This window comes from Variovorax brevis (genome assembly GCF_030317105.1).
Classification (GTDB): Bacteria; Pseudomonadota; Gammaproteobacteria; order Burkholderiales; family Burkholderiaceae_C; genus Variovorax; species Variovorax brevis.
The window spans coordinates 1-56,351 of sequence record NZ_JASZYG010000010.1; the positions used below are offsets into that span (position 1 = coordinate 1).

The window sequence follows — 56,351 nt, forward strand, 5'->3', positions numbered from 1 at the left end:
GGGCGCCAGCCGCGCCGCCGTCGACGCAGGCTACGCCCCCAACGACTGGCAAGTGGGCCAGACCGGCAAGATCGTCGCACCGCAGCTCTACATCGCCGCCGGCATCTCGGGTGCGATCCAGCATCTGGCCGGCATGAAGGACTCCAAGGTGATCGTGGCGATCAACAAGGACGAGGAAGCGCCGATCTTCTCGGTGGCCGACTACGGCCTCGTGGCTGACCTGTTCACGGCCGTTCCAGAGCTGGTCAAGGCTCTGTAAGGAACACGGTTCAACAGACGTCCTCAAGGGCATCGTTCGCGATGCCCTTTTCGTATCCGCAAACACTCCATCGTTTTCCGGGAGACAAGACATGAGCTACATCGCCCCCATCAAGGACATGCTGTTCGACATCGAACACCTTGCCCGCATCGACCAGGTTGCCCAGTTGCCGGGCTTCGAAGACGCCGGCCTGGAAACCGCCCAAGCCGTGCTCGAAGAGTGCGCCAAGTTCAACCAGGACGTGATCGCGCCGCTGAACGTGGAGGGCGACCGCAATCCCTCGACCTTCAAGGACGGCGTCGTCACCACCACGCCGGGCTTCAAGGAAGCCTATCAACAGTACGCCGCGGGCGGCTGGCAGGGCTTGCAGCAGTCGCCTGACTTCGGCGGCCAGGGCTTGCCCAAGACCATCGGCGCAGCCTGCCTGGAGATGCTCAACTCCGCCAACATGAGCTTTGCGCTGTGCCCGCTGCTGAGCGAAGGCGCCATCGAGGCGCTGACCATGGCCGGCACCGACGAACTCAAGGCAACCTACCTCGAAAACCTGGTGAGCGGCAAATGGACCGGCACCATGAACCTGACCGAGCCGCAGGCCGGCAGCGACCTGGCCTTGGTTCGCACCCGCGCCGAGTCGCAGCCCGATGGCACCTACAAGGTCTTCGGCACGAAGATCTTCATCACCTACGGTGAGCACGACATGGCCGAGAACATCGTGCATCTGGTGCTGGCCCGCGTGCAGGGTGCGCCTGAAGGCGTCAAGGGCATCAGCCTGTTCGTGGTGCCGAAGTTCCTCGTGAACAAGGACGGCTCGCTGGGCGCGCGCAACGACGTGCACTGCGTGAGCATCGAGCACAAGATGGGCATCAAGGCATCTCCCACGGCGGTGCTGCAATTCGGCGACCACGGCGGCGGCATCGGCTATCTCGTCGGCCAGGAAAACCGTGGTCTGGAGTACATGTTCATCATGATGAACGCCGCGCGCTACGGCGTGGGCATGCAAGGTATTGCGGTGGCCGAGCGCTCCTACCAGCACGCGGTCGCCTATGCACGCGAGCGCGTCCAGAGCCGCCCGGTCGATGGCTCCATCAACGCCAGCGCGGCAATCATTCATCACCCGGACGTCAAGCGCATGCTCATGACGATGCGCGCGCAGATCGAAGGATGCCGTGCCATGGCCAGCGTGGCCGCTGCCGCCTACGACGCCGCGCACCACCATGCCGACGCCGACACGCGCAAGCAGAACCAGGCCTTCTACGAATTCATGGTGCCGCTGGTCAAGGGCTACAGCACCGAGATGAGCATGGAAGTGACCTCGCTGGGCGTGCAGGTGCACGGCGGCATGGGCTTCATCGAGGAGACCGGCGCGGCGCAATACATGCGCGACGCCAAGATCCTGACGATCTACGAAGGCACGACGGCCATCCAGGCCAACGACCTCGTCGGCCGCAAGACGGCGCGCGACGGCGGCCAGACCGCCAAGGCGATTGCCAGGCAGATCGAGAAGACCGAGGCCGAACTGGCAGAGCAGGGCAGCGATGACGCGAAGGCCGTGCTGTCGCGCCTGAAGGCCGCGCGCGAGGCTTTCGTCAAGGTGGTCGACTTTGTCGCCGGCCAGACCAAGGCATCGCCCAATGCGGTGTTCGCTGGCAGCGTGCCCTACCTGATCCTCTCGGGCAAGCTGGCGGCTGGCTGGCAACTCGCGCGTTCCCTGCTGGTGGCGAAGGAACTCGCCGCCAAGGGCCAGGACGTCGACTTCATGAACGCCAAGATCGTCACCGCGCGCTTCTTTGCCGAGCACATCCTCAACGGCGTGCCGGCCACGGCCGACAGCGTCGTGAACGGCGCCGAGAGCGTGACGGCGCTGGCGCTCGAAGCGTTCTGATTCGGGGCGGCTCGCCGCCCCCTTGGGCCTGCAATACCTGTCTCGCAACGGACGGGTGTTGCAAGGTTCAACACCTATCAATAGATCCCTGTTTCACGTACTCCGGAGACTTCATGTCCAAGCTGCCGCCCGTGCTCGCGAACCTGCCATTGCCCATCATTGGTTCGCCGCTGTTCATCATCAGCAACCCCAAGCTCGTCATTGCCCAGTGCAAGGCCGGCGTGGTGGGTGCCATGCCGGCGCTCAATGCACGTCCGGCCTCGCAGCTGGAAGACTGGCTCGCCGAAATCACGGAAGAACTGGCCGCCTGGAACAAGGCCAACCCGGACAAGCCGGCCGCGCCTTTTGCCATCAACCAGATCGTGCACAAGAGCAATGACCGCCTCGAGCACGACATGGAAATGGTCGTGAAGTACAAGGTGCCGATCGTCATCACCTCGCTGGGTGCACGCACCGACGTGAATGACGCGGTGCACAGCTACGGCGGCGTGACGCTGCACGACATCATCAACAACAAGTTCGCGCGGAAGGCCATCGAGAAGGGCGCCGACGGCATCATCGCCGTGGCAGCCGGCGCGGGCGGCCATGCGGGCGTCAAGAGCCCCTTTGCGCTGATCCATGAAATCCGCCAGTGGTTCGACGGCCCCATCGCGCTGAGCGGCTCGATTGCGACCGGCGGCGCCGTGCTGGCCGCACAGGCCATGGGTGCCGACTTTGCGTACATCGGCACCGCCTTCATCGCCACGCACGAAGCCCGCGCGAGCGACGAATACAAGAAGGCCATCGTCGAAGGCAACTCGGACGACATCGTCTATTCGAACCTGTTCACCGGCGTGCACGGCAACTACCTGGCGCCTTCCATCCGCGCCGCGGGCATGGACCCGGAAAACCTGCCGCAAGGCGACGTGAAAACGATGAGTTTTTCCGGGGGCGAGGGCTCCAAGGCCAAGGCGTGGAAAGACATCTGGGGTTCGGGCCAAGGCATCGGCGCCATCACCGAAGTGACGGACGCCGCCGCGTTCGTCGAAAAGCTCAAGCGCGAATACCAGCAGGCGCGTCAACGACTCGCGCTCTGAAGATGAGCCTCGCGCGGCCCGTGTCGGCGACAGCGCCCGGCGCTGGCCGAATGCCCTTGCTGGACATGGCCAAGGGGGTGGCGTGCCTGCTCATCGTCGGCCATCACCTGTGTCGCTATGGTCCGATGCCCGTCGGAGTGGAAACGCTCGCGCCTGCCCTGGTGAACTGGCTGGCGCAAGACGGCCGGCTGGCGGTGCAGATCTTCCTGGTGATTGCCGGATTCCTGGCGGCGGGCTCGCTCGCGCCCGATGGCGTGTTGCGTGCGGACCAGCCGCTCCGGCGCATCGTCCAGCGATATGGCCGCCTGGCCATGCCCTACCTTGCGGCGCTGTGCGTGAGCGTGTTGGTGGCGGCGCTCGTGCGGCCGTGGTTCGATGACGAAGCCGTGCCCGCCGCACCGACCATGGCGCAACTGGTGGCGCATGGGCTGCTGCTGCAGGATTTGCTGGGCTATGAGGCGCTGTCCACCGGCGTCTGGTATGTGGCCATCGATTTCCAGCTCTTCGTGCTGGCCCTTGCGGTCATCGCGGGGGCGGATTGGCTTGCGCGGCGCGGGAGTGTGCACGCGGCCAATCCGGGTTGGCTGACGGCGGCGCTGGTGCTGGCGCTGGTGTGTGCGTCGCTGACGGTGTTCAACCTGCACGACGAACTCGACAACACCGCCTTCTATTTCTTTGGCGCCTACGGGCTGGGCATGCTGGCGTTCTGGATCGGCCGTGCGCGCCGCGACAGCACCTGGCGCATCGCCGTTTCGCTGCTGGCGATGCTGGGCCTGGCAGCGCTCGCGTGGGACTGGCGCAGCCGCATCGCCATCGCCGTGGCCAGCGCGCTGACGATCACGGTGGCGCAGCGACGCGGCTGGTTGTCGATGCCGAAATGGCTCTTTTCCGGCACGCCCTTTCTGTGGCTCGGACGGATTTCCTATTCGCTGTTCCTGGTGCACTTTCCCGTCATCCTGCTGGTGAACGCCGCAGTGGCGCAGCTCGGCATGCATTCGCCGTGGATCGATGCGCTCGGCATGTTCATGGCGGTGGCCTTGTCCATGGTGGTGGCGAGCCTCTTGTATCGATGGGTCGAATCGCGGCCCGCCTCCTGGAAAACCATGCTCGCGCTGGTGGCGGGCCTGTTGCTGTGCGGTGTGCTGGTTGCTGCTTGAGACGGCGCTGAGCAAGTCCTGCGGGGACCGCGCATCCCCGGTGCGCGCCTTCGCGGGGACTTGAACCCGGTCTCCTAAGTACAGGGCAGGGTGTGTCCAACGTTATGATTTCGGGAAATTTCAGAAAAAACTGAAAATTCAGAATATTTAACAATGTCGCATGACGCTTCCGCCGCCGCGCAACGCATCCGGGACCAGGCCACCAGGTTCCAGGCGGGCGCCATGCTTCATGTGCTGGCCTCCCTGTTGTGGATCGCGCAGGCGGCGCTCGTGGCGTGGGCCGTGCAGCGAATGGCCGCGGGGCTCGATCTGCGGACCTTGTGCATCTGCGCCGCAGGCGTGCTGGCCTTGGGCATCCTGCGTTCGGTGTTCGAGGCGCAGGGCGCTCGCAGGGTGTTCACGAAGGCCCGTGCGCAGCTGAGCGAGCTTCGGCTGGAGGTGGCCACGTCGCTGGGTTCACGCTCGCCGCTGGATCGCGCTCGGCCTGCATCCGGGCTGGCCGCCAGCGCAATGGCCGAGCAGGCAGAAGCACTCGTTCCCTATCTGACGCGCTACCAGCCGGCGCGCTGGCGCGTCAACGTCGTGCCCCTGGCGATTCTTGCGTTCGTGTTGAGCCTGTCATGGACAGCCGCGATCGTGCTCGCGCTGACGGCACCGCTGATCCCGCTTTTCATGGCCATCGTCGGCTGGCGCGCCAAGGCGGCGAGCGATGCGCAGATGCTGGAGCTCGGCGGCATGAACGCCTTCCTGCTGGACCGCCTTCGCGGCCTGAGCACGCTGCGTGCGTTGGGCGCCGTCGACGCCACTGCCCTGCGACTGCGTGAGTCCGCACGCACGCTGGGGCAGCGCACGATGGCCGTCTTGCGCATCGCCTTTCTTTCCTCGGCGGTGCTGGAGCTGTTTTCCGCGCTGGGCGTGGCGATGGTGGCGGTGTATGTCGGCTTTCATCTGCTCGGTCAACTGGACTTCGGCACCTGGAGCGGGACCTTGAGCCTTGGTGAAGGCCTGTTCATCCTCCTGCTGGCGCCCGCCTTCTATGAGCCCCTGCGGGAGCTGTCCGCCGTGTGGCACGACCGCGCCGCGGGCGAGGCTGCACTCGCCGCCATCACGCACATGACCCGCGGCGGGGTGCCGCTGCCGGGGGCGGGTGCGGGTAAAGTGCTTCAAGCGTCGCAGGTTGATGCGGCTGCGGGACCGCCTTCGGTCCACATCCGCGATCTGGTCTTCTCGCATCCGGGCGAGGTGGCCTTCCTTGACGATCACTCGCTGGAGATCCAGGCCGGCGAGCATGTTGCGCTGCTGGGGCCCAGCGGTTCGGGCAAGACGACCTTGCTGGCCTTGATCGCGGGCCTTGTTCCGCCACGGGCGGGCAGCATCGAGATCGGTGGCGTGGCGCTGACGGATCCGTCAGCCCATGCGCTGCGACAGCGCATGGCATGGATGGGCCAGCGGCCGCACATCTTTGCCGGCTCGGTGCTGGCCAATGTGTCCATGGGCCGCGCCGACGTGCAGCGCAGCGACGTGCAGGATGCGGTCCGATTTGCCGCGCTGGAATCCGTCGCGCAGGCGTATCCGGGGGCTGCACTGGGCGAAGGGGGCTCGGGCCTGTCGGGCGGCGAGGCCGTGCGCGTGGCGCTGGCGCGGCTGGCCGTTCGCACGCAAGCGGACCTCTTGCTGGCGGACGAGCCCACGGCTCACCTGGATACCGACACGGCCCTTCGGGTGGCCGATGCACTGGTCGCGCTGGCCAAGGGCAAGACGCTCATCGTGGCCACGCACGATCCGATCCTGGCGAGCCGCATGCATCGCGTGATCCGCGTCGGCGCCTCCCATGAGGAGCAGGTGCTGACATGAGCCCAGCCAAGCCGCCAACGCCCGAGCGCGACAACGCCAGCCGTCGCGCAATCCGCGACCTGCGCGCGGTGCTTCGGCCATTCTTCTCGGCGCGACCAGGCATGCTGGCGCTCGGCGCCGTGCTCGCGGCGGCGACGGTGATCATGGGCATGGCCCTGCTGGGTTTGTCGGGCTGGTTCATCACCGCCACCGCGATTGCGGGCCTGACGCCTGTCAGCGCGATCGTCTTCGACGTCTTCATGCCGTCGGCCGGCATCCGCCTGCTGGCGATCGGCCGCACGTTCTCGCGCTACGGCGAGCGCCTGACGACGCATGACGCCACGTTGTCCGTCACGGCCGGGCTGCGCGAGCGGCTGTTTCGCGGATGGGCGCAACCCGGGGCGGCGCGCCGCCTGCTGGTGCGACCGGCGCGGCTGCTGTTTCGCCTGACCGGCGACATCGATGCGCTGGAGTCGCTTTACCTGCGCGTGCTGGTGCCGGCGGCAGCGGCGCTGGGCGCGGCGGTGGTCGCGGGCTTCGTCTTCGGGTTCGTGAACGTGTGGATGGGCGTTGTCATGGCGGTGTGGCTTGTCGCCACGGGTTGGGGCATTGCCCTGGTCATTGCGACCCGTGCGCGCCGCGCGTCCATGATGCGCGGGCTGGGGCTGGAGAGGCTGCGTGCGCGCGTGGTGGACCTGGTGGCAGGTCAAACCGAACTGGTCATGGCCGGGCGCATGCAGGCGCAATGCGAAGCCGTCGCCAACGCGGATCGGCGCCTTGCGCACGCCGACCTCTTGCTCAACCGGTTGGAGACGCAGTCCGGCGCGGCGTATGGCGTGACGGGCGCGCTCACGCTCAGCGCAACGCTGCTGGCCGCCGGCGTTCTGGTGGAACGTGGCGCTATCGGCGCGCCAGTGGCTGCGCTTTTGCTGCTGCTGGCGCTGACGGCCACCGAGCCCTTTGCGGCGCTTCGTCGCGGCGCTTTGGAAATGGGGCGCACCTGGCTCGCCATCCGACGCGTGGCGCCGCGCATGGAGACGGATGGCAGCCAACACGCGCCTGCGCTGGCGCCTGAAGGCATCGAACTCGATGGCGTTTCACTTGCGCATGCCGGAGGCGCCGGCGTTGCCGTGCGTTGCCCCGAGCTTCGTATCGGGCCGCATGAACGCGTCGCCCTCATCGGCCCCAGCGGCGCGGGCAAGTCGACCTTGCTGGCGGCCATCGCAGGCGAGATGGCGCCGGCCACGGGAACGGTTCGCGCCGCGCCGGCGAGCTGGCTCACGCAACGCACCGAGCTGTTCCAGGATTCGCTGCGCGACAATCTGCGCCTTGCCTGTGCAACGGCCGACGATGCGCGACTGTGGTGGGCGCTCGAAGAAGCGGGCCTTGCCGACGACGTGCGGGGCATGGCGCACGCGCTCGATACGCGTTTGGGAGAGGGCGGCCTCGGGCTGTCGGGCGGTCAGGCCCGACGCCTGGCGCTGGCGAGGCTGCTCATCAAGGATGCCGGGTTCTGGCTGCTCGATGAGCCGACGGAAGCATTGGATACTGTCACCGCGCACGACGTTCTGAATCGACTGGGCAACCAGTTGTCCGGACGCGGCCTTGTGATCGCAACGCACTTGCGACGCGAGGCCGCAATGGCAGACCGGTTGTTGTGCTTTGAAGGGGGGGATCTTGTTGCCGACCTACGTCGGGGAACGCCGCATTTCGATGCGGCGCTCACCGCGCTGCGACAGGATTGATCGGGAGGGTTGCCTCGTGCAACCAATAACTAAAAAGGGGGGGAAATCCACATGGATCTCGATATCGTGGGGCTATCGCGACTTCAGTTCGCGCTCACGGCGCTTTATCACTTTCTGTTCGTGCCTTTGACCATCGGGCTGGCGATCCTGCTGGCCATCATGGAGACGGTCTATGTCATGACGGGCCGCACCATCTGGCGCGACATGACGAAGTTCTGGGGCGGGCTGTTCGGCATCAACTTCGCGATGGGTGTCGCCACCGGCATCGTGATGGAGTTCCAGTTCGGCATGAACTGGAACTACTACAGCCACTACGTTGGCGACGTGTTCGGTGCGCCGCTGGCCATCGAAGGGCTGATGGCCTTCTTCCTGGAAGCGACCTTCGTCGGCCTGTTCTTTTTTGGCTGGGACCGGCTGTCGAAGGTGGGCCATCTGATCACCACCTGGGCGGTGGCCATCGGCACCAACTTCTCGGCGCTGTGGATTCTCATTGCCAACGGCTGGATGCAGAACCCCGTCGGCGCCGCCTTCAATCCGCAGACGATGCGCATGGAGGTCACGAACTTCTTCGAGGTGCTGACCAACACGGTGGCGCAGGCCAAGTTCGTGCACACCGTCTCGGCCGGCTACGTGGTGGCGTCGATCTTCGTGCTGGGCGTGTCGGCCTGGTATCTGCTCAAGCGCCGCAGTCCCGAACTGGCCAAGCGCTCGATGACGGTGGCTGCCTCGTTCGGGCTCGCCTCGGTGATGTCGGTCATGCTGCTCGGCGACGAAAGCGGCTACCTCTCGACCGAGCACCAGAAGATGAAGCTGGCGTCCATCGAGGCCATGTGGGAGACCGAGCCTGCACCGGCCGCCTTCACCGCCTTCGGCTTTCCTGACCAGGAGAAACGCGAGACGCACTTCGCCGTCCACATTCCCTGGGTGATGGGGCTCATCGGCACGCGTTCGCTCGACACCGAGATCGCGGGCATCAACGACCTCGTGAAGGGCGCCGAGATCAAGATCCTCGAAGGCCTCAAGGCCTACGATGCGCTTCAGAAGATCCGCGCCGCCGGCAGTCCCGACAAGGTGCCGCTGCATGTGAAGACCACCTTCGAACTGTACGGCGCGGAAATGGGCTACGCGCTGCTTCTTCAACGCTACGTGGACGACCCGCGGCGCGCCACGCCGGAGCAGATTTCCAAGGCGGCCTGGGACACCGTCCCGCAAGTGGCGCCGCTGTACTGGTCCTTCCGCATCATGGTGGGGCTGGGGGTGTTCTTTGTTCTTCTGCTCGGCACCTTCTTCCTGCTTTCCGCGCAGCGCAAGCTCGACAAGCACCGCTGGCTTCTTCGCATCGCAACCTTTGCCGTGCCGCTGCCATGGATTGCTGCCGAGTGCGGCTGGGTCGTGGCCGAACTGGGGCGACAGCCGTGGGTCATCGAAGGCGTTCTGCCGACCGCGGTGGCCGTTTCCAACCTGAGCGCCTCCACGGTGCTCGCGACCATCTGCGGCTTTGCGCTGCTCTACACCGTGCTCTTCATCATCGAGATGAAGCTCATGTTCAAGGCCATCAAGAAAGGGCCCGAAGCGTACATCGAACATTCCCCCGCCACCCAGCGTGGCGGCTCCTCAACCATTGCCGCGGAGTAAGCCATGGTCCTGCATGAACTGATTTCTTATGACGTGCTTCGCATGATCTGGTGGTTGCTCGTGGGCGTGCTGCTCGTGGGCTACGCCGTCATGGATGGCTTCGACCTGGGCGTGGGCATGCTGCTGCCCTTTGCCGGCCGCAACGACCTGGAGCGCCGGGTGGTCATCAATTCGGTGGGCCCGGTGTGGGAAGGCAACCAGGTGTGGCTGGTGGTGGGCGGGGGCATGATCTTTGCGGCGTGGCCGCAGGTCTATGCGGTCTCGTTCTCCGGGATGTACGTGGCGATGTTCGCCATCCTGCTCGGGCTGATCCTGCGGCCCGTGGGCTTCAAGTTCCGCAGCAAGCGGCCCGAAGCCGCATGGCGTGCGCGCTGGGATTGGGTGCTGTGCTTCTGCGGCGTGCTGCCGACATTCGTGTTCGGCGTGGCCATGGGCAACGTGCTGCAAGGCGTGCCCTTCCGGCTGGAGCCGGACATGCAGATCTACTACACCGGCACCTTCATGGGCTTGTTCAGCCCCTTTGCGGTGCTGTGCGGTCTGGTGTCCATTGCCATGCTGCTGATGCACGGCGCTGCGTGGCTGCAAGTGAAGTCGGATGGCCAGGTGGCGATGCGTGCCCGACGCTACGGCAGCCTCGCTGCCTTGCTGACGATCGCGCTGTATGTGCTGGCCGGCATGATGCTCTACCAGTCCGTGATGGGCTACCAGATCACCAGCCCGGTGATGCCGACCGGGCCGTCGAACCCGCTGCTCAAGTCCGTCGGCCGGCAGGAGGGCGCGTGGTTTGCCAACTATGCGGCGCATCCCCACCTCTTCGCGGTGCCTGCCCTCGGCATTGCGGGGGCGGCCCTGGCCTTCGTCTGCATGCTGGCGCGGCGGGCACGCACGGCCTTCCTGTTCACTTCGGTGGCCATTGCGGGCATCGTGCTGAGCGTGGGCGCCTCGATGTTCCCGTTCATCCTGCCTTCGTCGATCGATCCGCGTGCGAGCCTCACGGTGTGGGATTCGTCATCGAGCCATCTGACGCTGTTCATCCTGCTGGTGTGCGCGGCCATTTTCCTGCCCATCATCATGGCCTACACCAGCTGGGTGTACTCGGTCATGCGCGGCAAGGTCGATGCCAAGGCCATCGCAGAAGACCGCGGCCACGCCTACTGAAAATCAACAAAAGAAATCAAGGGACTCAAGCATGTGGTACTTCTCCTGGCTGTTGGGGCTGCCGCTGGCAGCCGCGTTCGCGGTGCTCAACGCAATGTGGTACGAGCTGATGGACGACGAGGCCACCCGCCACGACAAGCTCGACTCGCCCCCGCACTGACCTGCCGCCGCGGCGGCGCCGTTCAGGCCTGCCGTTTGCCCGCTCCCGGGCGGGTCGCTGCCTTGGGCGCGGGTGGCGCAGCGCGCCGGGCCGGCGTTGCCGGCTTGGCCGGCTTGGCCTGTGCCACGGTCGCGATGGCGCCCGTCAGGCGATCCTTGGCGCCGAGCACCTTGCTCGCCGCCGCGCCCATGTCCATGAGCCGCATGACAGTCTCGGGCGTGAGACGCTGCACGTCGTCGAACCACTTCATCAGGCGGTCGAGCAGGTCGTGCATGTCGCGCATGCGCTGCTGCGCATGCTGCTCTTCCGGGGTGAACACATCTTCCAGCAAGGCGCCGCGCAGCATCGACAGGGTCGGGTCGATCTCGCGGCGGCGACGTTCAGCCGCGAGCAGGCGAAAGATCTCCCAGACGTCTTGCGGTGCTTCGAAGTATTCCCGGCGGTCACCGGGGTGATGGCGCAGGCTCACGAGTCGCCAGGCCTGCAGCTCCTTCAGGCCCATGCTCACGTTGGAGCGCGAGAACTCCAATTGCTCGGCGATCTCGTCCGCATTGAGGGCGCGCTGCGAAATGAAGATCAGCGCATAGATCTGGCCGACGGTGCGGTTCAGGCCCCATCGGCTGCCCATTTCTCCGAAGTGGGACACGAACTGCTGGTTGAGAGGAGGTATGTGCGCGCCTTGATGAGCCATGCGCGCATTGTCGTCCGGGAACGCCGGTCATTCACGAATGACTGAAAGATCAGTCAAACCAGACAGTTCAGGATGCTGGCGAGGTCAGGACTGCGGCCAGGGCGTCGGCGCCGGCACCTGCGCCGCCGGCTCGACGTCGATGCTCTTGAAGTCCGCGGGGGAGACGATCTCCAGGTATTCCATGTCCGGCGAATAGTCGAAGAGAAAGTGCCGGATGCCCGGCCGCTGGTGCACCACGTCGCCGGCTTCGACCAGGGTTTCCTTGTCCTCGTACATGAACCTGGCCCAGCCCTTCATCATGATCACGATCTGGAAATCCGCTTCATGGCGGTGCCAGCCCGTGCCCGTTTCCGGTGCCATGTTGGCCTTGACCAGGTGCGCGATCACCTGTCCGTTGGTGGCTTCGGCGATGCCGAGGTCGCGATACAGGAAGAAGTCTCGCAATCCACCCGAGACGAACTGCGTGTCGCCGGGTTTGATGTGGGAAAACTTGGTCGCGGTCTTGTCCAGCATGGGGCGCTCCTTCGGTGGCAGTGACGATGGTGCGGCGCAGCATGCATAAAGTGTTCCTCGCGCTCGAACGTTGGCAGATGTTGATGCTTCACGACGAGACTTGCCTGAGCACGTCGATGACCTGCCTTGAACGGTCGAACCGGGCCGAATCCTTCGATGAAGGCGGCAGTTCGCGTGCGGCAGTCATGGCCTGAGAATCACGGCGTCGGTGCCGCGGGCCAGCGTGCGCCGGGCCTGCAACACGACCGGAAGGTCCACCATGCGGCCATCGAGTTGCACGGCCGCGCCGCCTGCCTGCGCATCGGCGGCGATCACGCGGCGTGCCCAGTCGAGTTCCTGTTCGGTTGGAGCCAGCGCCTGGTGGATCACGGGCACCTGGCGCGGGTGGATGCAGAGCTTGCCGCCGAAGCCGAATCGCAGCGCACGGTGTGTGTCCTCGCGCAGGCGTGCTTCGTCGCCGATTTGCACCGTCACGCCATCGATGGCGGGAGCGAGCCGGTTCAGGCGCGTGGCGATGGCAATCGCGAAGCGAAGCGGCGCCAGTTCGGTTTCCTGTGCATCGCATTGCAGGCCGATATCGGCCATGAAGTCGATGTTGCCGACCACCAGACGGAGGACGCCGGGTGCGGCAGCCAGCGCGGGCAGGGCGGCGTAGCCGGCTGCGCTCTCGATGATCGGCAGCAGCGCGATGCCGCGCAGGCGCTCATGCACCTCGGCCAGCGCTTGCGCCGATTCGACCTTGGGCAGCATCACGGCTGCGGGCGATGGCAGGCGCTTGAGCCAGGCCAGGTCCTGCTCACCCGCATCGGTGTCGGACGGGTTGGTGCGCACCACCAGGGGAACGCCGAGGGCTTGCAACTGCCCCCATTCGCGCTCGATGGCCTCGCGCGCCGATGCCTTCTCCAGGGCGGGAACGCTGTCCTCCAGGTCCAGGATGACGGCGTCTGCGCCACTGCGAAGGGCCTTCCCGAACAGTGCCGGCCGGTTGCCCGGGGCGAACAGCAGGCTGCGCGCAAGCGCACAGCGGTTCGTCATTTCAGTGCTCAACATGAACTCCTCAGGCAGCAGCCAGATGGGACAACACAAGCGATCGCAAGACCGGCAGGCGCCCCGTGAAAAAGTGATCGACGCTCGGCACGACCATGATGGGTTGGCCTTGAGGCCGGCCCGTCGATGAGCATCGTGCCGGTTTCGAAGTGCGCTTGTGCCATGGCTGAACCGAACAGACCTGCGTTGCTGCACGTCAATCGGCGAACTGTCCTGCCGCCTTGATGACGGGTGCGTAGCGCGCGGTTTCCTGCGTGAGCCACGTTTGCAGACCCGCGGGCGACTGCTTGGCCTCCGGCACGACGACAGCACCCAACTCGTCCATGCGCTTCGCGACCCCTGGATCCACCAGCGCGGCCCGCAGCGCCGCGCCGAACTTGTCGATGGCTTCCCTGGGTGTGCCCTTGGGTGCATAGATGCCGTGCCAGACGACGATTTCGGAGCCCTTGAGTCCCTGTTCGGACAGCGTCGGTGCATCCGGCATCGACTTGATCCGCGCGGTCGTGGTGACGCCGTACAGCTTCACCGAGCCCGCCTTGATGTATTGCGTGGTCGACGTCGTCTGGTCGCACAGGAGGTCGACCTGTCCGCCGAGCAGTGCATTCATCGCCGGACCGGTGCCTTGATAGGGAACCGTCGTGATGTTCGCCCCCGTTGCTTGCCGGAAGAGCATGCCGCAAAGGTGCGAGACCGCGCCCAGCCCTGCATGCGCCAGCGTGACCTTGTCGCCGTTGGCCTTCAGATAGGCGCGCAACTCGTTGAAGTCCCTGGCGGGCAGATCCTTGCGGCCAATGAGCGTCATCGGCACGTCGATGACCTGGCTCACGTAGTCGAAGTCGGTGAGCGGGTTGTACGACAGCTTGCGGTACAGCGCCGGCGCCGTCGCCATGCCGTTGTGGTGGATCAGGAAGGTGTAGCCGTCGGGCTTGGCCTTGGCGGTGTAGTTGGCGGCGATCGTGCCGCCGGCGCCGGTCTTGTTCTCGATCAGCACTGGCTGGTTGAGCGTGCGGCTCATGGCGGCGCCGAGCGTGCGCGCCACCAGGTCGGTCGGACCGCCGGCAGAAAACGGCACGACGAGCGTGACGGGCTTGTTCGGATAGGCCTGTGCCCACGCAGCCGGCGATGAGAGCGCGGCAACCACGGCAATGGCGCAAGCGCTGGTGATTTGAGGGCAAGCGGCGCCGCGCCCGGACAAGGTGTTTTTCATGATGTCTCTTTCCTTGTTCAGATGGCTTTTTCGCTTCGCATCGTCTCGATCGCGTCGGGGCTGAAACCCAGTTCCGCAAGGATCGATCCGGTGTGTTGGCCCAATGCGGGAACGGCGTCCATGCGGGGCGCGAAGCTCTGGTCCTGGCCGGGGGGCAGCAGGGCGGGAACGGGGCCCGTCGGCGTTTCGACTTGCGCCCAGCGTCCCCGTGCCTTGAGTTGGGGATGCACCCACACGTCCTTCATGTCGTTCATGGCCGCGTTGGCAATCTGGGCGTCGTCGAGCCGCGCGATCACCTGCTCCGCGCTCAGGCCCGCGAAGCTCTCGACGATGATGGCGCGCAGTGCTTGTCGCGCTGCCGTGCGCTTCGAATTCGATGCAAAGCGTTCGTCGGTTGCCAGTTCGGGGCGTTGCAGCACGAGGCGGCAAAAGGCCTCCCATTCACGCTCGTTCTGAAGGCCCAGCATCACGGTCTTGCCATCGCCTGCGGGGAAGGGACCATAGGGATAGATCGTCGCGTGCGAGGCGCCGGCGCGTGGCGGCGGCATGGCGCCATCGAAGGCGTAGTACAGCGGGTAGCCCATCCACTCGACCATGCTCTCCAGCATCGAGACATCGATGCGGCAGCCCTTGCCGGTACGCCCGCGCTGGATGAGGGCCGACAGGATGTTGGTGTAGGCGTACATGCCTGCCGCAATGTCTGCAATCGAGCAGCCGGCTTTCGCGGGTTCGTCCGGCGATCCGGTGATCGACAGGAAGCCCGATTCGCTCTGGATCAGCAGGTCATAGGCCTTCTTGTCGCGATACGGCCCCTTGTTCTGCGGGTCATCGCCGTAGCCCGAGATGTCGCAGACGATGAGCCTCGGGTGCTTCTCGCACAACGCCTCGTACGACAGCCCCAGGCGAGCCGCGGCACCCGGTGCCAGGTTCTGCACCAGCACGTCGGCACCTTCGATCAGCTTCGCAAGAACATCCCGGGCCTGCGCATGCTTGACGTCGAGCGTGAGGCTTTCTTTCGAGCGATTGGTCCAGACGAAGTGCGATGCCATGCCGCGCACGCGCTCGTCATAGGCGCGGGCGAAGTCGCCGCTGCCCGGTCGCTCGACCTTGATGACGCGTGCGCCAAGGTCGGCCAGTTGCCGCGTGCAGAAGGGCGCGGCAATCGCTTGCTCCAGCGTGACGACGGTGATTCCATCGAGGGGTCGCATGATCGACTCCTTCAGAAAGACCGCGGCAGGCCAAGCAGGTGCTCGGCCACGTACGCGAAGATGAGGTTCGTCGAGATCGGTGCCACCTGATAGAGCCGCGTCTCGCGGAACTTGCGCTCGATGTCGTATTCGTTCGCAAAGCCGAAGCCGCCGTGCGTCTGCATGCAGACGTTGGCCGCTTCCCACGATGCCTTTGCAGCGAGGTACTTGGCCATGTTGGCCTGCGCACCGCAGGGCTGGTTGGCGTCGAACAGTTCCGCCGCCTTGAAGCGCATCAGGTTGGCTGCTTCGATCTCGATGTAGGCATCGGCGATGGGAAACTGCACGCCCTGGTTCTTGCCGATCGGCCGGTCGAACACGATGCGCTCGTTCGCGTACTTCGTGGCCCGGTCGATGAACCAGTACCCGTCGCCGATGCACTCGGCAGCAATCAGCGTGCGCTCGGCGTTCAGGCCGTCGAGGATGTACTTGAAGCCCTTGCCTTCTTCGCCGATGAGGTTCTCTTCGGGAATCTCGAGGTTGTCGAAAAAGAGTTCGTTCGTCTCGTGGTTCACGAGGTTGGGAATGGGCCGCACGGTCATTCCCTTGCCGATCGCGTCCTTGATGTCCACGATGAAGATCGACATGCCCTCGGACTTCTTCCTGACTTCGGCCAGCGGCGTGGTCCGCGCCAGCAGGATCATCAGGTCGGAGTGCTGCACGCGCGAGATCCAGACCTTCTGGCCGTTGACGACGTAGCGGCCGTCCTTCTTCACCGCGGTGGTCTTGATCTTGGTGGTGTCGGTGCCGGTCGTCGGCTCGGTGACCGCCATCGACTGGATGCGCAGCTTGCCCGCGGCGATGCGCGGCAGGTACTTGTCCTTCTGCGCCTTGCTGCCATTGCGCAGCAGCGTGCCCATGTTGTACATCTGGCCGTGCACGGCGCCGGAGTTGCCGCCGCTGCGGTTGATCTCTTCCATGATCACGGTCGCGGCCGTGAGACCCAGGCCGGTGCCGCCGTACTCCTCCGGGATCATGGCGGCGAGCCAGCCGGCTTCCATCAGGGCATCGACGAACTTTTCGGGGTACGCGCGTTGCTCGTCGACCTTGCGGAAGTACTCGTCGGGGAATTGCGTGCACAGGTGGCGCACGGCATCACGGATTTCCTGGTGCTGGTCGGCTTCGTTCAACATGAATGTCTCCTGGTGGGGTGTTGGTGGCGTGGGGTTCGGCGGTGCGGGTCAGGCGAGGGTGGCGGTGGCTTCCATCGCCAGTGCGCCGTCGGTGTGCCGGGCCCAGAGCCGGACGGTGCGACCGTCTTCGCTGCGGCGGCCGCACACCTGGAATGGCGCCAGGTCGAAGGTCGGCTTCATGGCCTTGAAGGCGAAGTGCTTGACCGTGGCGTCAGGCAGGTTGCGGCGCAACAGGTCGAGCAGCAGCGTGGCGATCAGCGGCCCGTGGACGACGAGGCCCGGATAGCCCTCGACTTCGGTAACGTAGCGGCGGTCGTAGTGGATGCGGTGCCCGTTGAAGGTCAGCGCGGAGTAGCGGAACAGCAGCACGTCGTCGGGCTGGATCGTGCGCACCCATTCATGCCCGGTGGGCGCAGCCTGCACGGGCGGCACCGGGTCGCCGGGCTTGGGGTTGTCGCGGTAGACGATGTCGTGCTCATCGACGATGGCCACGCCCTGTTCGTCAGATATCTCGTGGCGCACGCGCACGAAGATCAGCGTGCCGCTGCGGCCTTCCTTGCCGCTGACATCGGCGATCCGCGAGTCGCGACGGATGGTGCTGCCAACGGCAAGAGGGCGGATGAACTCGATCCGGCTGCCTGCCCACATGCGGCGCGGCAGCGGCACCGGCGGAAGAAATCCGCCGCGTTGCGGATGGCCGTCGGCACCGATCTCCGATTGCCGGTGCATCGGCAGGAAGTACAGCCAGTGCCAGCACGGCGGCACCGCATCGCCCGGCTGTGGCGCGGCGTCGTCGCGGTCCAGCGTCGCAGACAGCGCCTGCACCGGCGTGGCCGTGGCGATGTCGGTGCGCGATTCGGTGCGGCCGATCCAACTGCGCAGGTGTTCGATGTCGATGGTCATTCAGAGTCTCCTTCTGTTCTCGCTGAGGTGAATTCTGGTTGCCGGCGGGATATTTGTGAAATACATTGTTGGCCTACGAGCTAGATGGAAAACACATAGCCATGGAACTGCGGCAACTGCGGTACTTCGTCGGTGTGTGCGAGGCCGGTAGCCTGTTGCAGGCGGCCAGCCGCCTGCACGTCGCACAGCCTGCGCTCGGGCAACAGATCGCCGCGCTGGAAGACGAAGTCGGCGGCAAGCTGTTCGAGCGTTCCAGCCGCGGCATGGCGTTGACCGAGGCCGGGCGAACCTTTCTTGAACATGCACGGGTGGTGCTCGCCGATGTGGAACGTGCGCGCCTGTCAGTGCGCGACGCCAGTGCCGTGCCGCGTGGTGATGTCGCCATCGGCCTGCCCACGACCATTTCGCTGCTGGTGTCGGTGCCGCTGCTGCGTGCCTGCCGTGAGCGCCTGCCGCAAGTGCGCCTGAAGGTGGTGGAGGCGTACAGCGGCTTCTTGAGCGAGTGGCTGCGGGGCGGACGGCTTGACCTTGCGATCCTCTTCGGCGACGCGACGGAACCCGCCCTTGCGAAGCGTGCGCTGCTTGAAGAACGACTGGCGCTGGTGACCCATGCCAATGGACCCCGCACCGCCGCGCGCATTTCGCTGGCCAGGCTTGCGGCCCACCCCATGATCCTTCCGGGTCGCGAGCACGGGCTGCGCCGCATCATCGACCAGGCGTGCATGGCCGCATCGGTCGAACTCGACGTGATCGCCGAGATCGACTCGCTGCCCAGCGTGAAGAAGGCCGTCGAAGCGGGCATTGGCAGCACCATCCTTTCGTTGTCGTCGGTCGCCGAGGAAGTGGCGGCGGGGAAGCTTCGGGCCTCTGTCATTTCCGATGAAGGCATGACGCGGCGGGTGGTGTGTGCGACCAACGTTGCCCGTCCGTCCACGCCGGCCAGCACTGCGGTCATTGCAATGGCCCTGGAGTTGATCCGGGAGATGGTCGATTCAGGCACTTGGCCTTCGCGCTGGATCGACAACGGCGGCGGCCGGTGAATGCGCTGGCGGCCCCAGGCTGGCGACCACTGCGTTGATCAACAGCTCGCGCTCGTGAAGGGCAGGCGGCACGGCACCCGGGCACGAAGGGTATATAACCACCGCCTCTCTCACCAAGGAATATCGAACATGGGCGCGCAGTGGAAAGCAAAACATAAAGACCTGGCCGCCAATGCCAAAGGCCGGCTCTTCAGCAAGCTGTGCAAGGAAATCATGATCGCGGCGCGCGCCGGGGCTGACCCGGCGTCCAATTCGCGCTTGCGTCTGGTCGTGGAGCAGGCACGCAAGGTCTCCATGCCCAAGGACACGCTCGACAGGGCCATCAAGAAGGGCGCGGGCCTTTCCGGCGACGCGGTGCACTTCGACCATGTCATCTACGAAGGCTTCGCGCCGCATCGCGTGCCGGTGATGGTCGAGTGCCTCACCGACAACGTGAACCGCACGGCGCCTGAAATGCGCGTGCTGTTCCGCAAGGGCCAGTTGGGGACTTCCGGCTCCGTGTCCTGGGACTTCGACCACATCGGGATGATCGAAGCCGAACCGTCAGCAGCCGGCGCAGACCCCGAACTCGCGGCCATCGAAGCCGGTGCGCAGGACTTCGAAGCCGGGGAGGAGGGCGTGACGCTGTTCCAGACCGAGGCGGCCGACCTGGACATCGTGAGCCGCGCATTGCCCGCTCACGGCTTCAGCGTGCTCTCGGCCAAGCTGGGCTACAAGCCGAAGAATCCCATTGATCCGGCCAGCCTCAGCGCCGACCACCTGGAAGAAGTTGAAGCCTTCCTGGCAGCAATAGATGCCAACGACGACGTGCAGAACGTCTTCGTTGGCCTCAAAGGCTAGCGGCTACGCGTCAGTCGCGCTCGGCGATGGCGCGGTTCACGCGCAGTGCGATCAGCGTGCAGACGGCGCCGGAGAGCAGGTACACGCTCACATAGCCCAGCCCGAAGTTCGCTGACAGGCCCAATGCCACCAGCGGCGCAAAGGCGGCGCCAATCAGCCAGGCGAGGTCGTTGGTGAGCGCAGCGCCGGCATAGCGGTACTTCGGCTCGAAGTTGGAAGTGACCGCGCCGGCCGCCTGTCCATAAGACAAGCCCAGCAGGATGAAGCCCACGAGCAGGAACACGTCCTGGCCGATGCGCCCGCCCCCGAGCAGGGTCGGCGCAAAGCCGCTGAACACGCCGATCGCGATGGCAAGGCTGCCCAGCGTGCGGCGGCGCCCGATGCGGTCGGCGATGATGCCCGAGGCCACGATGCCGCCTGCGCCGAGCACCGCGCCAATGACCTGGATCACGAGGAACTCGCTGATCGACTGGTCCGAATAGAGCTTGATCCACGAGAGCGGAAACACCGTGATCAGGTGGAAAAGCGCGTAGCTCGCCAGTGCCGCGAACGCGCCGATGATGAGGTTGTAGCCCTGCGTGTTGATCAGCTCGCTGATGCTGGTCGGCTCCAGTTCGCGTTCGGCGAGCTGGTGCGCGAACTCATCCGTGGCCACAAGGCGCAGGCGGGCGAACAAAGCCACCACGTTAATCGCAAATGCAACGTAAAAGGTGTAACGCCATCCCCAGTCCAGGAAGTCTTCTTCGGGCAGGCTGGCGATCAGATAGGCATACAGCGCGCTGGCCAGGATGAAGCCGATCGGGGCGCCGAGCTGGCCCAGCATGGCGTACCAGCCGCGGCGTCCTTCGGGTGCATTGAGGGCCAGCAGCGAGGGCAGGCCGTCCCACGATCCGCCCATGGCGAGCCCTTGCCCGAACCGCAGCACCGACAACGCCACGATGGCCCCGAATCCAAGGCTGTGGTAGCCCGGCAGGAAGGCAATGCCCGCCGTCGAGATGCCCATCAGGAACAGCGCAATGGTGAGCTTCACTTCCCGGTTGAAGTTTCGCTGGATCGCCATTGAAATCACAGTGCCGAGCGGCCGCGCGAGGAAGGCGAAAGAGAAGATCACGAAGGACCACAGCGTGGCCTCCAGCGGCTTCTCGAAGGGGAAGAAAACGGCAGGAAAAACCAGCACCGTGGCGATGCCGTAGACGAAGAAGTCGAAGTATTCGGACGCGCGTCCGATGACCACGCCGACGGCAATTTCGCCGGGTTCGAGCGCGCGGTTCGCGTGCGTGTGCGTGGTGTCCCGATCGAGCGGGTTCGAGCCTGAGGGTGCGGTGGGCTGGTGAGTGCTGGACATCATCGATGAGTCAAAGGTTCGTGTGTCATGAGCAATTCATGCGGACGCGCCGAGCATCGCACTGCTCGCCTTTATTCGCCATAGGACAAAACGTCCACTCCCCGAAGGGCCTCAAAAGTCGTAGATTGTCGGCTCTTTGCGCACAACACGCATTTATTTCGGCATGGACCAATTCAAAAAACTTCGCGGCCTGCTCCTCCTCCCGGTCATCCTGCTGGCCGGGTGCGGCACGGTGGTGCTGAACGCCTCGGGGGACATCGCCGTCCAGCAGGGGCGACTCATCGTCGTCTCCACAGTGTTGATGCTGCTCATCATCGTTCCGGTGATTGCGCTCACGGTTTTCTTCGCGTGGCGCTACCGCGAGTCCAACAAGGACGCGCCGTATTCGCCTGAATGGGACCATTCGACACAACTTGAACTCGCCATCTGGGCGGCACCCCTGCTTATCATCATCGCCCTGGGTGCGGTCACCTGGATCAGCACGCACACGCTCGACCCCTATCGGGACTTGCGTCGCCTCGACGACAAGCGCTCCATCCCGCAGGATGCGAAGCCGCTGGTGGTCGAAGTGGTCGCGCTCGACTGGAAATGGTTGTTCATCTATCCGGAGCAGGGTATTGCCACCGTCAATGAACTGGCCGCGCCGGTGGACCGGCCCATCCGCTTCAAGATCACGGCGTCGTCGGTGATGAACTCGTTCTACATCCCGGCGCTGGCAGGGCAGATCTACGCGATGCCCGGCATGGAGACCAAGCTGCATGCGGTCATCAACGCGCCCGGCGAGTACGAAGGCTTCTCGGCCAACTTCAGCGGTGCGGGCTTCTCGCACATGCGCTTCAAGTTCCACGGCCTGGCCACCGCCGACTTCGACAAGTGGGTGCAAACGGCCAAGTCCGGCAATGGCGGTGAACTCAACCGCGCCGGCTACTTGAAGCTCGAACAACCGAGCGAGAAGGAGCCGGTGCGCCGCTACGCGAGCGTGGCGCCCGATCTCTACAGCGCCATCGTCAACCGCTGTGTCGACAGCAACAAGATGTGCATCCACCAGATGGCCGCCATCGACGCCGAAGGCGGGCTGGGCAAGCCGGGCGCTTTCAACGTGGCGACGCGCGCCGTCAACCCCGACAACATCGACGGGCCCCGGCGCACCTACGTGACCGCCATGTGCTCCGTCAACGACCCCGTGGACCTGCCCTTTTCGAGCTCCAACACGCGCCTGCGGAACTAACAAATGCTCGACCATATGGACCTGACCAAGCTGATCTTCGGCCGTCTCACCTGGGACGCCATTCCCTTTCATGAACCGATCCTGCTCGCCACCTTCGCCGCGGTGGTGCTGGGCGGCATTGCGGTGCTGGGCGCACTGACGTACTTCAAGGTGTGGGGTACGTTGTGGCGCGACTGGATCACCAGCATCGACCACAAGAAGATCGGCATCATGTACATCGTGCTCGGCCTGATCATGCTGCTGCGCGGGTTTGCCGATGCCGTCATGATGCGCGCCCAGCAGGCGATCGCCTTCGGCGACAACGCCGGCTTCCTGCCGCCGCATCACTACGACCAGATCTTCACCGCGCACGGCGTGATCATGATCTTCTTCGTGGCCATGCCATTGGTGGTGGGCATGATGAACTTCGTCGTGCCGCTGCAGATCGGCGCGCGCGACGTGGCCTTTCCGTTCCTGAACAACTTCAGCTTCTGGATGACCACCTTCGGCGCGATGCTGGTGATGGCGTCGCTTTTCGTGGGCGAGTTCGCGCGCACCGGCTGGCTCGCGTATCCGCCGCTCTCGGGGATCATTGCCAGCCCTGACGTGGGGGTGGACTACTACATCTGGTCCTTGCAGATAGCGGGCGTGGGCACGCTGCTGTCCGGCGTCAACCTGATCGCGACCATCGTGAAGATGCGCGCGCCGGGCATGACGCTGATGAAGATGCCGATCTTCACCTGGACCGCGCTGTGCTCCAACGTGCTGATCGTCGCTGCCTTCCCGGTGCTGACGGCTGCGCTCGCACTGCTGTCGCTCGACCGCTACCTGGGCACGAACTTCTTCACGAACGACCTTGGCGGCAGCGCCATGATGTACGTCAACCTGATCTGGATCTGGGGCCACCCGGAGGTCTACATCCTGATCCTGCCGGCCTTCGGCATCTTCTCGGAAGTGGTGTCGACCTTCTGCAGCAAGCGCCTGTTCGGCTACACCTCGATGGTCTACGCCACCGTGGTGATCACCATCTTGTCGTACCTGGTGTGGCTGCACCACTTCTTCACGATGGGCTCGGGTGCCAGCGTCAATTCCTTCTTCGGCATCACGACGATGATCATCTCGATCCCGACGGGCGCGAAGATCTTCAACTGGCTCTTCACGATGTACCGTGGCCGCATCCGTTTCGAGGTGCCCATGATGTGGACGGTCGGCTTCATGATCATCTTCGTGATCGGCGGCATGACCGGCGTGCTGCTGGCCGTGCCCCCGGCCGACTTCGTGCTGCACAACAGCCTGTTCCTGATCGCCCACTTCCACAACGTGATCATCGGTGGCGTGCTGTTCGGCCTGCTCGCCGGCATCACCTTCTGGTTCCCCAAGGCCTTCGGCTACAAGCTCGAACCGTTCTGGGGCAAGCTCTCGTTCTGGTTCTGGGTCATCGGCTTCAATTTCGCCTTCATGCCGCTGTATGTGCTCGGCCTGATGGGCGTCACGCGCCGCATGAGCCACTTCGAAGACACGTCGCTGCAGATCTGGTTCCAGGTGGCCGCGTTCGGCGCCTTCCTCATCGCGCTGGGCATCGCCTCCTTCCTGATCCAGCTGGTGGTGAGCTTCATCCGCCGCGATTCGCTGCGCGACCACACGGGCGACCCGTGGGGTGGCCGCACGCTGGAGTGGTCGACCTCGTCGCCGCCGCCGGACTACAACTTTGCCTTCACGCCCATCGTGTACGACACCGATGCATGGCACGACATGAAGAGCCGCAACTTCCAGCGGCCGACGAATGGTTTCATCGACATCCACATGCCGAAGAACACGGCTGCGGGCTTCGTCATTGCAGCCTTCTCCGCGGTGTTCGGCTTCGCGATGATCTGGCACATGTGGCTGATCGCCGTCGCGTCGTTCGCGGCAACGGTGATCGCGGCGATCGTCCATACCTTCAACTACAAGCGCGACTACCACATCCATGCCGATGAGGTCGTTCGAACCGAGGACGCACGCACGCGTCTGCTGGCTGCCCATGTCTGAACTCCACATGTCATCCGCAAGCGCATCCGCAGCCGTCGCTGACGGCAACACGCAGTTCTTCATGCGTGAAGAGCACCATCCCGAGAACGGGACGCTGCTCGGCTTCTGGCTCTACCTGATGAGCGACTGCCTCATCTTTGCGTGCCTGTTCGCCTGCTACGGCGTGCTGGGGCGCAACTACGCGGCGGGGCCTTCGGGCGCGGACCTGTTCGACCTGAAGCTGGTGGCGATCAACACGGCGTTGCTGCTGTTCTCGTCCATCACCTACGGCTTTGCGATGCTGGAAATGCAGCGCAACGGCGTGAAGGCAACGCTGTTCTGGCTTTTCATCACGGGCCTCTTCGGCGCGGGCTTCCTGGGCATCGAGCTGTATGAATTCGCGCACCTGATCCATGAAGGCGCAGGGCCGCAGCGCAGCGCATTCCTTTCTTCATTCTTCACGCTGGTTGGAACGCACGGCTTGCACGTGACCTTCGGCATCATCTGGCTCGTCATCCTGATGTTTCAGGTGGGCAAGCACGGCCTCATTCCGGCCAACCAGCGACGCCTGCAGTGCCTGTCGATGTTCTGGCACTTCCTGGACGTGGTCTGGATCGGCGTCTTCACTTTTGTCTACCTGATGGGATCGTTGCCATGAGTTCCCCCGCTGAGCACCCCGAACACGACTACGCGCACGACATCGACCACGGCGATTCGCCGGGCATGCACGCCACTGTGAGCGGCTACGTCATCGGCTTCATCCTGTCGGTGATCCTCACGGCGATTCCCTTCTGGGTCGTGATGGGCAAGGTCTTCGAGAACCCGCGCACCACCGCCTTCGTGATCCTCGCCTTCGCGGCCGTTCAGATGGTCGTGCACATGATCTACTTCCTGCACATGGATTCGAAGTCGCAAGGCGGCTGGAACATGCTGGCGCTGATCTTCACGCTGGTGCTGGTGGTGATCACCCTGACCGGATCGTTGTGGGTGATGTATCACCTCGACCACAACATGATGCCGAGCATGACGGACATGCGAACCCGGCCTTGACGCCCGGCAACCGCAAGACGTCGCAAGAACGTGGCCCGCATTCTGCGGGCCTTCTTGCTTTTCTGGGCGTGTGCGCCTTGCTGGTGTTTGTGGGGTTGGTTGCGTTGGGCACCTGGCAGGTCGAGCGCCGGGCGTGGAAGCTGGCTTTGATCGAACGCGTAGATCAGCGTGTGCATGCGCCTGCGGTCGACTTGCCGGCGGTCGGGTCGGCAGCCGATGCACTGGCCAACGAGTACAGGCATGTGCGCCTGACCGGCAACTTCCTCCATGACCGCGAATCTTTCGTTCAGGCGACCACCGAACTTGGCAGCGGATTTTGGGTTCTGACCCCCTTTCAGCTCCGTGATGGCGGGGTGGTGCTGGTCAATCGCGGCTTTGTGTCATCGCAAGGACGGGACCGCGCGACACGTGCCACTGGTGAGCCGCAAGGGGAGGTGAGCGTCGCCGGCCTTGTGCGTGTGAGCGAGCCGGGCGGCGGCTATCTGCGTCGCAATGATCCGGCGGCCAATCGCTGGTATTCGCGCGACGTGCAGGCCATTGCCGCAGCGCGGGACTTGAAGGATGTGGCGGCGTTTTTTGTCGATGTGGATGCAGGTTCAGGCAGTGCCGCGGCAGGGCAGCCTGTCGGGGGCATGACGGTGATTGCCTTCAACAACAACCACCTCGTCTACGCCATCACGTGGTACCTGCTGGCGGCGCTGGTTGCCGGTGCCGCTTGGCGCACGGTGGTGGAAGAAAAACGCCTGCGCAAGGCCAGCCGGAAGAAGCAGGCAGACTCCGCCCATGGAAATCGCAATGATGCGCCGCAAGGCTGATCCGGCTGCCGTTGAGGCGCGGCCGCTGTCGGGTGCCGCGCAAGGCGGGCGCCTGCAACTGGCCACCGGCATCCGGAACATGCAGCAGCTCATCCAGCTGCGCTGGATCGCCGTGGTCGGGCAGGTGGCGACGATCGTGGTGGTGCACTACGTCTTCGGCATCCGTTTGCCGCTGCACCAGATGCTGGTCGTGCTGGCATGCCTCGCCGCTTTCAACGCGGCGAGCCAGCTGCGCTGGCGCTGGCACCGCGAGGTGACCAACTTCGAGCTGTTCGTCGCGCTTGCGGTCGACGTCGGCATGCTCACGGCGCAACTGTTTCTCAGTGGCGGCGCGACCAACCCTTTCGTCTTTCTCTACCTGCTGCAGGTCACGCTCGGCGCGGTGCTGCTGGAAGCCTGGTCGAAGTGGACCATCGTCGTGCTCACCGGCGTCTGTTTCACGGGGCTGGCGCTCTTTGCCGAGCCGCTGGCGCTGCCCTTCGACCAGAGCCGGGGCATGGCCAGCCCCTACATCCTGGGCATGCTGATCTGCTTCACGCTGATTGCGGCCTTGCTGGTGGTCTTCATCACGCGGATCGAGCGAAACCTGCGCCGGCGCGACCAGCGCCTGGCGGATCTGCGCCAGCGTGCCGCCGAAGAAGAACACATCGTGCGCATGGGCCTGCTGGCGTCGGGTGCGGCCCACGAACTGGGCACGCCGCTGGCAACGCTCTCGGTCATCCTGGGCGACTGGCGCCACATGCCGGCCTTTACCTCCAACGCGGAACTGCTGCAGGAAGTCGGCGAGATGGAGGCGCAGGTTCACCGCTGCAAGACCATCGTGAGCGGCATCCTGCTGTCGGCCGGCGAGGCGCGTGGCGAGAACTCGGAGCGAACCACAGTGAGTGAATTCCTGGGCGACCTGGTGGCCGAGTGGCGCCGCTCGCGCCCGGTCAAGGCCTTCAGCTACGAGAACAACTTTGGCCATGACCTGACCATCGTCTCCGACTCGGCCTTGAAGCAGATGATCAACAACGTGCTGGACAATGCGCTCGAAGCGTCGCCGCACTGGGTCATGCTGGAGGTGGGGCGCGATGCCGATTCGCTGGTGCTCACCGTGACCGACGCCGGACCCGGTTTCGAGCCGCGCATGCTGTCGCAGTTCGGCAAGCCCTACCAGTCGAGCAAGGGCCGACCCGGCGGCGGACTGGGGCTTTTCCTGGTCGTCAACGTGGCGCGCACGCTGGGTGGCACAGTGGCAGCCCGCAACAAGCCTGAAGGCGGCGCGATCGTGACGCTCACGCTGCCGCTGGCGGCCATCATCCTGGAGCAAGAGGAGGACGAGTCCCTTGGAAGCTGAACGCCTGCTGCTCATCGTCGAGGACGACGCAGCCTTTGCGCGCACGCTCAAGCGCTCCTTCGAGCGCCGGGGCTACACCGTGCTGCTTGCGGCCCACCACGACGAGGTGGTGAGCGTGCTGGCCACGCATTCGCCGGGCTTTGCGGTGGTCGACCTCAAGCTCAACGGCGAGGCTTCGGGCCTGGCCTGCGTGCAGACGCTCAACGCGCACGACGAAGACATGCTGATCGTGGTGCTGACCGGCTTTGCCAGCATCGCCACTGCGGTGGAGGCCATCAAGCTGGGCGCCTGCCATTACCTGGCCAAGCCGTCGAACACCGACGACATCGAGGCCGCCTTCGGCCGCGTGGAAGGCACCACGGAAGTGAGCCTGACCAACCGCACCACGTCCATCAAGACGCTGGAGTGGGAGCGCATCCACGAAATGCTGGCCGAGACGGGTTTCAATATTTCGGAGACGGCGCGACGATTGGGCATGCATCGGCGCACGCTGGCGCGCAAGCTGGAGAAGCAGCGGGTCAAGTAGGCGTCACACTGCGTCAGGGTGCAGCGAAACCCTGGGCGGCCCAACGCGCAGCAGCCTCGCCGCGTCCTCCACGATCTGCCTGACAAGATCCCGTGCCGACGGAATGTCGTGCACCAGCCCCACGGCCTCGCCGGCAATCACCGCCGCAATGTCGAAGTTGCCGGCCTCGCGTGCCGCGGTGTACTTCGCAGCCTCTTCTTCGACATGCTGCAGCAGTTCGAGCTCGCGTCCCTGCCAGCGCTCCAGATGCGCATTGCGAAGGCACCGCCCCGTGAAGGGTGCGGGCCACTGCCGCTGACGCGTGATGTCGAACACCATGCCCCTGGCGGTGTCGTCGCCTTGCGCCTTGCGCACGCGCTCCTTCGCCGCAGTGGGCGTGGCGGCTTCGATCGTGGCGTAGAAGCGCGTGCCCATCAGCACGCCCGAAGCACCCAGCATCAGCGCCGCCGCCAGCCCGCGGCCGTCGGCGATGCCGCCTGCGGCCACCACCGGCACGTCCGCCGAAATGGCGTCCACCACTTCCGGCACCAGAGTCGACATGCCGCGGACGGCGCCGTGCCCGCCGCCTTCGCCGCCTTGCGCCACCAGGATGTCCGCGCCCGCCGCCACCGCATCCTTGGCCATCTGCAGGTTCTGCACCTGGCAGATCACGGCCGCACCGGCCCGCTTGATGGGCTCGACAAAGGGCGACGCGTCGCCAAAGGACAGCATCACGGCCGCGGGATTGCGCTCCAGCGCCAAGTCCAGCAGGCGGGGTTGCCGCGCGAGGCTCCACGTGATGAAGCCGACCCCGAAGCGCACACGGTTCTCGGCCAGGCGATCGAGTTCATGCCGCAGCCATTTTTCGTCGCCATAGCCGCCACCCAGGATCCCCAAGCCGCCCGCGGCGCTCACGGCGGCCGTCAGGTTGGCGTCGGCCACGACGTCCATCGGCGCCAACAGGATCGGGTGGGCAATGCCAAGCCGCTTGGTGAGCGGCGTTTCCAGTGGCGCGTTGACGGTCATCGTGGGCCCCCCTTTGTGGAAGGCCGATTGTCCCCCTGCGTGGGTGGATCAGGCCAGCGCGTGCGCCCGTTCCGCGCGACTGAGCTTGCCCATCAATTCCACGGCCAGGCCGGTGGGATTGCGCAGCAACTGGCCGATGTCATAGCTGCCCAGGAAAAGCCCGTCGAGGCTCACCTTCACGGCGGGAAAATAGTGCCCGAGAGAGTCACCTGCGTCGTTGAGGCAGTGCTCCAGCGAGGCCAGGTCTTCTTCGCCGTGCCGGGCCGGAGCGCGGCCCGCGCGCACGCTGTAGGCAAAGAATTCCGCTCCAATGCGGCGAATTTCAAGATGAGGTTGCATTGTGTACTTCCATGTAACCAGACTTGAAGGTAGTTCTGGCGACCCGCAGTGTCCATACGCCATTCGGCAGACGCGATAATCCTTGCCATGAGCGGCAACACCCTGGGAACACTTTTTGCGGTCACCAACTTCGGCGAATCGCACGGCCCGGCCATCGGCTGCGTCATCGACGGCTGCCCGCCCGGCATGGCGCTTTCCGAAGCGGACATTCAAATCGACCTCGACCGCCGACGCCCCGGCACCAGCCGTCACGTCACGCAGCGCAACGAGCCGGACGCCGTGCAGATCCTCAGCGGCGTGTACGAGGGCAAGACCACGGGTACGCCGATCGCACTACTCATCCAGAACACCGATCAGCGCAGCAAGGACTACGGTGCGATCGCGCAACAGTTTCGCCCCGGGCATGCGGACTTCACGTACTGGAAAAAGTACGGAATTCGCGATCCGCGCGGTGGTGGCCGCTCCTCGGCGCGGCTGACGGCGCCCATGGTTGCGGCTGGCGCCGTGGCCAAGAAATGGCTTGCCGAAAAATACGGCATGGTGTTCCGCGGCTGCATGACGCAGATCGGCGACATCGTGATTCCCTTCGAAAGCTGGGACCACGTGCCCAACAACCCCTTTTTCGCGCCCATGGCCGACGTGAGCCAGCTCGAGGCCTACATGGACGCGCTGCGCAAGGCCGGTGACTCCTGCGGCGCGCGCATCCGCGTGACGGCGCAGAAGGTGCCCGTGGGCCTGGGCGAACCGCTGTTCGACAAGCTCGACGCGGACATCGCCTTTGCGATGATGGGCATCAATGCGGTCAAGGGCGTGGAGATCGGCGCCGGCTTTGCCAGCGTGACGCAGCGCGGCACCACGCACGGCGACTCCATCACCCCCAGCGGTTTCGTTACCAACAATTCGGGCGGCGTGCTGGGCGGCATCAGCACGGGGCAGGACCTGGAAGTGAGCATCGCGATCAAGCCGACCAGCTCCATCATCAGCCCGCGCCAGTCCATCGACATCCACAACAAGCCGGTCGAAGTCATCACCAAGGGCCGCCACGACCCGTGCGTGGGCATCCGCGCGACGCCCATTGCCGAGGCGATGCTGGCACTGGTCGTCATGGACCACGCCTTGCGCCACCGTGCGCAGTGCGGCGACGTGGTGACGGGCGCGGAGCCGGACGATTCGGCCACGCATCCGCAGCCCAGGGCTTCGTTCCTGTAGCCGGTCGCTTCGCGCTATCCCGCTGGAATGGTCACGAGCGGCATGCTTTCCCGTGCGCCCGTCTCCGACAGCGTGGAAAAGATCATCACCAGCGCAAAGGTTCGCTTGGACGCGATGTCGCGGTCGTCGATCCAGAACCAGCGGCCCCGGTAGTTCACCTGCACGATGGCGTCCGGGGAGCGTTCGGCGCTGAAGTTGACCTTGAGCAGGCGTCCGAGAACGGCGCTCGAGGGCGCCCGGCTCGTTGCCGTGCGGCCTTCCTGCACGTCCGCCTCGGGCACATCCACGTACTCGCCCAGGTCAACAAGGATCTGAAGCATCGAGCGCGTGAGCATCGCGATTTCACCTTCGTTCGGCGAGGCGGCGCCAAAGCTGACGCGGTACTCGGTGCGGCCGGGCGTCAGTGACATGAGGCTGCGCAGCTCATTGACCATGGCTTCCTGTTCGGCGGAGAGCGCCCGCGGCCGGAAGAACAGGACGACTGCCTGATGCTCCGGCTTGTCGCCCGCTTGCACGCGCATGCCCACGACTTCGGCGTCTTGCAGCGTGCGCATCAGCACGACGAGGCGTTCGTAACGCTCCGCACCGCGGCCGGTGCTGTCCAGCCCGTTGATGCTGCGCACGACGACGCGAAACACCAGGTCGATCGGCCAGCCGGCCTGCATGGCGAACAGCACCGCCGCAGGCGGAATGGGCGTGAGCATGTTCCGGTTGAATTGCGCGCCGGTGAGGGGCGTGTAGGTGATGGTGGGCCGGTCCGTCCATTTGCCCTGGGCGCCGAGGGTCACGTTGGTACCGGGCGGCGCGAGCGCATCGGCGCGTGCGCCGGTCACGCCGGTCGACACCGTGCTCTCCAGCGTGTAGCCGCTGACGATCTGCGCCACCTCGAGGAACATCGGCAGGTCGGAGTAGCGCGAGCGAACGATGTTCAGCAGCGTCTGCTCTTTCCACGAGCGCGAGATCTCACTGTTGTAGTCGAAGCGGTCGCGCGCGACCAACTGCGGTCCCACGGCATTGCAGCCTGCAAGCAGCAGGGCCAGTAGCGCTGCCGTGGCCCGTGTGCAGGCTGGCGGCAGCGGATGTCGTTGTCGGTCGCCGAGAGGCGTCATGTTGTTCTCCTCCTCTTGTTGGCCGAAGCGCGCAGCCATCAAAGCATCAGGAGTCCCTTGACCGTTCCGAGGACTTCCTTGAATGGCACCTGCGTGGCCGCCACCAGGGCCAGGGGCGTGATGGCCGCCAGCAGGATGGGCAGGATGCTTTCCTTGGTGACCGGCACCGCGAGCATGTTCTTGACCAGTTCGTAGCCGGCCGACAGGTCAGCCAACGAGGAGGGATCGGGTTCGCCCAGCATCTTGGCGGCATCGGCGTTCAACCACTTGGCCTCGAAGGCCAGGTTGTGCTGGCTGGCGATGCGGCCGTAGTGCATGAGCCCCTGGCGCTTGAGCGCGACCAGCTTGGGTGAAAAGACCAGCAGCGGAATCATGAACGCGATGGCAAAGAAGGCCACGATGCCCGCCAGCGCAAACTTGAAGCTGGCCAGGCTCACACCCGCATACACGACCAGCTTGAGCACCGTCGCAGACACGACGACGCTTTCCGCAAAGACGAAGAGCACGTAGGTGCGCGGATACTGGCCGATGAAGGCCAGGCCACCACAGCGATCGGGGTGCGTGGCCACCAGTTGCAGGTCGCACTGCGCAATGTCGCGCAGCAAGAGCCCCCAGGTGCCGAAGCGCAGCAGCCATCGCCCGAGGAGGAACCAATACAGCGGCATGGCGACAAGAAGGGTCCACCACCCGGCGAGCGACAGCTTCAGCGAGCCGTTCTCCATGTGCCCCATCCAGGTGCCGCCATCGACGTTTTGCGCGGCGCCGTGCATCCAGAGGTAAGTGAGGACATAGGCCGCGATGAGGATCACCGCCTCGGCCAGCGGCGAGCCGGTTCGCCTTTCCATGTTCGTGCGCGCGCGATCGATGCCATGGCGCGAGGCAGGCGGCACGATGCCCCGCGCCGTGAACTGCGCGACGATCATGGCCATGCGCCGCGCCGCGCTCTCTTCCATGATGACGAACGCGCCGATGGCAATGATGAAAGCGTACGCGCTGAAGTCGAGCAGCGCGGCGCGCTCGTGGTGTTCATTGAGCGCCAGGCCCTCCAGCGATGCCAGCACCAGGCCGGGAATCCATGCGATGACCATGAACAGCACGGCGCGCCGGGGAGCGCGCAGATCCGTCTGCGTCAGCAGGCCGAGCCGCAACTGCAAGCGGTAGAACGGCCCCAGCCGGTTGAAAGACATGGGCCCACGCTGTGGATCCGCTTCAATTGCCGCCATCTTTCTCTGCTCCTGTGGCGCCATCGGGAGATGGCGAGGTCGATCGAAGGTGTTGCAGTCCGCGCGAACGTATCACGGCCGGCTACAGTTCCGTGCTCAGGCGCCGCGACTTTCCCAAAAGCCGCGATGGGTTGCGATCATTTCTTCTTCGACCTCGGGCACCGGGCCGATGACCTCGATCTTCTTCTGGCCGCGTGCGAACACCTCGCGGCAGGGCAGGGCGAGCGTCGGGTTCTCCGGATGGTCGCCGGTGAGGGCGAGCAAGGCGCTCTCGTCCGCGCCGTAGATCACGCGGCCGATGTTGGCCCAGTAGGTCGTGCCGGCGCACATCGCGCAGGGCTCGAAGGTGGTGACCAGCGTGCATTGCCAGAGGTACTCCGGCGGGTAGTTGAGCGAGGCCGTGCGGGCCAGCGTGGCCTCGGCATGGTGCACGGTGTCGATGTTGCCCTGCTCGGCGAGGACGGTCTCGCCGTCGGGGGCGATGAGCACGGCGCCAAAGGGATGCCGTCCCATCGTCATGGCGCGCCGCGCCACGGCGTCGGCGTGGCGCAGGGCGCGAATGATTTGATCCTTGTTCATCCCGCGCAGTGTGCCAGCGGGGCAGGCAAGCTCAAGTGCCCAGTGTGACGAGGAGTGACACGAGTTCGACAATGGCTGTGTACGGTTCGGGCGCGGTATCGGCCGTGAACTTGCGCGCCAGCGCCTGTGCGCGACGCGTTGCGGCATCCAGATGAATTTGCGTGGAAGCGAAGGCGCTCCGCGCGCCTTTCTCATAGCCGGGCAAGTGTTGCCTGAGGCGCGACAACACCTCGTCGCGATGCAGCGGAGCATGGATGTCCTCGAAGTGCAGCAGCAGCCAGATCTCGAAACTGGGCACCGATGCAATCGCCCGGAAGCGGATGGGTTGCCGGGCGTCGTTCTTCAGCTTGCAGTCGAGGGATTCGGCCAGCCGGAGTGCGGTCGAATAGCTGTCGTGCTCGTCGCGGTCGAACACCGCGTAGACCTGTTCGAAGGCGCGCGGCTGAATGCTCTTGTGGCGATCGCCTTTTTCGAACAGGGTTTGCGCGTACTGAACGACCTGCATGGGCGCGGTGCCCAATGCGCTGGGGTGCACTGCCACGTTGGCCGTATTCAAGCGATGGGCAGAGCGGATCTCGCTGAAATAGTTGGGCTCGGTCTTGCTGCCTTCCGAGACGATCAGGATGCGGTCGTAGCTGGCGCGCCGGTTCAGCGTGCGTTCGAGATGTTTCTTCTGTCGCTCTTTGGGAGAGTTGTCGCGCGCCATCAGTGCGTGACCCCCAGCGCATCGCTGAGGAAGGGCACGCCGCCATAGCGGCCGACCAGGTAGCCGCGCTCCAGCGCTTCATTCTTGCGCGGGCTGAACTCGGAGAGGCTGACCAGCGCCGAGGCCTGGTCGCGATCCTTTTCGACGAACCAGATCTGGTCGCGCCGAAACAGGTCGGGTGCGTCGAGCAATGAGGTGTCATGCGTGGTGAAGATCAGCTGCGCACCACCCGTGTTGACTTCAGGGCGATGAAAGAGCCGCACCAGTTCACGCACCAGCAGCGTGTGCAGGCTCGTGTCGAGTTCGTCGAAGACCAGCGTCAACCCCTTGTTGAGGACGTCGAGCACGGGGCCGGCGAGGAAGAGCAGGTTGCGTGTGCCACTGGACTCATCCATGAGTTCGAACACCGCCTTGCCGCGTTCAGTGACATGGGAGAAACGCAACTGTTGTTCGTCTCTTTCCTCGTTTCGTACCTCAGTCTTTCCAGCCACGAGGTCGAAGTGAACCGCTTGGGCGGGCACCTTGCGCGTCACGACCTCGATGTCGGAGATGCTGATGTCGGCGGCGGTGAGGAAGTCGCAAATCCGACGCCGACCCTCTGCCTGCTGGAGCATGTGGATCGACATCTGCGGGGTGAGTTGCGCATGTTCGTTGATGATCACCAGCTCGTTGGCGAACCAGTCGAACACAGGCCGCAGTGCCTCGCTGTTGAGTTGCACGGCCATCGACAAGAAGAGGGCGTTCGGCCGGGTGGCACCCTCCCACAGGTGCTTTGGGCCCTTGAGGCCGGGGCCAAACTCATACACGTCCTTGCCGGTGCCGGCATCGAAGCGGCGCTCGAACCAGCGCTGCGGCTTGAATGCCTTGTAGACCAGCAGGTGTTCGCTGACGATGCGCTGGGGCGTCATGGCGAATCCGTACTGGTAGCGAACGCCATCCAGGATGAAGGTGAGCTCGAACCCGGTCGGCTCGCTGGCCGACTCGGCGTTGAGGCGAAAGGCTTGCACCGCGTAGGTCTGACCCGGCTGGACCACCGTCGCCGACTCGACGACGACGCCACGCATGAATTGCAATGCCTTGATGAGATTGGATTTGCCCCCGGCGTTGGCGCCATAGATGACGGCACTGCGCAAGAGGCTCGGTGCGGCCTTGAGACCCGTGGCCACCGTGTGCGTGTCATGCAGGGTCTTGTCCCTGGACGCCACCAGACTGAGAACCTGTTCGTCGCGCAGGCTGCGGAAGTTCTTGACGCGGAACTCGACCAGCATGTATTTACCCAGTGACGCAATAATAATTTAATATTTTACGTCATTCGCGCAGATTCACGGTTTATTTATGGATCCTTGATCCGATTGGAAGCGATGCGTTACTGGTTCGAGCCCCGATGCGCCCAGCCCGTCGTGTGCTTCTCGATGGCACTGAACACTTCATACATCACCATCGCCATCGCGCCCACCACGACCAGCCCCGCAAACGCCAGCCCCATCTGCATGGCAGAGCCGGCAGAGATCAACAGGTAGCCGATGCCCTCGTTCGCCGCAGTCATCTCCGACACCGTGGTGCCCACGAAGGCCAGTGTGATCGCCACCTTGAGCGAGGCGTAGAAGTAGGGCATGGAGCGCGGCAGGCCGATCTTCATCAGCACGTCCCAACGCTTGGCGCCCAGCACGCGCAGCACGTCTTCCAGCTCGGGTTCGAGCGTGGCCAGGCCGGTCGCGATGTTCACCATGATCGGGAAAAAGCTGATGAGGAATGCCGTGAGAATCGCCGGCCCCGCGCCGATGCCGAACCACACCACCAGGATCGGCACGAAGGCCGCCTTGGGCAGCGCATTGAAGGCCGTCATCAACGGATACATCGCCGCATATGCCAGGCGCGAACTGCCGATGACGAAGCCCAGCAGCACGCCCACCACGATCGCGAGACCGAAGCCCGCCATCGTCACCCAGAAGGTGCGCCACGCGTGGCCGGCGATGATGAGCTTGAACTCCCAGAACTGCGTCCAGATGCGCCACGGGCTCGGGAAGATGAACTCCGACACCTCGAAGGCGGAACACACCACCTGCCACAACACGATGAAAGCGACCAGCAGGATCCAGGGCGACCAGCGCTCGATCTGTTTGTTGTTCTTCAAGACGCGACTCCCGCTGCGGCGGTCTGCGCCTGGCTGATGCCGGTATTTCGAATGGCGCCGATGTGGCCGCGCAGTTCCAGCACGATATCGGTGAATTCCTTGGTGTAGGTCACTTCGAGCTCACGCGGCCGTGGCAGGTCGATCTCGCGCTTGACGACGAAGCGCCCCGGGCTCTTGCTCATCACATAGACCGTGTCGGCCAGGAACACCGACTCGCGCAGGTCATGCGTGACCAGGATCACGTTGAACTGCTGCTCGGTCCACAGGTCGCGCAGGATGCACCACAACTCTTCGCGCGTGAAAGCATCGAGCGCGCCGAAGGGCTCGTCGAGCAGGAGCATCTTGGGTTCGTGAATCAGCGCGCGGCAGATGCTCGCGCGCTGCTGCATGCCGCCGGAGAGTTGCCACGGGAACTTGTCCTCGTAGCCGCCGAGTCCTACCTTTTGCAGCAGCTTGCGCGCGCGCTCCACGTATTCCTTGCGCTTGGCCTTGAAGTTCGAGCGATAGGGTTCGACGATCTCCAGCGGCAGCAGCACGTTGTCGACCGTCGTGCGCCAGGGCAGCAACGACGGCGCCTGGAAGGCCATGCCCGAGATCTTGAGCGGCCCCGTCACCGGCTGGCCGTCGATGCGGATCTTGCCCATCGAGGGCATCTTCAGCCCCGTGGTGAGCTTCATGAAGGTCGACTTGCCGCACCCCGAAGGCCCGACGATGGCGATGAACTCGCCGCGCCGCACCTTCAGGTCGATGGCTTCGACCGCAAAGTGGTTGTCGCGCAGCAACTCTTCGTTGTACGCGAGCCAGACGTCCTGGAAATCGACGAAGGGCGCTTCTTGCGAAGGGGCGCCCATTTACTTTTTCAGGATGTTGAGGTCTGCGGCAGGCGGGAGCATGGCCGAGGTCCACACGCCATCGGGGTTCACGCGCGACTTCGTGTTGAAGGCGTCGGACACTTGCGAAGCCATCAGCGCAAGGCGGCCGGCGTTGACCGCGCCAAAGCCTTCGGCACGCGCATCGGGGCTGTTGATGACGGTGTCGATCGCCAGCTTCAGGCGCCGCGTTTCCAGGTTGGAATCGATGATGCCGTCGCGTGCCTTCACCGACTCGATGGCCGCGGCGGGGTTGGCGATGACTTCCTTCGCGCCCTTGGTGAAGGCCACGAGGAAGGCCTTGACGGCAGCCGGGTTCTCCTTGAGGAGCTTGGGCGACACGATGACGACGTTGCCATACAGCTTCACGCCGTAGTCCGGGTATTGCAGCACGACCACGTCACTCGCCTTGGCACCGCGCGCCTCGAGGTTGAGCAGCGAAGTGAAGGTGAAGCCGGTGATGGCGTCGATGTCGCCGCGCATCAGCATCGTCTCGCGCAGCGTGGGGTCCATCGCGGTCCAGTTCACGCCCGTGACGTTGTTGGCCTTGGCAAAGATCGGGAACGCGCGTCGGCCTGCGTCGAACACCGGTGCGCCGAGCCGCTTGCCGTTCAGGTCGGAGGGCTTGGTGATGCCGCTCTTCTTCATCGCCATCACCGACGCGGGCGTGTTGTTGTAGACCATCATGACCGCGATGGGCTTGTTCGGCGCGTCGGGGTTGTTGGCGTGGAATTCCATCAGCGCCGCGAGATCGGCAAAGCCCATGTCATAGGCGCCCGAGGCCACGCGCGTGACGGTGCCGCCCGAGCCGTTGCCCGCATCGATGGACACGTCCAGGCCCGCGGCCTTGAAGTAGCCCTTGGCGGCCGGATGCAGGAAAAGGGCGGCGGGCCCTTCGAAGCGCCAATCGAGTTGGAACTTGATGGGCGTCTGTGCCTGGGCTGAACCCATTCCAAAGCAGAGTGCGGCGGCCGCGAGGAAGGACTGGATCAGTTGGCGCTTGTTCATCATCAGCTTGTTAAAAAGAATGTCTGATGATTCAAGCAATAACGGTGCCCGCACGCCATTGGTGCGAACTCGTAGTGTGTGGCGTGCGCGGTGCATTCCGCCGTTCAGGCGGAACGCACCGATAGTGCGCGGCCTCGAGGGCCGCCGCGCACTATTTCGGGAGGTTCGCGTTGGCGACCGCCAAGGCCGTCATGTTGACCACGCGACGCACTGTTGCCGAGGGCGTCAGGATGTGCACCGAGGCCGAAGCGCCCATCAGGATCGGGCCCACGGTCACGCCGTTGCTACCGGTCATCTTGAGCACGTTGAACAGGATGTTGGCGGAGTCGAGGTTGGGGCAGATCAGCAGGTTGGCTTCGCCGGTGAGCGTGCTGTCGGGCAGCGTCTTTCGGCGCACCTCGTCCGACAGGGCCGTGTCGCCGTTCATTTCGCCGTCGCATTCCACGTCGGGCGCCATGCGCGCAAACAGGTCGCGTGCCAGGCGCATCTTGCGGGCCGACGGGCGATCCGAAGAGCCGAAGTTGGAGTGCGACAGGAACGCGACCTTCGGCGGCAGGCCGAAGCGGCGCACTTCTTCCGCGGCCATCGCCGCGATGCTGGCCAGTGTCTCGGCGCTCGGGTCTTCGTGGATGAAAGTGTCGGCAATGAACAGCGTGCCCCGGTCGAGCGTCAGCGCGTTCAGCGCGGCAAAGCCCGGTACGCCGCGCTTGAGGCCCGTCACTTCGCGCAGGATCTTCAGGTGGCTGTCGAATCGGCCGACCAGGCCGCACAACATGGCGTCCGCGTCGCCCAGGTGCACCATGAGTGCCGCGATGGTGGTGTTGGAGCGCCGAACCATCGCCTTCGCGGCGTCGGGCGTGATGCCGCGGCGGCCCATGATCTTCTGGTAGGCCTCCCAATAGTTGCGAAAGCGCGGGTCGTTCTCGGGATCGACGATTTCCGCATCGACGCCCAGGCGCAGATGCAGGCCGGCCTTCTTGACGCGCGTTTCGATGATGCCCGGGCGACCGATGAGGATCGGCCGGGCCAGGCCTTCGTCAACCGCCAACTGGGCGGCGCGCAGCACGCGGTCGTCTTCGCCCTCGGCAAAGGCCACGCGCTTGGCGGTGGCGAGCTTGGCCGCGGTGAACACCGGGCGCATGAACATGCCGGTCTGGTAGACGAAGCGCGTCAGGTGCTGGCGATAGGCCTCCATGTCCTCGATGGGCCGTGCCGCCACGCCCGAGGCTTCCGCGGCCTTGGCCACGGCCGGCGCAATGCGCAGGATCAGGCGCGAGTCGAAGGGCTTGGGAATGATGTAGTCGGGGCCAAAGGCGAGTTCCTGTCCTTCGTAGGCCGTGGCCACTTCCTCGCTGATGTCGGCCTTGGTGAGGTCGGCAATCTCGCGCACGCAGGCCAGCTTCATTTCCTCGGTGATCTTGCTCGCGCCGCAATCGAGCGCGCCGCGGAAGATGTAGGGGAAGCACAGCACGTTGTTGACCTGGTTCGGATAGTCCGAGCGGCCGGTCGCGATGATGCAGTCGGGCCGCACGGACTTTGCGAGTTCGGGGCGGATCTCTGGTTCGGGGTTGGCCAGCGCCAGGATGATGGGTTGCGTGCCCATGCTCTTGACCATGTCGGCCGTGAGCACGCCGGGCGCCGAGCAGCCGAGGAACACGTCCGCGTCCTTGACAACGTCGCCGAGGGTGCGCGCGTCGGTGTTTTTCTGGGCGTAGCGCGCCTTCGATTCGTCGAATCCACCGGGCCGGCCTTCGTAGATGAGGCCCTTGGAATCGACGGCGAAGATGTTCGCCGTTTTCGCGCCCAGGCCCACCATCACGTCCAGGCATGCAATGGCCGCCGCGCCGGCGCCGGAGACGGCGATCTTCACGTCGCCGATGTTCTTGCCGACCAGTTCGAGCCCGTTGAGCAGGGCCGCCGCGGAGATGATGGCCGTGCCGTGCTGGTCGTCATGGAACACCGGAATGTTCATGCGCTCGCGCAGCTTCTTCTCGATGTAGAAGCACTCGGGCGCCTTGATGTCCTCGAGGTTCACGCCGCCCAGCGTGGGCTCCAGCGCGGCGATGATGTCCACCAGCTTGTCCGGATCGCGCTCGGCCAGTTCGATGTCGAACACGTCGATGCCGGCAAATTTCTTGAAGAGGCAGCCCTTGCCTTCCATGACCGGCTTGGCGGCCAGCGGTCCGATGTCGCCCAGGCCCAGCACCGCGGTGCCGTTGGTGACCACGCCCACGAGGTTGCCGCGCGCCGTGAATTCAAAAGCCTTCGCGGGATCGGCTTCGATGTCCAGGCAGGGATAGGCCACGCCTGGCGAATAAGCCAGCGACAGGTCGCGCTGGTTCAGCAAGGGTTTGGTTGGCGTGATCGAAATCTTGCCCTTGGAGGGCGAACGATGGTATTCACGCGCGGCATCGCGCAATGCCTCTTCCGCGGGTGACAGGTCTTTGCTCATGTTGTCTCCTTGCATGTTTTGCAAAAGCGAAAAGAGAGGCTACCGCAAAGCGGTGCCTCTCTCCAGAAAAGTACGAATAAAGAGTTATGCGTCGGGAGCGACGGGATGTTGCGCCATGGCTTCCAGTGCGCGCACGAGGGCGCTGTGGTCTTCCTGTCCGTAGCCCAGCGCAGCGCAGGCATTCATCAATTGAGCGGCGCCGGCCGTTTGTGGCAGCGCCACGCCCAGCGAGCGCGCACCCTGCAAGGCCAGGTTCAAGTCCTTCTGGTGCAGCGCAATGCGGAAACCCGGTGCAAAGGTGCGCTTGATCATGCGTTCGCCGTGCACTTCGAGGATGCGCGAGGAGGCAAAGCCGCCCATCAGCGCTTGCCGCACCTTGGCCGGATCGGCACCCGCCTTCGATGCAAACACCAGCGCCTCGCCCACGGCGGCGATGTTGAGCGCCACGATGATCTGGTTGGCGACCTTGGTGACCTGTCCGTCGCCCACGCCGCCGACCAGCGTGATGTTCTTGCCCATCTTTTCGAGCAGGGGCTTTACGCGGGCAAAGGTGGCTTCCTCGCCGCCGCACATGATCGTGAGGCTGGCCGCCTTGGCGCCGACTTCGCCGCCGGAGACCGGTGCATCGACATAGCCGCAGCCGAGGTCGACGATCTTCTTGGCGAAACCCTTGGTGGCGATCGGATCGATGGAGCTGCAATCGACCACGACCTTGCCTTTGGAAAGCCCCGCAGCCACGCCGCCTTCGCTGAACAAGACCTTCTCGACGTCCGGCGTGTCGGGCACCATCACGAAAATGATGTCCGCCTGCCTGGCGACATCGGCGCCGGTCGCGCAGTTGGACACCTTGGAGGCGAGCGCTTCAGGGACCTTGCCGTGCGTGTTGACGAAAAGCGTGTGGCCGGCCTCGACCAGATGGCCCGCCATGGGCGCGCCCATGATGCCCAGGCCGATGAAACCGATTTTTTGAGCTGATGTGTCGGACATGTTTTCCTTCTTCATTGCTTGGTGAGCGCCTCACGCCAGCCGAGTCCCTCGACCGTGGTGCCGCGCGGTTTGTATTCACAGCCGATCCAGCCGGTGTAGCCGATTGCATCGATGTGCCTGAACAGCCATGGATAGTTGATCTCACCCGTGCCCGGCTCGCCCCGGCCCGGGTTGTCCGCGAGCTGGATATGGCCGATGCGTGACAGGTTCTTCTGCAGCGTGGCGGCCAACTCGCCTTCCATGCGCTGCGCATGATAAATGTCGTACTGCACGAACAGGTTGGACGAATCGACCTCCTGGATGAGCGCGAGCGCCTGGTCGGTGCGCGTCAGGAAGAAGCCGGGGATGTCGAAGGTGTTGATGGGCTCGATCAGCAGGCGGATGTTGGCGCCCTTGAGCGCTTCGGCCGCATGGCGCAGGTTGGACACCAGCGTCTGGTGCGACTCCTGCATGGCTGCGCCCACCGGCAGCTTGCCGGCGAGGCAGTTGACCTGCGGGCAGCCCAGGGCGGTGGCGTACTCGATGGCGCGCGCAACGCCTTCGCGAAACTCGGTCACCCGGTCCGGATGGCAAGCGATGCCGCGCTCGCCGCCGTCCCAGTTGCCCGCGGGCAGGTTGTGCAGCACCTGCGTCAAGCCGTTGGCCTTCAGCGCGGCGGCGAGTTCTTCCTTGGGGAACGGATAAGGAAAGAGGTACTCGACCGCCTTGAAGCCCGCCTTGGCGGCGGCCTCGAAGCGTTCCATGAAGGGCAGCTCGGTGAAGAGCATCGTCAGGTTGGCGGCAAACTTTGGCATGTGCGTCTCTCCCTGGTTCAGTCGAGCATGGCGGCGGCGATGGCGGTGGGCGCATCGGCGGTGCCTTCGGCGAGTTCACCGAACTCGGTGATGTTGTCGATCTCGGTGCCCATCGCGATGTTGGTGACGCGCTCGAGCATCACCTCGATCACCACCGGCACCTTGAATTGCGCCATGAGCTGTTCGGCCTGCTTGATGGCGGGCGTCATCTCCTCCTGCTTGCTCACGCGGATCGCCTTGCAGCCCAGGCCTTCGACGACCTTCATGTGGTCCACGCCGTAGCTTTTCTCGATGCCCGCGTCGTCGCTGGCATTGATGTTGTCGAAGCCCAGCTGCACGCAGTAGTCCATCTCGAAGCCGCGCTGCGACTGGCGGATGAGGCCCAGGTAGGAGTTGTTCACCACGATGTGGATGTAGGGCAGGTTGAACTGCGCACCCACGGCCAGCTCCTCGATCATGAACTGGAAGTCGTAGTCGCCCGAGAGCGCCACGATCTTGCGCGACGGGTCTGCAGCACGCACGCCCAAGGCTGCGGGAATGGTCCAGCCCAGCGGGCCGGCCTGGCCGCAGTTGATCCAGTGGCGCGGGTTGTATACGTGCAGGAACTGCGCCGCCGCAATCTGCGAGAGGCCGATGGTGCTCACATAGCAGGTGTCACGATCGAAGTTGTTGTTCATGCACTGGTACACGCGCTGCGGCTTCATCGGCACGTCGGCGAAGTTCGTCTTGCGCAGCATGGTCTTCTTGCGCTCGCGGCATTGCGACACCCATTCGCTGCGGTCGGGCAACTGGCCCTTGGCCTTCATGTCCTCGGCCACTTCAACGAAGAGTTCGAGCGCCGCTTTCGCATCGGAAACGATGCCGAAATCGGGGTTGAACACGCGGCCGATCTGCGTGGGTTCGATGTCGACGTGAACGAACTTGCGCCCCTTCGTGTAGACATCGATCGAGCCGGTATGGCGGTTGGCCCAGCGATTGCCGATGCCCAGCACGAAGTCCGAAGCCAGCATCGTTGCGTTGCCATAGCGGTGACTCGTTTGCAGGCCGCACATGCCGGCCATCAGCGGATGGTCGTCGGGCAGCGCGCCCCAGCCCATGAGGGTGGGAATCACCGGCACGCCCGTGGCTTCGGCAAAGCGCACGAGCAGGTCGCTCGCGTCCGCATTGATGACGCCGCCGCCGGCCACGATGAGCGGGTTCTTTGCTTCGTTGAGCATCGAAATGGCCTTCTCGACCTGCGCGCGCGTCGCCTTCGGCTTGTAGGGCGTGAGCGGTTCGTAGGTGTCGATGTCGAACTCGATCGTCGCCATCTGCACGTCGAAGGGCAGGTCGATGAGCACCGGGCCCGGACGGCCCGAGCGCATCAGGTGAAAGGCTTGCTGGAACACCTGCGGCACCTGGCCCGGCTCACGCACCGTGACCGACCACTTTGTGACGGGCTTGGAGATGGATTCGATGTCCACCGCCTGGAAGTCTTCCTTGTACAGCCGTGCACGCGGCGCTTGTCCGGTGATGCACAGGATGGGAATGGAATCGGCCCATGCCGAATACAGGCCCGTGATCATGTCCGTGCCGGCGGGGCCCGAGGTGCCGATGCACACGCCGATGTTGCCGGCCACCGCTCGCGTGTAGCCCTCGGCCATGTGCGAGGCGCCCTCCACGTGGCGCGCGAGGATGTGCGCGATGCTTCCGTGCTTGCGCATGGCGGAGTACAGCGGGTTGATGGCCGCTCCGGGTACGCCGAAGGCTTGCGTCACGCCTTCTTTTTCCATTACCAGCACGGCGGCTTGGGCGGCAGTCATTTTTGTCATGGGTACGTCTCCTTGGATGGAGTTCAACTGTATGCACGAAGCCCTGACAGCAGAAGGGGGTTGCGGGTCATAAAGGCTATTCCGGTTTGGAATAAATGGCTAGGATTACGGGCATGGACCGACTGCTTGCCATGGAAATGTTCGTGCGCGTGGTGGAGACCGGCAGCTTCTCCAAGGCTGCGCGCGAATTCAACACAACGCAACCCACCGTGACCAAACAGGTCGCCGCCACCGAGGCGCGGCTGAAGGCGCGGCTTCTCAACCGCAACACGCGCGGCGTGAGCCTGACCGAGCCGGGCGCCCTCTACTACGAGAAGTGCAAGGGCATCGTGCGCGACGCGCAGGACGCCGACAGCATCGTGCGCCTGCGGCAATCGCAGGCGCAGGGGCTGCTGCGCATCGGCACCTCGGTGGCCTTCGGGCGGCGGGTGATCGTGCCGCTGGCGCTCGACTACATGGCGCGCAATCCGCAGGTGCAGGTCGACCTGAGCTTTGAAGACCGCTATGTCGACCTGGTGGCGCAGGGCATCGACGTGGCCGTGCGCATGGGCAAGCTGGCCGACTCGTCGCTGGGTGCGCGCTTTCTCGGCATGAACCCGTGGGTGATGGTCGCTGCGCCCGCGTATCTGAAGGAGCACGGCACGCCCAAGCGCGCGCAAGACCTGAGCGGCCATGTGGCCCTCATCTACAGCAGCGTGGTCGGCGACGACGTGTGGCAGCTACACACGCCCAAGGGCGAACCCGTCACGGTGCCGGTGTCCGGGCGACTGCGTTCGAACAATGTCTCGGCGGTGCTGGCTGCGGCGCGGGAAGGCTTGGGCATCGCGCTCATGCCGCGCTATGTTGCGAGTGATTCTCTTGCCGCCGGCAAGGTCGTGGAAGTGCTGGCAGACCATTCGCTGGCCGAGCAGGAGATACACGCCGTGTTTCCATCCCCCAAGCTGGTTCCGGGCAAGGTGTCAAGCTTCGTTGCATTCTTGCAAGGTCGATTCGACGAAAGATGGTGGGCGCGTTAGGCTCCGCTTTCACAGGAGGAAAACGCCATGCTCACTTCAATTCGAACGACGGTGCCATGGTCGCTGCTGCTGCGGCATAAAAGGCTGGGGGTGCTGGTGCCCATCGCCTTCGGTCTGCTTGCAGGGTGCCAGACGCGTGGCGATGTGCGGCCCTTCTCGTCAGAGGTTCCGCTGCCGCCCACCTTTGCCAAGGTGGTGGATGTCTGCAACGGCGCCGAGGCGCGCTTTGCAATGGGTCAGAAGATGACGCCGGCCTTGCTGGAAGAGGCGAAGAACAGAACGGGCGCTCGTGTGGCCGTCACGGCCAAGGCGGGTGAGGCACTGAGTCCGGTCGACCCCTTGCGGCTGATCGTGGAGGTCAATCCTGCAGGCCAGATGGTGGGTGCGCGCTGCGGCTGAGTGGGCGGCGGCAGGCTTAGGTGGGCGGTTCGTCCGCGTTGTCCGTGGCCGTGGCAAACAGATCCCACGCCGCCATGAACATCGCAGCAATCACCGGGCCGATCACAAAGCCGTTGATGCCGAACAGCGCCAGCCCACCCACCGTCGACATCAGCACGATGTAGTCGGGCATCTGCGTGTCCTTGCCCACCAGAAGGGGCCGCAGGATGTTGTCGACCAAACCCACCACGACGACGCCGATGACGATCAGCGTCACGCCCTTCCAGATTTCACCCGTCGCCAGGAAATAGATGGCCACCGGCGCCCAGATCAGGGCCGCGCCCACCGCGGGCAGAAGCGACAGGAAGGCCATGAGCACGCCCCACAGCAACGCACCTTGCACGCCAAGGAACCAGAACGCCAGGCCTCCGATGACCCCCTGCGCCGCCGCGACTGCGATGTTGCCCTTGATGGTTGCGCGGATCACGGTGGTGAACTTGTTGAGCAGGAAGTGCGTATGCGGCTTGGCCAGCGGCAGTGCATTGCGCATCGTCTTTGAAAGATCGCCGCCGTCGCGCAGGAAGAAGTACAGCAGGTACAGCATGAGCGCAAAGCTCACCAGAAAATTGAAGGTGTTCTGACCGATGCTCAAGGCGTGCGTCGCAATGGCCTGGCTGGCCGCGGCGGCGCCTTGCGACAACTTGTTGATCAGTCCTTCGAAGTTACCGAGTCCAAAACGGTTGAGCAGGTCCAGTACCCAATGCGGCACGATGGCCACCATCTGTTGGAAATACTTCGTGAAGTTGATGTCGCCCGAGCGCATTTTTTGCGATACCAGCGAGAGTTCATCGACCAGCGACACTGCCACCACGCTGATCGGCAAGATGACGATCACCAGCGCCACCGAGAGCGTGATGATGGCCGACAGGTTGCGCCGGCCTCCGAGCTTCTTGACCAGTCGCTTGTAGATCGGCGTGAAAAGAATCGCCAGGCACACGGCCCACATGACCGCCCCGAAAAAGGGGAACAACACCCACACGAAGGCGACCGTGACGGCCGCAAGCAACAACAGAAAGGCGCCGCGCTGGATCGAAGGCGTGTTCATACGTCGGCCAACTCTAGCCGACCATTGACAGCTACCGTGTAGGCCGAGGCAGTGAAACCGGCGCCAGCGTGGCGCGCAGTCGTTCATTGGCGTTGGGGCCTGCGGGCACCTCCACTTCAAGCGCCTGCTCGACGTTGCCGATGTGGTCGAGCATCAATTGCCTGGCTTGCTCCGTTTCACCAGCTTCCAGTGCGGCGACGATGGCCGCGTGCTCCGCGCACGATTGGCTGGCCTCATGCTTCGACTGGAACAGCGTGGCCGCCAGCGTAGTGCGCGCCGTGAGGTCGCGCAGCACGTCGACCAGCAAGCGATGGCCCATCTGGTCGGCCAGGCAGACGTGGAAATCGGCCAGCAGAAAGGCCCGCGTGGCGGCGTCAGCGCCGGCAATGGCGCGCTTCTCGTCGGCAATGTGCTCGCGCAGCTTGCGAATCACCTTCGACAGCGGCCGGCCGGCTTCCGCGAGGATGCCCGACTCGATGATGCGGCGCGCCGAGAAGGCATCGCGCGCTTCCTCGATCGACGGCTCCATCACGAACCAGCCGCGGCGCGACTGCACCTCGACGAAACCGCGCGCCTGAAGCTGCATCAGCGCCTCGCGCACCATCGTCCGGCTGACGCCGAAGTTCTCCGCCAACTGTTGCTCGCCAAGGCGTTCGCCCGGTGCGAGCTTCTGGGCGAGGATGGCTTCGACCACGCGCTCGGCAATGGTGGTGGGCGTGACGGATTCTTCTGGCATGTTGGTGTTGTCGTGGTGGATCAGTGCGCGGCGTGGGCTGCCACGGCAATGGGCGAGTCCGGATCGGCCAGCGGCTCGTCCTCCGGCGAATGCGTGCCGTTGAGCACCGCATGGGCGCGCTCGCGGTCGATGTCGCCTTCCCACGCGGCGATGGCGACGGTGGCCACGCAGTTGCCGATCAGGTTGCCCAGTGCGCGGGCAATGCCCATGAACCAGTCGACCGAGAGTACCAGCACCAGGCCGATGGCCGGGATGGCGGGAATCGCTTGCAACGTGGCAGCCAGCACCACGATGGCCGAGCCCGGCACGCCATGCGCGCCCTTGGAAGTGACCAGCGCGATCGCCAGGATGGCCAGCAGGTCGGACATCGAGATCGGCGTGTTGGTGGCCTGTGCAATGAACACGGCGGCCAGCGTGATGTAGATCGAGAAGGCGTCCAGGTTGAAGGAGTAGCCGGTCGGAATCACCAGGCCCACTGTTGAATCACGGATGCCCATGTGGCGCAGCTTGGCCATGATCTGCGGCAGCACGCTGTCCGACGATGTGGTGGCGAACACGATGGTGAGTTCTTCACGCAGGTAGCGAAGGAACTTGACAAGGCTGAAGCCCGACAAGCGCATCACCAGGCCCAGGATGACGAACACGAAGAAGATCACCGCCACGTAGAAGAGGGCGACCAGCATCCCGAGTTGCTTGAGCGATCCGAGGCCGTACTTGCCGACCGTGAAGGCGATGGCGCCCAGCACGCCCAGCGGCGCCAGCTTGATGATGATGCCCATGATCTTGAACAGCACCAGCGAGAGTGCGTCGACCACTTGCGCGACCGGCCGGCCCTTGTCGCCGAGCAGCGCCAGCGCGCAGCCGAAGAGCACCGCAAACAGCAGCACCTGAAGCACGTCGCCCGTGGCGAAGGCATTGACCACCGTCGTGGGGATCAGCTTCATCAGGAAGTCGACCGTGCCGCCGCTGGTGAGCTTTTCTGCGTTCGATGCGTAGGCACTCATGGCGGAGGCATCGAGCAACTTGGGATCGACGTTCATGCCGACGCCCGGCTTGAACACGAAAGCGAGCACCAGGCCCAGGGCGAGGGCGACGGTGGTCAGCACCTCGAAATAGATCAGCGCCTTGACGCCGACGCGCCCGACGCGCCGCAGGTCGCCTGCGCCGGCGATGCCGTGCACCACCACGCAGAACACCAGCACCGGAATGATCATCTTGATCAGCTTGATGAATCCGTCGCCCAAGGGTTTGAGCTTGGCGGCGAACTCAGGAAAGAACAGGCCCGCCAGCACGCCGAGTACCAGCGCGATGACGACCTGTCCGAAGAGGGATTTGGCAAAACGGGGCATGGACGGACTCCAGGTTTGTTTGCATGCAAGTGAAGATTAATCTTGCATACAAGCAATGTAGGCAAGAACTGAAAATTTTCTGTGCGGGTAATCCCGAGCTTCGATACGATTTGGCAGATGCGCACCCTTCCACTCCCCACCGGCGGCGAAATTCCAGTGCTCGGCCTGGGCACCTGGCGAATGGGCGAAGACCGCGGCGACTACGCGACCGAGGTCGAGGCCGTGCGATCGGCCATCCAGATGGGCTACCGGCTCATCGACACCGCCGAGATGTACGGCGACGGCGGCGCCGAAGAGATGGTGGGCGAGGCGGTCGCGGCGGCGCTTCGGGGCGGCCGCGTCAAGCGCGAAGACCTGTTCATCGTCAGCAAGGTCTATCCCCACAACGCCAGCCGCGAGGGCACGCCGGCCGCCTGCGAAGTCAGCCTGGAGCGTCTGGGATTGGACTATCTGGACCTCTACCTGCTGCATTGGCGTGGCGAACATCCGTTGGGAGAAACCGTGGAGGCGATGCGTGCGCTGGTCGCCGAAGGCCGCATCAGGCACTGGGGCGTAAGCAACTTTGATACCGACGACATGGAAGAACTGGCCGCGGTCTGCGGCGGGCGCCTCGATTGCGCGGTGAACCAGGTCTACTTTTCAGCGGGCGAGCGCGGGCCGGAGTTCAGCCTGTTGCCATGGCAGCGTACGAACAAGATGCCATTGATGGCCTACAGCCCGATCGACCAGGGCGCGCTGGCGAGCGATGCGGGCATGGGCAAGATCGCCAAGCGCCTGGGCGTCACGTCGGCGCAGGTCGCACTGGCGTGGGCGTTGTCCCGGCCGGGCGTGGTGGCGATCCCCAAAGCAGTGCAGGAGAAGCATCTGCGGGACAACCTCGCCGCGGCTGGCTTGCAACTGAGTGCGGCGGATCTGGCGGAGATCGATGCGCTGCACCCGCCGCCCAAGCGCAAGAGCCCGCTCGCGATGATCTGAGCGGCTGGGGCGGCCCTGACCAGGTCACCGACCGCCGCGCGTTCCGAACTGGGTCGCGGCGTCCTCGCGGAACTCCTCCGGCGCCTTCTTGTGCTCAAGCCTTGCGCGCTTCCTCTTCCACCAGGTCTTTTTTCGACAGCTTGCCGACAGCAGTTTTCGGCAACGACTCGCGAACTTCCAGCGCGCCGATCATTTCGTGCTTGCCCAGGCGCTCCTTCAGGAAATCCTTGAGCGCGTCGAACTCCAGCGCTGGCGAGCCCGTCTTGAGCACGACGAACGCCTTCGGCGACTGGCCGCGGTACGCGTCGGGAATGCCGATCACGCACACCTCGGCGACGGACGGGTGTTCGTAGATCGCCTCCTCCAGCACGCGCGGGTAGACGTTGAAGCCGCCGCACAAGAGCATGTCCTTGGTGCGGTCGACGATGTAGAGGTAGCCGTCGCCATCGAACTTCGCGACGTCGCCGCTCTTGAAGTAGCCGTCGGGCGTGAACGATTCGGCCGTCGCCTTCGGGTTGTTCCAGTAGCCCTTCATGACGTTGGGGCCCTTGATGCACAACTCGCCCGGCTCGCCGGTTGCCACCTCGGCGCCGGAGCCATCGAGCGCCAGGAGCTTGATGTCGATGCCCGGCAGCGGCATGCCGCAGGAGCCTGCCTTGCGGATGCCACGTGCGGGCGTGAAGGTGCCCGAGGGTGAGGTCTCCGTCATGCCCCAACCTTCATTCAGGTGGCAGCCCGTCATGTCGAAGAAGCGCTGTTCGATCTCGACCGGCAGCGGTGCGCCGCCCGAGCCGCAGAACTTGAGCGAGCGCATGTCCGTCAACGCCGACTTGGGATGCGCCAGCATGCCCGTGTACATGGTGGGCACGCCGGGAAACACACTCACCTTGCCAACGGCAATTTCATGGAGCACCGCATCGACGTCGAACTTGGTGTGCAGCACCAGCGATGCGCCCAGGCGCAGGCCCAGCAGCATCGCGGCGCTGAGCGCATAGATGTGGAAGAGGGGCAGCACGACCAGCACGCGTTCCGCGCCCTGTTCGAGGATCGGCGGCTCGCCCTTGGTCGATTCGAGGTACTGCGCGCTCGCTGCTGCCAGGTTGGCATGCGTCAGCATCGCGCCCTTCGGCAGCCCGGTCGTGCCGCCCGTGTATTGCAGCACGGCGATCTCTTCCTTCAGGTCCGCGATCGGATGGCGCACGACGCTCTTGCCGTCGTTGTCCAGGAGCGCATCGAACGACAGGTGCTTGTCGTCGGTCGGCACCGTGGCCAGCTGCCCGGCGCCCTGCAGGAAGGCACGCACCTTGTCGGGCGCAGCGCTGAATTCCGGCAGGGTGCCGACGACGAGCTTTTGCAGCCGCGAATCCTGGAGGATGCGTGCCATCTGCGGATACAGGGCGGCCAGGTCGAGCGTCACCAGGATGTCGGTGCGGCTGTCTTCCACCTTGTGCGAGAGCACGCGCTCGGCATCCAGCGGCGAATAGTTGACCACCACGCCGCCTGCCTTCAGGACGCCGAAGAAAGCGATGGGGTAGTGCGGCGTGTTGGGCAGGTAGAGCCCGACGTGGACGCCCGGCTTCACACCCAGCGCCTGGAAACCCTGTGCCGCGCGGTCGCTCAACGCACCCAGTTCGCCGTATGTGATGACGCGACCCATGAACTCGATGCACGGCTTGTCGGGCCAGCGCGCAGCGCCATCGTCAAGAAATTGCGCGATGGGCTGGAGCGCCAGTTCGGCGTCCCAACGCATGCCGGGTGGGTAGGAATGGCTCCAGGGGGTGGCGCGTTGCACCGGGGTCGAATTGCCGCTCATCTTGCTCTTGCCTCCGTTGTAATTTTTCGGAGTTTATGCAGTGCAATGGGCAGCGAAGATCAAATGCGGGACAGCGCCGATACGACTTCCCCGTTATGCAAATGGGCATGCCGTCCGACACAAGCGTCGCCGTGCGCCGTCGAGATTGCAAGCGTGCATGTCAAGCGCGAAAGGAGATCACGATGATCCGCAAGCTGGCGAGCGGTGAATACCGCCTCTATTCCAGAAAGACCGATCCCAAGACCGGCAAGCGCCGCAATCTTGGGACCTTTGATTCACGTGAGAAGGCCGAACAGCACGAACGCGAAGTGCAGTACTTCAAGCGGCATTGATCTATGCTCCCTCCCCCGCCGGGGGAGGGTAGGGGTGGGGGCTGGCAGCGGTCGATATCCAATGCCGTGTGCCCCCATCCCGACCTTCCCCCGGCGGGGGAAGGAGCAAATCAATGCGCCTCGGCCTGCTTTGCAGCCGCGATGATGGCCGCATCGTCCTGCTTGGCGCCGTTGAGGAACAGGTTCAACAGCACGGCCGCAATCGAAGCCAGCAAGATGCCCGACTCGATCAGCGAGTGGATCGCGTGCGGCATCCATTGCTTGAAGTTCGGGGCAATCAGCGGAATCATGCCGATGCCGATCGACACCGCCACGATCATCGGGTTGTAGCGGTTCGTCTTGAAGTTCACGCCTGCCAAAATGCGGATGCCCGTCGCCGTCACCATGCCGAACATGACGAGGCCCGCGCCGCCCAGCACCACCGTCGGCAGCGACTCCACCAGCGCAGCCATCTTGGGCAACAGGCCCAGGATGATGAGGATCACGCCGCCCGCAACGCACACATAGCGGCTCTTGATGCCGGTCACCGCCACCAGGCCCACGTTCTGCGAGAAGCTGGTGTAGGGGAAGGTGTTGAACACGCCGCCGATCAAGGTGCCCAGGCCGTCGGTGCGCAGGCCGCGTGCCAGGTCCTTCTGCGTGATCTCGCGATCTGTCATTTCGCCGAGCGCCAGGAACATGCCGGTGGATTCGATCATCACGACGATCATGATGAGCGTCATGGTCAGGATCAGGATGGGGTCGAAGATCGGCATGCCGAAGTGAAAGGGCATCACCACGTCGAACCATTGCGCGTGCCCGACCTTCTCGAAGGTCATGATGCCCATGATGGTGGCGACCACGCCGCCGATCACGATGCCCAGCAGCACCGAGATGTTGGCCACGAAGCCCTTGGCGTACTTGACGATGAGCAGGATGGAAACCAGCACCAGCGCCGAGATCCCCATGCCGCTCAAGTCGGCGTATTTCGGATTCGGCACCGAGGGAACGATGGACAGCCCCTTGGGAATCGGCGGCGTGGCCGAGCCGGGCGAGGTCACGTCGGCCAGCCACTTCGCATAGACCGGGTCCACGATGGCCGGTGCCGTCGGCCCGACGGGGTTGCCGAAGATCCAGTTAATGCCCACGCGCATCAGGCTGATGCCGATGACGGTGATGATGGTGCCCGTGACCACCGGCGGAAAGAAGCGCAGCATGCGGCTCACCGCCGGCGCGATCAGTATCGAGATGATGCCGGCGCCGATGATGGAGCCGAACAACAGTTGCGCCCCGGCCTGTCCCGGGTTGTTGTTGGCGATGGTGACCATTGGCGCGACCGAGGCGAAGGTCACGCCCATCATCACCGGCAGCTTGACGCCGAACCATTGCGTGGCGCCGAGCGACTGGATAAGCGTGGCGATGCCGCAGCAAAAGAGGTCGGCGGAAATCAGCATCGCCACTTCCTGCGGGCTCAGCTTGAGCGCGCGTCCGACGATGAGCGGCACGGCCACTGCGCCCGCGTACATCACCAGCACGTGCTGCAGGCCCAGGGCCGTCAGCTTGCCGGCAGGCAGTTTCTGGTCAACCGGATGAACGCCCGCGTTGGCGGACGCGTTGGGGGAAATAACAGCCGACATCGCGAAATTCTCCTTCTTGGAATGAGAGGGCGAGTGAATGAATGGTAGCCCGCATCGGGCGGTTCACGAGCCTGTACGCGAAACTGTATACAAAACAGATGGACGGCTATATGGCGGAAAACCCGCACAAGGGTTTCGAACTGTCACGGCGTCGAGCGAGCGCTCAGGCGAGCAGCGCCTTGACCAGGTCGAGCTGGCGGTCCGGTGTTTCGCTTGCCAAGTCGAGGTTGGCCTCGATGCGCGAGAGGTGGTCGGTCATGCTGGTCACTGCCGCTTCCACGTCGCCGCTGCGGCAGATGCGCAGGAAATCCGCGTGCTCATCGAAGGAGCAGTGCGGATCGTTCGACGAGTGATAGACCATCGCGATAAGCGAACTGCGTGCCACCAGTTCGCGGATGAGTTCGGTGAGCGTGTGATGCCCCGTGGTCTGCGCCAGCGCAACGTGGAAGTCGCCCAGCAGCTTTTCGCGCACCGTTCCGGTGGTCGTGGCGCCCAGCGTGGTGCGCTCGAAATGCACGTGCTGCTCCAGCGCCTGGTAGTCCGCGGGCGTGGCACGCGCGACGAACAGGCGCACGACTTCGCTTTCCAGCAGCCGCCGCACGCCGAACACCTCGCGCGCCTCCTGCACGGTCGGCTTGCTGACGAAGGCACCCTTGTCCGGAATCATCTCGATGAGCTTGTCCTTGGAGAGCGTGAGCAGGGCGGCCCGGATCTTGGTGCGGCTCACCGCGTAGACGCGCCCCAGCGCCTCTTCGCGCAGCCAGGTTCCCGGCGGCAGCCGCTTTTCGACGATGGCGGTGGCGATGTCCTGGGCAATGCTGTCGATGGTCACGCTCTTGTCCGACACCACCGCGGAAGACGGCGAAGTCGCCGGACGCCTGGGCGTCGGCGGCTCGCCTGTTGATGGTTTGTTGGCAGTCTTTGCGGCGTTTGGCATGACGTGATTGTGGTCGACGCCAAGCCCGCCGCACATGGCGTCAGGCCGCGCGTTGCAATTTCGCTCGCCGCTCGGGCAATGTGAAGTCCGCCAGCAGGCCGGTCATCGGCTTGGGCAGCGGGTGGGCCAGCTCGCCGCGTTTGCTCGTGGCCAGACGCATGCCAACAAGGGACTCGATCAGCTTGGTGCCGGCCGCCACCCCGTCGATGACCGGCACGCCCAGCACGTCGCTGATGTGCTCGCACAGGTCGGCCATGCCGGCGCAGCCCAGCACGATGGTGTCCGACCCGTCTTCCTCGAGCGCGCGGCGGCATTCGCCGATGATGCGTTCGCGGGCGTTGGAGCCCGGCTCCTCCAGCTCGAGCACCGGAATTTCGCAGGCACGCACGTTGGCGCAAAAGCGCTTCATGCCGTACATCTCGGCCAGATGCCACGCTTGCCCCATCGTGCGGCCCAGCGTGGTCACCACGCTGAAGCTGCTGCCCACCAGGCTCGCCATGTGCATGGCTGCTTGCGCAATGCCGACCACCGGCCCGCGCGCCAGTTCGCGCGCTGCCTGCAGTCCGGGGTCGCCAAAGCAGGCGATGACGTAGCCGTCGATGCCCTCGAGTTCGCCGGTGGCGATCTCTTGCAGCAGCCCCGGCACGGCGAGCGCCTCGTCGTAGTGGCTTTCGATGGATACCGGCCCCATGGCCGGGCTGACTGCGATGATCCGGGTGTCGGGCCGCGCGACGGAACGCGCACACGCACCGATCTTCTCGGTCATGCTCAGCGTGGTGTTGGGGTTGATGATCTTGATGCGCATGTCGTCGGTTCCAGATGGCGGGGAAGGAAAAAAGCGTCAGGCCTTGCGCGGCTGCAGCAGGAGGTAGATGACGAAGCCCAGGCCCATGCCGATGAACCATGCATAGTTCGCGGCGCCCTGCAGTGTCGGGATGAACACGCAAAGGCTCGGCACCAGGGCTGAGGGAATCAACGCATACACGGCAGAGCGGTTGACGCCGTTCTTGTACCAGTACTCGCCCTTGGGGCTCATCGTGTAGAGCGCATCCACGTTCACCTTTTGCTTCTTCACGAGGTAGAAGTCTGCAATCAGGATGCCGAACAGCGGACCGATGAAGGAACCCAGGATGTCCAGCGTGTAGTGGATGACTTCCGGGTTGTTGTACAGGTTCCAGGGCGTGATGAACACCGAGCCCACCGCGGCAATCATGCCGCCCGTGCGCCAGCTGATCTTGCTCGGCGCGACGTTCGAGAAGTCGAATGCCGGCGACACGAAGTTCGCAACGATGTTGATGCCGATGGTGGCAATCATGAAGGTCAGCGCGCCGATCACCACAGCGGTGGTGCTGTCGATCTTCGCAACCGTGTGCACCGGGTCGGTGATGAGTTCGCCGAACACCGGCAGCGTGGCTGCAGAGGTGATGACGGACAGCAGCGAGAAGAACAGGAAGTTGACCGGCAGGCCCCAGAAGTTGCCCTTCTTCACCGCATCGAAGCTCTTGCCGTAGCGCGAGAAGTCACCGAAGTTGAGCATCGGGCCGCTGAAGTAGCTCACCACCAGCGCGATGGCGCCGGCCATCACCGGCAAGGCTTCCCAGCCGGAGAACTTCACGCCGCCCAGGTTCATGTCGATGTTGCTCCAGCCGGCCTTCCAGACCAGCCAGCCGCACAGCATGGCCATCACGACGTACACCGCAGGACCGGCCCAGTCGATGAACTTGCGGATGGCTTCCATGCCGTGCCAGAACACGAAGGCCTGCAGCACCCACATCAGCATGAAGGCGACCCAGCCGAGGGTCGACAGCCCGGCAAAGCCATGCTGCTTCACGTCGGCCCAGGCCGCGAGGTCCGGATAGAAGTGAAGCGCCAGCAGCATGAAGGCTGCGGACGCGAGATAGGTCTGGATGCCGTACCACGCCACGGCAATGAGGCCGCGAATCACGGCCGGCACGTTGGCGCCCAGCACGCCGAACGATGCGCGGCAGATCACGGGGTAGGGCGTGCCCGTCACCTGGCTGGGCTTGGCCACCAGGTTGCAGAAGAACTGCACG

54 protein-coding genes (1 of these 54 running past the window's edge) are annotated in these 56,351 nt (G+C 64.6%); 24 read left to right on the top strand and 30 right to left on the bottom strand.

Annotation, left to right across the window (positions count from 1 at the left end; translation table 11 throughout):
- From QTI66_RS26905 to cydX, 9 genes are all read left to right on the top strand, one after another.
- The coding region (locus QTI66_RS26905; protein ID WP_286563218.1) for an electron transfer flavoprotein subunit alpha/FixB family protein at positions 1-259 on the top strand (259 nt) is incomplete at its 5' end.
- 91 nt (positions 260-350) lie between these two features.
- Positions 351-2,141, top strand: coding sequence for an acyl-CoA dehydrogenase (locus tag QTI66_RS26910; protein ID WP_286563219.1), 1,791 nt, complete (start codon positions 351-353; stop codon positions 2,139-2,141).
- 113 nt (positions 2,142-2,254) lie between these two features.
- On the top strand, positions 2,255-3,217 hold the full coding sequence (locus QTI66_RS26915) for an NAD(P)H-dependent flavin oxidoreductase (RefSeq protein WP_286563220.1): 963 nt from the start codon (positions 2,255-2,257) through the stop codon (positions 3,215-3,217).
- A gap of 50 nt (positions 3,218-3,267) precedes the next feature.
- Positions 3,268-4,374: an acyltransferase family protein gene (locus QTI66_RS26920; RefSeq protein WP_286563221.1), complete on the top strand. Its 1,107-nt coding sequence runs from the start codon at positions 3,268-3,270 to the stop codon at positions 4,372-4,374.
- 153 nt (positions 4,375-4,527) lie between these two features.
- Complete coding sequence (gene cydD / locus QTI66_RS26925) at positions 4,528-6,228, top strand: thiol reductant ABC exporter subunit CydD (RefSeq protein ID WP_444815052.1); 1,701 nt, start codon at positions 4,528-4,530, stop codon at positions 6,226-6,228.
- Positions 6,225-7,952 (top strand): amino acid ABC transporter ATP-binding/permease protein, encoded by a 1,728-nt coding sequence (locus QTI66_RS26930; RefSeq protein WP_444815053.1) that lies wholly within the window; start codon positions 6,225-6,227, stop codon positions 7,950-7,952. The genes cydD and QTI66_RS26930 overlap by 4 nt, the downstream gene beginning before the upstream one ends.
- Positions 7,953-8,003: 51 nt before the next feature.
- A complete protein-coding gene (locus tag QTI66_RS26935) occupies positions 8,004-9,587 on the top strand; it encodes a cytochrome ubiquinol oxidase subunit I (RefSeq protein WP_286563222.1) in 1,584 nt (527 codons plus the stop codon).
- A gap of 3 nt (positions 9,588-9,590) precedes the next feature.
- On the top strand, positions 9,591-10,745 hold the full coding sequence (gene cydB, locus QTI66_RS26940; RefSeq protein ID WP_286563223.1) for a cytochrome d ubiquinol oxidase subunit II: 1,155 nt from the start codon (positions 9,591-9,593) through the stop codon (positions 10,743-10,745).
- Between the two features lie 31 nt (positions 10,746-10,776).
- Positions 10,777-10,905 carry a cytochrome bd-I oxidase subunit CydX gene (gene cydX / locus QTI66_RS26945; RefSeq protein ID WP_286563225.1) on the top strand — a complete coding sequence of 43 codons (129 nt, stop codon included), beginning with the start codon at positions 10,777-10,779 and terminating at the stop codon, positions 10,903-10,905.
- Between the two features lie 22 nt (positions 10,906-10,927).
- On the opposite strand, the gene QTI66_RS26950 is transcribed toward cydX, so the two are convergent.
- Both QTI66_RS26950 and QTI66_RS26955 read right to left on the bottom strand, forming a co-directional pair.
- Positions 10,928-11,596 (bottom strand): GbsR/MarR family transcriptional regulator, encoded by a 669-nt coding sequence (locus QTI66_RS26950; RefSeq protein ID WP_286563226.1) that lies wholly within the window; start codon positions 11,594-11,596, stop codon positions 10,928-10,930.
- An 84-nt stretch (positions 11,597-11,680) separates the two neighbouring features.
- A complete protein-coding gene (locus tag QTI66_RS26955) occupies positions 11,681-12,109 on the bottom strand; it encodes a cupin domain-containing protein (RefSeq protein ID WP_286563228.1) in 429 nt (142 codons plus the stop codon).
- Positions 12,110-12,123: 14 nt separating this feature from the next.
- On the opposite strand from QTI66_RS26955, the gene QTI66_RS26960 reads away from it, so the two are divergent.
- The gene (locus tag QTI66_RS26960) at positions 12,124-12,303 is read left to right on the top strand and encodes a hypothetical protein (protein ID WP_286563229.1); all 180 of its coding nucleotides are present in this window, start codon (positions 12,124-12,126) and stop codon (positions 12,301-12,303) included.
- Here the strand turns inward: QTI66_RS26960 and QTI66_RS26965 are convergent.
- The 5 genes from QTI66_RS26965 to QTI66_RS26985 form a co-directional block, all read right to left on the bottom strand.
- A complete protein-coding gene (locus QTI66_RS26965; protein WP_286563230.1) occupies positions 12,293-13,159 on the bottom strand; it encodes an HpcH/HpaI aldolase/citrate lyase family protein in 867 nt (288 codons plus the stop codon). The two genes, QTI66_RS26960 and QTI66_RS26965, sit on opposite strands and share 11 nt — an antisense overlap.
- 193 nt (positions 13,160-13,352) lie before the next feature.
- Entirely contained in the window at positions 13,353-14,363 is a 1,011-nt protein-coding gene (locus tag QTI66_RS26970; protein ID WP_286563231.1) for a tripartite tricarboxylate transporter substrate-binding protein, read from the bottom strand.
- Between the two features lie 17 nt (positions 14,364-14,380).
- Complete coding sequence (locus tag QTI66_RS26975) at positions 14,381-15,571, bottom strand: CaiB/BaiF CoA transferase family protein (protein ID WP_286563233.1); 1,191 nt, start codon at positions 15,569-15,571, stop codon at positions 14,381-14,383.
- Between the two features lie 11 nt (positions 15,572-15,582).
- Positions 15,583-16,743 (bottom strand): acyl-CoA dehydrogenase family protein, encoded by a 1,161-nt coding sequence (locus QTI66_RS26980; protein WP_286563234.1) that lies wholly within the window; start codon positions 16,741-16,743, stop codon positions 15,583-15,585.
- A gap of 48 nt (positions 16,744-16,791) precedes the next feature.
- Entirely contained in the window at positions 16,792-17,646 is an 855-nt protein-coding gene (locus tag QTI66_RS26985; RefSeq protein ID WP_286563236.1) for an HTD2 family dehydratase, read from the bottom strand.
- A gap of 101 nt (positions 17,647-17,747) precedes the next feature.
- Between QTI66_RS26985 and QTI66_RS26990 the strand changes: the two genes are divergently transcribed.
- Both QTI66_RS26990 and QTI66_RS26995 read left to right on the top strand, forming a co-directional pair.
- The gene (locus tag QTI66_RS26990) at positions 17,748-18,686 is read left to right on the top strand and encodes a LysR family transcriptional regulator (protein ID WP_286563239.1); all 939 of its coding nucleotides are present in this window, start codon (positions 17,748-17,750) and stop codon (positions 18,684-18,686) included.
- A 129-nt stretch (positions 18,687-18,815) separates the two neighbouring features.
- Entirely contained in the window at positions 18,816-19,526 is a 711-nt protein-coding gene (locus QTI66_RS26995) for a YebC/PmpR family DNA-binding transcriptional regulator (RefSeq protein ID WP_286563240.1), read from the top strand.
- A 10-nt stretch (positions 19,527-19,536) separates the two neighbouring features.
- Here the strand turns inward: QTI66_RS26995 and QTI66_RS27000 are convergent, their stop codons facing one another.
- Positions 19,537-20,874: an MFS transporter gene (locus QTI66_RS27000; RefSeq protein ID WP_286563242.1), complete on the bottom strand. Its 1,338-nt coding sequence runs from the start codon at positions 20,872-20,874 to the stop codon at positions 19,537-19,539.
- Positions 20,875-21,034: 160 nt separating this feature from the next.
- Here QTI66_RS27000 and cyoA point away from each other — a divergent pair, with 160 nt between their 5' ends.
- The 7 genes from cyoA (at position 21,035) to QTI66_RS27035 (ending at position 27,815) form a co-directional block, all read left to right on the top strand.
- Positions 21,035-22,099 carry a ubiquinol oxidase subunit II gene (gene cyoA / locus QTI66_RS27005; protein WP_286563243.1) on the top strand — a complete coding sequence of 355 codons (1,065 nt, stop codon included), beginning with the start codon at positions 21,035-21,037 and terminating at the stop codon, positions 22,097-22,099.
- A 3-nt stretch (positions 22,100-22,102) separates the two neighbouring features.
- Complete coding sequence (gene cyoB / locus QTI66_RS27010; protein ID WP_286563244.1) at positions 22,103-24,106, top strand: cytochrome o ubiquinol oxidase subunit I; 2,004 nt, start codon at positions 22,103-22,105, stop codon at positions 24,104-24,106.
- A gap of 7 nt (positions 24,107-24,113) precedes the next feature.
- The gene (cyoC, locus tag QTI66_RS27015) at positions 24,114-24,743 is read left to right on the top strand and encodes a cytochrome o ubiquinol oxidase subunit III (RefSeq protein WP_286563245.1); all 630 of its coding nucleotides are present in this window, start codon (positions 24,114-24,116) and stop codon (positions 24,741-24,743) included.
- Positions 24,740-25,135, top strand: coding sequence for a cytochrome o ubiquinol oxidase subunit IV (cyoD, locus tag QTI66_RS27020; RefSeq protein ID WP_286563246.1), 396 nt, complete (start codon positions 24,740-24,742; stop codon positions 25,133-25,135). The genes cyoC and cyoD overlap by 4 nt, the downstream gene beginning before the upstream one ends.
- Positions 25,136-25,224: 89 nt before the next feature.
- Positions 25,225-25,950 (top strand): SURF1 family protein, encoded by a 726-nt coding sequence (locus QTI66_RS27025; protein WP_353506225.1) that lies wholly within the window; start codon positions 25,225-25,227, stop codon positions 25,948-25,950.
- Positions 25,934-27,289: an ATP-binding protein gene (locus QTI66_RS27030; protein ID WP_444815061.1), complete on the top strand. Its 1,356-nt coding sequence runs from the start codon at positions 25,934-25,936 to the stop codon at positions 27,287-27,289. Before QTI66_RS27025 ends, QTI66_RS27030 begins: the two co-directional genes overlap by 17 nt.
- Positions 27,279-27,815 carry a response regulator transcription factor gene (locus QTI66_RS27035; protein ID WP_286563249.1) on the top strand — a complete coding sequence of 179 codons (537 nt, stop codon included), beginning with the start codon at positions 27,279-27,281 and terminating at the stop codon, positions 27,813-27,815. Before QTI66_RS27030 ends, QTI66_RS27035 begins: the two co-directional genes overlap by 11 nt.
- Positions 27,816-27,818: 3 nt before the next feature.
- On the opposite strand, the gene QTI66_RS27040 is transcribed toward QTI66_RS27035, so the two are convergent.
- Together QTI66_RS27040 and QTI66_RS27045 are read right to left on the bottom strand one after the other, a co-directional pair.
- Positions 27,819-28,820: an NAD(P)H-dependent flavin oxidoreductase gene (locus tag QTI66_RS27040; RefSeq protein ID WP_286563251.1), complete on the bottom strand. Its 1,002-nt coding sequence runs from the start codon at positions 28,818-28,820 to the stop codon at positions 27,819-27,821.
- A 48-nt stretch (positions 28,821-28,868) separates the two neighbouring features.
- Complete coding sequence (locus tag QTI66_RS27045) at positions 28,869-29,159, bottom strand: hypothetical protein (protein ID WP_286563252.1); 291 nt, start codon at positions 29,157-29,159, stop codon at positions 28,869-28,871.
- A gap of 87 nt (positions 29,160-29,246) precedes the next feature.
- On the opposite strand from QTI66_RS27045, the gene aroC reads away from it, so the two are divergent.
- A complete protein-coding gene (aroC, locus tag QTI66_RS27050) occupies positions 29,247-30,368 on the top strand; it encodes a chorismate synthase (protein ID WP_286563253.1) in 1,122 nt (373 codons plus the stop codon).
- 14 nt (positions 30,369-30,382) lie between these two features.
- On the opposite strand, the gene QTI66_RS27055 is transcribed toward aroC, so the two are convergent.
- From QTI66_RS27055 to gcl, 12 genes are all read right to left on the bottom strand, one after another.
- Complete coding sequence (locus tag QTI66_RS27055; RefSeq protein ID WP_286563254.1) at positions 30,383-31,477, bottom strand: hypothetical protein; 1,095 nt, start codon at positions 31,475-31,477, stop codon at positions 30,383-30,385.
- A 38-nt stretch (positions 31,478-31,515) separates the two neighbouring features.
- Positions 31,516-32,700, bottom strand: a complete 1,185-nt coding sequence (locus QTI66_RS27060) for a hypothetical protein (RefSeq protein WP_286563255.1) — start codon at positions 32,698-32,700, stop codon at positions 31,516-31,518.
- A gap of 96 nt (positions 32,701-32,796) precedes the next feature.
- The gene (locus QTI66_RS27065; protein WP_286563256.1) at positions 32,797-33,279 is read right to left on the bottom strand and encodes a nucleoside deaminase; all 483 of its coding nucleotides are present in this window, start codon (positions 33,277-33,279) and stop codon (positions 32,797-32,799) included.
- 31 nt (positions 33,280-33,310) lie between these two features.
- A complete protein-coding gene (locus QTI66_RS27070) occupies positions 33,311-33,985 on the bottom strand; it encodes an RloB family protein (protein WP_286563257.1) in 675 nt (224 codons plus the stop codon).
- Positions 33,985-35,253 carry an AAA family ATPase gene (locus QTI66_RS27075; protein WP_286563258.1) on the bottom strand — a complete coding sequence of 423 codons (1,269 nt, stop codon included), beginning with the start codon at positions 35,251-35,253 and terminating at the stop codon, positions 33,985-33,987. Before QTI66_RS27075 ends, QTI66_RS27070 begins: the two co-directional genes overlap by 1 nt.
- A gap of 98 nt (positions 35,254-35,351) precedes the next feature.
- Positions 35,352-36,119 carry an ABC transporter permease gene (locus tag QTI66_RS27080; RefSeq protein ID WP_286563259.1) on the bottom strand — a complete coding sequence of 256 codons (768 nt, stop codon included), beginning with the start codon at positions 36,117-36,119 and terminating at the stop codon, positions 35,352-35,354.
- Positions 36,116-36,970, bottom strand: a complete 855-nt coding sequence (locus QTI66_RS27085) for an ABC transporter ATP-binding protein (RefSeq protein ID WP_286563260.1) — start codon at positions 36,968-36,970, stop codon at positions 36,116-36,118. Before QTI66_RS27085 ends, QTI66_RS27080 begins: the two co-directional genes overlap by 4 nt.
- Positions 36,971-37,996, bottom strand: coding sequence for an ABC transporter substrate-binding protein (locus QTI66_RS27090; RefSeq protein ID WP_286563438.1), 1,026 nt, complete (start codon positions 37,994-37,996; stop codon positions 36,971-36,973).
- Positions 37,997-38,147: 151 nt separating this feature from the next.
- Positions 38,148-40,448, bottom strand: coding sequence for an NADP-dependent malic enzyme (locus tag QTI66_RS27095; RefSeq protein ID WP_286563261.1), 2,301 nt, complete (start codon positions 40,446-40,448; stop codon positions 38,148-38,150).
- Positions 40,449-40,532: 84 nt separating this feature from the next.
- The gene (locus QTI66_RS27100) at positions 40,533-41,435 is read right to left on the bottom strand and encodes a 2-hydroxy-3-oxopropionate reductase (protein WP_286563262.1); all 903 of its coding nucleotides are present in this window, start codon (positions 41,433-41,435) and stop codon (positions 40,533-40,535) included.
- An 11-nt stretch (positions 41,436-41,446) separates the two neighbouring features.
- Positions 41,447-42,229 (bottom strand): hydroxypyruvate isomerase, encoded by a 783-nt coding sequence (gene hyi / locus QTI66_RS27105; RefSeq protein ID WP_286563263.1) that lies wholly within the window; start codon positions 42,227-42,229, stop codon positions 41,447-41,449.
- 17 nt (positions 42,230-42,246) lie between these two features.
- Positions 42,247-44,040 carry a glyoxylate carboligase gene (gene gcl, locus QTI66_RS27110; protein WP_286563264.1) on the bottom strand — a complete coding sequence of 598 codons (1,794 nt, stop codon included), beginning with the start codon at positions 44,038-44,040 and terminating at the stop codon, positions 42,247-42,249.
- Positions 44,041-44,153: 113 nt separating this feature from the next.
- Here gcl and QTI66_RS27115 point away from each other — a divergent pair, with 113 nt between their 5' ends.
- Both QTI66_RS27115 and QTI66_RS27120 read left to right on the top strand, forming a co-directional pair.
- Positions 44,154-45,056 (top strand): LysR family transcriptional regulator, encoded by a 903-nt coding sequence (locus QTI66_RS27115; protein WP_286563265.1) that lies wholly within the window; start codon positions 44,154-44,156, stop codon positions 45,054-45,056.
- A 27-nt stretch (positions 45,057-45,083) separates the two neighbouring features.
- Entirely contained in the window at positions 45,084-45,455 is a 372-nt protein-coding gene (locus tag QTI66_RS27120) for a hypothetical protein (protein ID WP_286563266.1), read from the top strand.
- Between the two features lie 16 nt (positions 45,456-45,471).
- Here the strand turns inward: QTI66_RS27120 and QTI66_RS27125 are convergent, their stop codons facing one another.
- The 3 genes from QTI66_RS27125 to QTI66_RS27135 are packed head-to-tail and all read right to left on the bottom strand — an operon-like array spanning position 45,472 to position 48,624.
- A complete protein-coding gene (locus tag QTI66_RS27125) occupies positions 45,472-46,539 on the bottom strand; it encodes an AI-2E family transporter (RefSeq protein ID WP_286563267.1) in 1,068 nt (355 codons plus the stop codon).
- A gap of 31 nt (positions 46,540-46,570) precedes the next feature.
- Entirely contained in the window at positions 46,571-47,275 is a 705-nt protein-coding gene (locus QTI66_RS27130) for a GntR family transcriptional regulator (protein WP_286563268.1), read from the bottom strand.
- A 20-nt stretch (positions 47,276-47,295) separates the two neighbouring features.
- Positions 47,296-48,624 (bottom strand): C4-dicarboxylate transporter DctA, encoded by a 1,329-nt coding sequence (locus tag QTI66_RS27135; RefSeq protein ID WP_286563270.1) that lies wholly within the window; start codon positions 48,622-48,624, stop codon positions 47,296-47,298.
- A 117-nt stretch (positions 48,625-48,741) separates the two neighbouring features.
- Between QTI66_RS27135 and QTI66_RS27140 the strand changes: the two genes are divergently transcribed.
- Positions 48,742-49,599 carry an aldo/keto reductase gene (locus QTI66_RS27140; protein ID WP_286563272.1) on the top strand — a complete coding sequence of 286 codons (858 nt, stop codon included), beginning with the start codon at positions 48,742-48,744 and terminating at the stop codon, positions 49,597-49,599.
- A gap of 94 nt (positions 49,600-49,693) precedes the next feature.
- On the opposite strand, the gene QTI66_RS27145 is transcribed toward QTI66_RS27140, so the two are convergent.
- The gene (locus QTI66_RS27145) at positions 49,694-51,412 is read right to left on the bottom strand and encodes a long-chain-fatty-acid--CoA ligase (protein ID WP_286563274.1); all 1,719 of its coding nucleotides are present in this window, start codon (positions 51,410-51,412) and stop codon (positions 49,694-49,696) included.
- A 182-nt stretch (positions 51,413-51,594) separates the two neighbouring features.
- Here QTI66_RS27145 and QTI66_RS27150 point away from each other — a divergent pair, with 182 nt between their 5' ends.
- Positions 51,595-51,744, top strand: coding sequence for a hypothetical protein (locus QTI66_RS27150; RefSeq protein WP_116911391.1), 150 nt, complete (start codon positions 51,595-51,597; stop codon positions 51,742-51,744).
- Between the two features lie 110 nt (positions 51,745-51,854).
- On the opposite strand, the gene QTI66_RS27155 is transcribed toward QTI66_RS27150, so the two are convergent.
- From QTI66_RS27155 to QTI66_RS27170, 4 genes are all read right to left on the bottom strand, one after another.
- Positions 51,855-53,360, bottom strand: a complete 1,506-nt coding sequence (locus tag QTI66_RS27155; RefSeq protein ID WP_286563276.1) for a nucleobase:cation symporter-2 family protein — start codon at positions 53,358-53,360, stop codon at positions 51,855-51,857.
- Positions 53,361-53,523: 163 nt separating this feature from the next.
- Entirely contained in the window at positions 53,524-54,210 is a 687-nt protein-coding gene (locus QTI66_RS27160) for a GntR family transcriptional regulator (RefSeq protein ID WP_286563439.1), read from the bottom strand.
- Between the two features lie 127 nt (positions 54,211-54,337).
- Complete coding sequence (locus tag QTI66_RS27165; RefSeq protein WP_286563277.1) at positions 54,338-55,102, bottom strand: aspartate/glutamate racemase family protein; 765 nt, start codon at positions 55,100-55,102, stop codon at positions 54,338-54,340.
- 36 nt (positions 55,103-55,138) lie between these two features.
- A protein-coding gene (locus QTI66_RS27170) for an NCS1 family nucleobase:cation symporter-1 (protein WP_286563441.1) crosses the window boundary here: on the bottom strand, positions 55,139-56,351 show its 3' portion. 251 nt of this gene lie beyond the right edge of the window; the window shows 1,213 of its 1,464 coding nt (coding positions 252-1,464); the start codon falls outside the window, past its right edge — the gene reads right to left on this strand; its stop codon occupies positions 55,139-55,141.

Coding starts and splice junctions, on each gene's coding strand:
- QTI66_RS26955 (WP_286563228.1), bottom strand. CDS start 12,109: ATGCTGGACAAGACCGCGACCAAGTTTTCCCACATCAAACCCGGCGAC.
- QTI66_RS27045 (WP_286563252.1), bottom strand. CDS start 29,159: ATGCAACCTCATCTTGAAATTCGCCGCATTGGAGCGGAATTCTTTGCC.
- QTI66_RS26950 (WP_286563226.1), bottom strand. CDS start 11,596: ATGGCTCATCAAGGCGCGCACATACCTCCTCTCAACCAGCAGTTCGTG.
- QTI66_RS27030 (WP_444815061.1), top strand. CDS start 25,934: ATGCGCCGCAAGGCTGATCCGGCTGCCGTTGAGGCGCGGCCGCTGTCG.
- cyoC (WP_286563245.1), top strand. CDS start 24,114: ATGTCATCCGCAAGCGCATCCGCAGCCGTCGCTGACGGCAACACGCAG.
- QTI66_RS27165 (WP_286563277.1), bottom strand. CDS start 55,102: ATGCGCATCAAGATCATCAACCCCAACACCACGCTGAGCATGACCGAG.
- QTI66_RS27085 (WP_286563260.1), bottom strand. CDS start 36,970: ATGGGCGCCCCTTCGCAAGAAGCGCCCTTCGTCGATTTCCAGGACGTC.
- QTI66_RS26920 (WP_286563221.1), top strand. CDS start 3,268: ATGCCCTTGCTGGACATGGCCAAGGGGGTGGCGTGCCTGCTCATCGTC.
- QTI66_RS27150 (WP_116911391.1), top strand. CDS start 51,595: ATGATCCGCAAGCTGGCGAGCGGTGAATACCGCCTCTATTCCAGAAAG.
- QTI66_RS27070 (WP_286563257.1), bottom strand. CDS start 33,985: ATGGCGCGCGACAACTCTCCCAAAGAGCGACAGAAGAAACATCTCGAA.
- cydD (WP_444815052.1), top strand. CDS start 4,528: ATGTCGCATGACGCTTCCGCCGCCGCGCAACGCATCCGGGACCAGGCC.
- cydX (WP_286563225.1), top strand. CDS start 10,777: ATGTGGTACTTCTCCTGGCTGTTGGGGCTGCCGCTGGCAGCCGCGTTC.
- QTI66_RS26975 (WP_286563233.1), bottom strand. CDS start 15,571: ATGCGACCCCTCGATGGAATCACCGTCGTCACGCTGGAGCAAGCGATT.
- QTI66_RS27065 (WP_286563256.1), bottom strand. CDS start 33,279: ATGAACAAGGATCAAATCATTCGCGCCCTGCGCCACGCCGACGCCGTG.
- QTI66_RS27075 (WP_286563258.1), bottom strand. CDS start 35,253: ATGCTGGTCGAGTTCCGCGTCAAGAACTTCCGCAGCCTGCGCGACGAA.
- QTI66_RS27095 (WP_286563261.1), bottom strand. CDS start 40,448: ATGAGCAAAGACCTGTCACCCGCGGAAGAGGCATTGCGCGATGCCGCG.
- aroC (WP_286563253.1), top strand. CDS start 29,247: ATGAGCGGCAACACCCTGGGAACACTTTTTGCGGTCACCAACTTCGGC.
- QTI66_RS26910 (WP_286563219.1), top strand. CDS start 351: ATGAGCTACATCGCCCCCATCAAGGACATGCTGTTCGACATCGAACAC.
- QTI66_RS27040 (WP_286563251.1), bottom strand. CDS start 28,820: ATGACCGTCAACGCGCCACTGGAAACGCCGCTCACCAAGCGGCTTGGC.
- QTI66_RS27125 (WP_286563267.1), bottom strand. CDS start 46,539: ATGAACACGCCTTCGATCCAGCGCGGCGCCTTTCTGTTGTTGCTTGCG.
- QTI66_RS27155 (WP_286563276.1), bottom strand. CDS start 53,360: ATGTCGGCTGTTATTTCCCCCAACGCGTCCGCCAACGCGGGCGTTCAT.
- QTI66_RS26995 (WP_286563240.1), top strand. CDS start 18,816: ATGGGCGCGCAGTGGAAAGCAAAACATAAAGACCTGGCCGCCAATGCC.
- QTI66_RS26930 (WP_444815053.1), top strand. CDS start 6,225: ATGAGCCCAGCCAAGCCGCCAACGCCCGAGCGCGACAACGCCAGCCGT.
- QTI66_RS26970 (WP_286563231.1), bottom strand. CDS start 14,363: ATGAAAAACACCTTGTCCGGGCGCGGCGCCGCTTGCCCTCAAATCACC.
- QTI66_RS26935 (WP_286563222.1), top strand. CDS start 8,004: ATGGATCTCGATATCGTGGGGCTATCGCGACTTCAGTTCGCGCTCACG.
- cyoA (WP_286563243.1), top strand. CDS start 21,035: ATGGACCAATTCAAAAAACTTCGCGGCCTGCTCCTCCTCCCGGTCATC.
- QTI66_RS27055 (WP_286563254.1), bottom strand. CDS start 31,477: ATGACGCCTCTCGGCGACCGACAACGACATCCGCTGCCGCCAGCCTGC.
- QTI66_RS27060 (WP_286563255.1), bottom strand. CDS start 32,700: ATGGCGGCAATTGAAGCGGATCCACAGCGTGGGCCCATGTCTTTCAAC.
- cydB (WP_286563223.1), top strand. CDS start 9,591: ATGGTCCTGCATGAACTGATTTCTTATGACGTGCTTCGCATGATCTGG.
- QTI66_RS27090 (WP_286563438.1), bottom strand. CDS start 37,996: ATGAACAAGCGCCAACTGATCCAGTCCTTCCTCGCGGCCGCCGCACTC.
- gcl (WP_286563264.1), bottom strand. CDS start 44,040: ATGACAAAAATGACTGCCGCCCAAGCCGCCGTGCTGGTAATGGAAAAA.
- QTI66_RS27120 (WP_286563266.1), top strand. CDS start 45,084: ATGCTCACTTCAATTCGAACGACGGTGCCATGGTCGCTGCTGCTGCGG.
- QTI66_RS26990 (WP_286563239.1), top strand. CDS start 17,748: ATGGAACTGCGGCAACTGCGGTACTTCGTCGGTGTGTGCGAGGCCGGT.
- QTI66_RS27135 (WP_286563270.1), bottom strand. CDS start 48,624: ATGCCCCGTTTTGCCAAATCCCTCTTCGGACAGGTCGTCATCGCGCTG.
- QTI66_RS27145 (WP_286563274.1), bottom strand. CDS start 51,412: ATGAGCGGCAATTCGACCCCGGTGCAACGCGCCACCCCCTGGAGCCAT.
- QTI66_RS26915 (WP_286563220.1), top strand. CDS start 2,255: ATGTCCAAGCTGCCGCCCGTGCTCGCGAACCTGCCATTGCCCATCATT.
- QTI66_RS26965 (WP_286563230.1), bottom strand. CDS start 13,159: ATGTTGAGCACTGAAATGACGAACCGCTGTGCGCTTGCGCGCAGCCTG.
- QTI66_RS26980 (WP_286563234.1), bottom strand. CDS start 16,743: ATGTTGAACGAAGCCGACCAGCACCAGGAAATCCGTGATGCCGTGCGC.
- QTI66_RS27130 (WP_286563268.1), bottom strand. CDS start 47,275: ATGCCAGAAGAATCCGTCACGCCCACCACCATTGCCGAGCGCGTGGTC.
- QTI66_RS26985 (WP_286563236.1), bottom strand. CDS start 17,646: ATGACCATCGACATCGAACACCTGCGCAGTTGGATCGGCCGCACCGAA.
- QTI66_RS27115 (WP_286563265.1), top strand. CDS start 44,154: ATGGACCGACTGCTTGCCATGGAAATGTTCGTGCGCGTGGTGGAGACC.
- cyoB (WP_286563244.1), top strand. CDS start 22,103: ATGCTCGACCATATGGACCTGACCAAGCTGATCTTCGGCCGTCTCACC.
- hyi (WP_286563263.1), bottom strand. CDS start 42,229: ATGCCAAAGTTTGCCGCCAACCTGACGATGCTCTTCACCGAGCTGCCC.
- QTI66_RS27140 (WP_286563272.1), top strand. CDS start 48,742: ATGCGCACCCTTCCACTCCCCACCGGCGGCGAAATTCCAGTGCTCGGC.
- cyoD (WP_286563246.1), top strand. CDS start 24,740: ATGAGTTCCCCCGCTGAGCACCCCGAACACGACTACGCGCACGACATC.
- QTI66_RS27000 (WP_286563242.1), bottom strand. CDS start 20,874: ATGATGTCCAGCACTCACCAGCCCACCGCACCCTCAGGCTCGAACCCG.
- QTI66_RS27100 (WP_286563262.1), bottom strand. CDS start 41,435: ATGTCCGACACATCAGCTCAAAAAATCGGTTTCATCGGCCTGGGCATC.